The organism is Candidatus Thermoplasmatota archaeon (assembly GCA_035540375.1).
In the GTDB taxonomy this organism is placed as follows: Archaea; Thermoplasmatota; SW-10-69-26; order JACQPN01; family JAJPHT01; genus DATLGO01.
Window position 1 is genome coordinate 1 of the sequence record DATLGO010000096.1, and the last position, 56,461, is coordinate 56,461.

Annotated in this window: 58 protein-coding genes (1 of these 58 cut by a window edge); 33 read left to right on the plus strand and 25 right to left on the minus strand. The window is 71.8% G+C overall.

Features of this window, described 5'->3' with window-relative positions:
• Positions 1 to 640: helix-hairpin-helix domain-containing protein (locus VM889_11020; GenBank protein ID HVL49079.1), on the plus strand; the 640-nt coding region annotated here is incomplete at its 5' end.
• Between the two features lie 254 nt (positions 641 to 894).
• On the opposite strand, the gene VM889_11025 is transcribed toward VM889_11020, so the two are convergent.
• Positions 895 to 1,407 (minus strand): Holliday junction resolvase, encoded by a 513-nt coding sequence (locus VM889_11025; protein HVL49080.1) that lies wholly within the window; start codon positions 1,405 to 1,407, stop codon positions 895 to 897.
• A gap of 122 nt (positions 1,408 to 1,529) precedes the next feature.
• Between VM889_11025 and VM889_11030 the strand changes: the two genes are divergently transcribed.
• The 3 genes from VM889_11030 to VM889_11040 are packed head-to-tail and all read left to right on the plus strand — an operon-like array spanning position 1,530 to position 3,238.
• Positions 1,530 to 2,312, plus strand: coding sequence for a CBS domain-containing protein (locus VM889_11030; protein ID HVL49081.1), 783 nt, complete (start codon positions 1,530 to 1,532; stop codon positions 2,310 to 2,312).
• A 34-nt stretch (positions 2,313 to 2,346) separates the two neighbouring features.
• Positions 2,347 to 2,814, plus strand: a complete 468-nt coding sequence (locus tag VM889_11035; protein ID HVL49082.1) for a hypothetical protein — start codon at positions 2,347 to 2,349, stop codon at positions 2,812 to 2,814.
• A complete protein-coding gene (locus tag VM889_11040; protein ID HVL49083.1) occupies positions 2,804 to 3,238 on the plus strand; it encodes an NUDIX domain-containing protein in 435 nt (144 codons plus the stop codon). The genes VM889_11035 and VM889_11040 overlap by 11 nt, the downstream gene beginning before the upstream one ends.
• On the opposite strand, the gene proS is transcribed toward VM889_11040, so the two are convergent.
• From proS to VM889_11055, 3 genes are all read right to left on the minus strand, one after another.
• Positions 3,217 to 4,674, minus strand: a complete 1,458-nt coding sequence (gene proS / locus VM889_11045; GenBank protein ID HVL49084.1) for a proline--tRNA ligase — start codon at positions 4,672 to 4,674, stop codon at positions 3,217 to 3,219. The genes VM889_11040 and proS overlap by 22 nt on opposite strands.
• 62 nt (positions 4,675 to 4,736) lie before the next feature.
• Positions 4,737 to 5,498, minus strand: a complete 762-nt coding sequence (locus tag VM889_11050) for an RNA methyltransferase (protein ID HVL49085.1) — start codon at positions 5,496 to 5,498, stop codon at positions 4,737 to 4,739.
• Between the two features lie 4 nt (positions 5,499 to 5,502).
• Positions 5,503 to 5,916, minus strand: coding sequence for a hypothetical protein (locus VM889_11055; GenBank protein ID HVL49086.1), 414 nt, complete (start codon positions 5,914 to 5,916; stop codon positions 5,503 to 5,505).
• Between the two features lie 648 nt (positions 5,917 to 6,564).
• On the opposite strand from VM889_11055, the gene VM889_11060 reads away from it, so the two are divergent.
• Complete coding sequence (locus VM889_11060) at positions 6,565 to 6,894, plus strand: hypothetical protein (protein HVL49087.1); 330 nt, start codon at positions 6,565 to 6,567, stop codon at positions 6,892 to 6,894.
• Between the two features lie 85 nt (positions 6,895 to 6,979).
• Here VM889_11060 and VM889_11065 read toward each other — a convergent pair whose 3' ends face one another.
• Positions 6,980 to 8,488 carry a site-2 protease family protein gene (locus VM889_11065; protein ID HVL49088.1) on the minus strand — a complete coding sequence of 503 codons (1,509 nt, stop codon included), beginning with the start codon at positions 8,486 to 8,488 and terminating at the stop codon, positions 6,980 to 6,982.
• Between the two features lie 93 nt (positions 8,489 to 8,581).
• Here VM889_11065 and cutA point away from each other — a divergent pair, with 93 nt between their 5' ends.
• Entirely contained in the window at positions 8,582 to 8,920 is a 339-nt protein-coding gene (cutA, locus tag VM889_11070) for a divalent-cation tolerance protein CutA (protein ID HVL49089.1), read from the plus strand.
• Here the strand turns inward: cutA and VM889_11075 are convergent.
• The 4 genes from VM889_11075 to VM889_11090 are packed head-to-tail and all read right to left on the minus strand — an operon-like array spanning position 8,886 to position 13,054.
• Positions 8,886 to 9,545 (minus strand): 6-hydroxymethylpterin diphosphokinase MptE-like protein, encoded by a 660-nt coding sequence (locus tag VM889_11075; GenBank protein ID HVL49090.1) that lies wholly within the window; start codon positions 9,543 to 9,545, stop codon positions 8,886 to 8,888. The two genes, cutA and VM889_11075, sit on opposite strands and share 35 nt — an antisense overlap.
• A complete protein-coding gene (locus VM889_11080) occupies positions 9,545 to 10,639 on the minus strand; it encodes a DUF373 family protein (protein ID HVL49091.1) in 1,095 nt (364 codons plus the stop codon). The genes VM889_11075 and VM889_11080 overlap by 1 nt, the downstream gene beginning before the upstream one ends.
• Before the next feature lie 40 nt (positions 10,640 to 10,679).
• Positions 10,680 to 11,846: a site-2 protease family protein gene (locus tag VM889_11085; protein HVL49092.1), complete on the minus strand. Its 1,167-nt coding sequence runs from the start codon at positions 11,844 to 11,846 to the stop codon at positions 10,680 to 10,682.
• A gap of 8 nt (positions 11,847 to 11,854) precedes the next feature.
• A complete protein-coding gene (locus tag VM889_11090; GenBank protein ID HVL49093.1) occupies positions 11,855 to 13,054 on the minus strand; it encodes an HD domain-containing protein in 1,200 nt (399 codons plus the stop codon).
• A gap of 93 nt (positions 13,055 to 13,147) precedes the next feature.
• Between VM889_11090 and VM889_11095 the strand changes: the two genes are divergently transcribed.
• On the plus strand, positions 13,148 to 13,855 hold the full coding sequence (locus VM889_11095; protein HVL49094.1) for a glycerophosphodiester phosphodiesterase: 708 nt from the start codon (positions 13,148 to 13,150) through the stop codon (positions 13,853 to 13,855).
• Here the strand turns inward: VM889_11095 and VM889_11100 are convergent.
• Positions 13,848 to 14,618 carry a ribonuclease H-like domain-containing protein gene (locus VM889_11100; protein ID HVL49095.1) on the minus strand — a complete coding sequence of 257 codons (771 nt, stop codon included), beginning with the start codon at positions 14,616 to 14,618 and terminating at the stop codon, positions 13,848 to 13,850. The two genes, VM889_11095 and VM889_11100, sit on opposite strands and share 8 nt — an antisense overlap.
• A 105-nt stretch (positions 14,619 to 14,723) precedes the next feature.
• On the opposite strand from VM889_11100, the gene VM889_11105 reads away from it, so the two are divergent.
• The 6 genes from VM889_11105 (at position 14,724) to pgk (ending at position 23,855) form a co-directional block, all read left to right on the plus strand.
• Entirely contained in the window at positions 14,724 to 15,659 is a 936-nt protein-coding gene (locus VM889_11105; protein ID HVL49096.1) for a DNA double-strand break repair nuclease NurA, read from the plus strand.
• 40 nt (positions 15,660 to 15,699) lie between these two features.
• Positions 15,700 to 16,809 carry a hypothetical protein gene (locus VM889_11110; GenBank protein ID HVL49097.1) on the plus strand — a complete coding sequence of 370 codons (1,110 nt, stop codon included), beginning with the start codon at positions 15,700 to 15,702 and terminating at the stop codon, positions 16,807 to 16,809.
• Positions 16,810 to 16,861: 52 nt separating this feature from the next.
• Positions 16,862 to 18,421, plus strand: a complete 1,560-nt coding sequence (locus VM889_11115; GenBank protein ID HVL49098.1) for a DUF87 domain-containing protein — start codon at positions 16,862 to 16,864, stop codon at positions 18,419 to 18,421.
• Between the two features lie 562 nt (positions 18,422 to 18,983).
• Positions 18,984 to 20,105 (plus strand): DNA repair exonuclease, encoded by a 1,122-nt coding sequence (locus VM889_11120; protein ID HVL49099.1) that lies wholly within the window; start codon positions 18,984 to 18,986, stop codon positions 20,103 to 20,105.
• On the plus strand, positions 20,102 to 22,531 hold the full coding sequence (locus tag VM889_11125) for an SMC family ATPase (GenBank protein HVL49100.1): 2,430 nt from the start codon (positions 20,102 to 20,104) through the stop codon (positions 22,529 to 22,531). The genes VM889_11120 and VM889_11125 overlap by 4 nt, the downstream gene beginning before the upstream one ends.
• Before the next feature lie 64 nt (positions 22,532 to 22,595).
• On the plus strand, positions 22,596 to 23,855 hold the full coding sequence (pgk, locus tag VM889_11130) for a phosphoglycerate kinase (GenBank protein ID HVL49101.1): 1,260 nt from the start codon (positions 22,596 to 22,598) through the stop codon (positions 23,853 to 23,855).
• 3 nt (positions 23,856 to 23,858) lie between these two features.
• On the opposite strand, the gene VM889_11135 is transcribed toward pgk, so the two are convergent.
• On the minus strand, positions 23,859 to 24,155 hold the full coding sequence (locus tag VM889_11135; GenBank protein HVL49102.1) for a hypothetical protein: 297 nt from the start codon (positions 24,153 to 24,155) through the stop codon (positions 23,859 to 23,861).
• A 143-nt stretch (positions 24,156 to 24,298) separates the two neighbouring features.
• Here VM889_11135 and VM889_11140 point away from each other — a divergent pair, with 143 nt between their 5' ends.
• Together VM889_11140 and VM889_11145 are read left to right on the plus strand one after the other, a co-directional pair.
• Entirely contained in the window at positions 24,299 to 25,279 is a 981-nt protein-coding gene (locus tag VM889_11140) for a DUF4332 domain-containing protein (GenBank protein ID HVL49103.1), read from the plus strand.
• A gap of 54 nt (positions 25,280 to 25,333) precedes the next feature.
• The gene (locus tag VM889_11145) at positions 25,334 to 25,798 is read left to right on the plus strand and encodes a hypothetical protein (protein HVL49104.1); all 465 of its coding nucleotides are present in this window, start codon (positions 25,334 to 25,336) and stop codon (positions 25,796 to 25,798) included.
• Here VM889_11145 and VM889_11150 read toward each other — a convergent pair.
• On the minus strand, positions 25,721 to 27,031 hold the full coding sequence (locus tag VM889_11150; GenBank protein HVL49105.1) for a cation:proton antiporter: 1,311 nt from the start codon (positions 27,029 to 27,031) through the stop codon (positions 25,721 to 25,723). The genes VM889_11145 and VM889_11150 overlap by 78 nt on opposite strands.
• 82 nt (positions 27,032 to 27,113) lie before the next feature.
• Here VM889_11150 and VM889_11155 point away from each other — a divergent pair, with 82 nt between their 5' ends.
• The 6 genes from VM889_11155 to VM889_11180 all read left to right on the plus strand — a co-directional run bounded on the left by VM889_11155 (position 27,114) and on the right by VM889_11180 (position 34,191).
• Entirely contained in the window at positions 27,114 to 27,728 is a 615-nt protein-coding gene (locus VM889_11155; GenBank protein HVL49106.1) for an MBL fold metallo-hydrolase, read from the plus strand.
• 40 nt (positions 27,729 to 27,768) lie between these two features.
• Positions 27,769 to 28,644 carry an EamA family transporter gene (locus VM889_11160; GenBank protein HVL49107.1) on the plus strand — a complete coding sequence of 292 codons (876 nt, stop codon included), beginning with the start codon at positions 27,769 to 27,771 and terminating at the stop codon, positions 28,642 to 28,644.
• Between the two features lies 1 nt (position 28,645).
• On the plus strand, positions 28,646 to 29,830 hold the full coding sequence (locus tag VM889_11165; protein HVL49108.1) for a PLP-dependent aspartate aminotransferase family protein: 1,185 nt from the start codon (positions 28,646 to 28,648) through the stop codon (positions 29,828 to 29,830).
• Positions 29,831 to 29,979: 149 nt separating this feature from the next.
• Entirely contained in the window at positions 29,980 to 30,636 is a 657-nt protein-coding gene (psmB, locus tag VM889_11170; protein ID HVL49109.1) for an archaeal proteasome endopeptidase complex subunit beta, read from the plus strand.
• Positions 30,637 to 30,708: 72 nt separating this feature from the next.
• Entirely contained in the window at positions 30,709 to 32,619 is a 1,911-nt protein-coding gene (locus VM889_11175) for a beta-CASP ribonuclease aCPSF1 (protein HVL49110.1), read from the plus strand.
• A gap of 276 nt (positions 32,620 to 32,895) precedes the next feature.
• Positions 32,896 to 34,191 (plus strand): sialidase family protein, encoded by a 1,296-nt coding sequence (locus VM889_11180; protein HVL49111.1) that lies wholly within the window; start codon positions 32,896 to 32,898, stop codon positions 34,189 to 34,191.
• Between the two features lie 105 nt (positions 34,192 to 34,296).
• Here VM889_11180 and hxlA read toward each other — a convergent pair whose 3' ends face one another.
• Genes hxlA through VM889_11200 form a run of 4 tightly spaced genes read right to left on the minus strand, consistent with a single transcriptional unit; the run spans position 34,297 to position 37,525 of the window.
• Complete coding sequence (gene hxlA / locus VM889_11185) at positions 34,297 to 35,595, minus strand: 3-hexulose-6-phosphate synthase (GenBank protein HVL49112.1); 1,299 nt, start codon at positions 35,593 to 35,595, stop codon at positions 34,297 to 34,299.
• Between the two features lie 25 nt (positions 35,596 to 35,620).
• Positions 35,621 to 36,121, minus strand: coding sequence for a ferritin-like domain-containing protein (locus tag VM889_11190; protein HVL49113.1), 501 nt, complete (start codon positions 36,119 to 36,121; stop codon positions 35,621 to 35,623).
• Between the two features lie 50 nt (positions 36,122 to 36,171).
• Complete coding sequence (gene tpiA / locus VM889_11195) at positions 36,172 to 36,843, minus strand: triose-phosphate isomerase (GenBank protein ID HVL49114.1); 672 nt, start codon at positions 36,841 to 36,843, stop codon at positions 36,172 to 36,174.
• 40 nt (positions 36,844 to 36,883) lie between these two features.
• Positions 36,884 to 37,525: a hypothetical protein gene (locus VM889_11200; protein HVL49115.1), complete on the minus strand. Its 642-nt coding sequence runs from the start codon at positions 37,523 to 37,525 to the stop codon at positions 36,884 to 36,886.
• Positions 37,526 to 37,577: 52 nt separating this feature from the next.
• Here VM889_11200 and truA point away from each other — a divergent pair, with 52 nt between their 5' ends.
• Together truA and VM889_11210 are read left to right on the plus strand one after the other, a co-directional pair.
• Complete coding sequence (truA, locus tag VM889_11205) at positions 37,578 to 38,405, plus strand: tRNA pseudouridine(38-40) synthase TruA (GenBank protein ID HVL49116.1); 828 nt, start codon at positions 37,578 to 37,580, stop codon at positions 38,403 to 38,405.
• The gene (locus tag VM889_11210) at positions 38,402 to 38,818 is read left to right on the plus strand and encodes a DUF4149 domain-containing protein (GenBank protein ID HVL49117.1); all 417 of its coding nucleotides are present in this window, start codon (positions 38,402 to 38,404) and stop codon (positions 38,816 to 38,818) included. Before truA ends, VM889_11210 begins: the two co-directional genes overlap by 4 nt.
• Here the strand turns inward: VM889_11210 and VM889_11215 are convergent, their stop codons facing one another.
• Both VM889_11215 and VM889_11220 read right to left on the minus strand, forming a co-directional pair.
• Positions 38,819 to 40,366 carry an aldehyde dehydrogenase family protein gene (locus VM889_11215; protein HVL49118.1) on the minus strand — a complete coding sequence of 516 codons (1,548 nt, stop codon included), beginning with the start codon at positions 40,364 to 40,366 and terminating at the stop codon, positions 38,819 to 38,821.
• Between the two features lie 86 nt (positions 40,367 to 40,452).
• The gene (locus tag VM889_11220) at positions 40,453 to 41,046 is read right to left on the minus strand and encodes an archaellin/type IV pilin N-terminal domain-containing protein (GenBank protein HVL49119.1); all 594 of its coding nucleotides are present in this window, start codon (positions 41,044 to 41,046) and stop codon (positions 40,453 to 40,455) included.
• 150 nt (positions 41,047 to 41,196) lie between these two features.
• Here VM889_11220 and VM889_11225 point away from each other — a divergent pair, with 150 nt between their 5' ends.
• The 5 genes from VM889_11225 to VM889_11245 are packed head-to-tail and all read left to right on the plus strand — an operon-like array spanning position 41,197 to position 43,171.
• A complete protein-coding gene (locus VM889_11225) occupies positions 41,197 to 41,958 on the plus strand; it encodes an alanyl-tRNA editing protein (GenBank protein ID HVL49120.1) in 762 nt (253 codons plus the stop codon).
• Between the two features lie 28 nt (positions 41,959 to 41,986).
• Complete coding sequence (locus VM889_11230; GenBank protein HVL49121.1) at positions 41,987 to 42,163, plus strand: hypothetical protein; 177 nt, start codon at positions 41,987 to 41,989, stop codon at positions 42,161 to 42,163.
• A gap of 31 nt (positions 42,164 to 42,194) precedes the next feature.
• Complete coding sequence (locus VM889_11235; protein ID HVL49122.1) at positions 42,195 to 42,653, plus strand: PaaI family thioesterase; 459 nt, start codon at positions 42,195 to 42,197, stop codon at positions 42,651 to 42,653.
• Between the two features lie 43 nt (positions 42,654 to 42,696).
• Positions 42,697 to 42,903 (plus strand): hypothetical protein, encoded by a 207-nt coding sequence (locus tag VM889_11240; GenBank protein HVL49123.1) that lies wholly within the window; start codon positions 42,697 to 42,699, stop codon positions 42,901 to 42,903.
• 31 nt (positions 42,904 to 42,934) lie between these two features.
• On the plus strand, positions 42,935 to 43,171 hold the full coding sequence (locus tag VM889_11245) for a hypothetical protein (GenBank protein ID HVL49124.1): 237 nt from the start codon (positions 42,935 to 42,937) through the stop codon (positions 43,169 to 43,171).
• On the opposite strand, the gene dph2 is transcribed toward VM889_11245, so the two are convergent.
• From dph2 to VM889_11265, 4 genes are read right to left on the minus strand one after another with little or no spacing between them, the layout of a single operon-like run.
• On the minus strand, positions 43,172 to 44,290 hold the full coding sequence (gene dph2 / locus VM889_11250; GenBank protein HVL49125.1) for a diphthamide biosynthesis enzyme Dph2: 1,119 nt from the start codon (positions 44,288 to 44,290) through the stop codon (positions 43,172 to 43,174).
• Complete coding sequence (gene hpt, locus VM889_11255; protein HVL49126.1) at positions 44,290 to 44,847, minus strand: hypoxanthine/guanine phosphoribosyltransferase; 558 nt, start codon at positions 44,845 to 44,847, stop codon at positions 44,290 to 44,292. The genes dph2 and hpt overlap by 1 nt, the downstream gene beginning before the upstream one ends.
• Positions 44,844 to 46,004 carry a tyrosine decarboxylase MfnA gene (mfnA, locus tag VM889_11260; GenBank protein ID HVL49127.1) on the minus strand — a complete coding sequence of 387 codons (1,161 nt, stop codon included), beginning with the start codon at positions 46,002 to 46,004 and terminating at the stop codon, positions 44,844 to 44,846. The genes hpt and mfnA overlap by 4 nt, the downstream gene beginning before the upstream one ends.
• Before the next feature lie 8 nt (positions 46,005 to 46,012).
• A complete protein-coding gene (locus tag VM889_11265; GenBank protein HVL49128.1) occupies positions 46,013 to 46,963 on the minus strand; it encodes an alpha/beta fold hydrolase in 951 nt (316 codons plus the stop codon).
• Between the two features lie 165 nt (positions 46,964 to 47,128).
• On the opposite strand from VM889_11265, the gene VM889_11270 reads away from it, so the two are divergent.
• From VM889_11270 to VM889_11280, 3 genes are all read left to right on the plus strand, one after another.
• Positions 47,129 to 47,371 (plus strand): hypothetical protein, encoded by a 243-nt coding sequence (locus VM889_11270; GenBank protein HVL49129.1) that lies wholly within the window; start codon positions 47,129 to 47,131, stop codon positions 47,369 to 47,371.
• Between the two features lie 116 nt (positions 47,372 to 47,487).
• The gene (locus VM889_11275) at positions 47,488 to 48,345 is read left to right on the plus strand and encodes an NAD(P)H-hydrate dehydratase (protein ID HVL49130.1); all 858 of its coding nucleotides are present in this window, start codon (positions 47,488 to 47,490) and stop codon (positions 48,343 to 48,345) included.
• A gap of 25 nt (positions 48,346 to 48,370) precedes the next feature.
• Positions 48,371 to 49,306, plus strand: coding sequence for an NAD(P)H-hydrate dehydratase (locus VM889_11280; protein HVL49131.1), 936 nt, complete (start codon positions 48,371 to 48,373; stop codon positions 49,304 to 49,306).
• 3 nt (positions 49,307 to 49,309) lie between these two features.
• Here VM889_11280 and VM889_11285 read toward each other — a convergent pair whose 3' ends face one another.
• Positions 49,310 to 50,236: a DMT family transporter gene (locus VM889_11285; GenBank protein ID HVL49132.1), complete on the minus strand. Its 927-nt coding sequence runs from the start codon at positions 50,234 to 50,236 to the stop codon at positions 49,310 to 49,312.
• Positions 50,237 to 50,314: 78 nt separating this feature from the next.
• Between VM889_11285 and VM889_11290 the strand changes: the two genes are divergently transcribed.
• Complete coding sequence (locus VM889_11290; protein ID HVL49133.1) at positions 50,315 to 50,560, plus strand: hypothetical protein; 246 nt, start codon at positions 50,315 to 50,317, stop codon at positions 50,558 to 50,560.
• A 364-nt stretch (positions 50,561 to 50,924) separates the two neighbouring features.
• On the opposite strand, the gene VM889_11295 is transcribed toward VM889_11290, so the two are convergent.
• Together VM889_11295 and VM889_11300 are read right to left on the minus strand one after the other, a co-directional pair.
• Positions 50,925 to 51,989, minus strand: coding sequence for a hypothetical protein (locus VM889_11295; protein ID HVL49134.1), 1,065 nt, complete (start codon positions 51,987 to 51,989; stop codon positions 50,925 to 50,927).
• Positions 51,990 to 52,059: 70 nt separating this feature from the next.
• Positions 52,060 to 55,653, minus strand: a complete 3,594-nt coding sequence (locus VM889_11300; protein HVL49135.1) for a choice-of-anchor X domain-containing protein — start codon at positions 55,651 to 55,653, stop codon at positions 52,060 to 52,062.
• A 168-nt stretch (positions 55,654 to 55,821) separates the two neighbouring features.
• Here VM889_11300 and VM889_11305 point away from each other — a divergent pair, with 168 nt between their 5' ends.
• Positions 55,822 to 56,461, plus strand: partial view of a hypothetical protein gene (locus VM889_11305; protein ID HVL49136.1) — the 5' portion only. It continues 590 nt past the right edge of the window; only the first 640 of its 1,230 coding nucleotides appear in the window; its start codon is at positions 55,822 to 55,824; its stop codon lies beyond the right edge, outside the window.

Genomic DNA, 56,461 nt, shown 5'->3' on the forward strand with positions numbered 1-56,461 from the left:
GGCCGAGCCCGTCCCGGAGCCCGAGCCCGCCGTCGAGGCGGTCCCCGCCGACCCTCCCGTCGAGGCCTCCTCGCCCGTCGACGACGCGTGGCGCCCGCCCGAACCCGAGCCCGCGCCCGCGGAGCCCGCAACGCCGAGCGCGGCCGAGCTTTGGCCCGAGGAGCGTCTGCCGGCCTCGATCGAGGAGGTCGTCCCCTTCGAGCCCGTCCCCGAGGACGAGGGCGTCCAGACCTTCGAAGTCCTGCCGGACGACGCGCCCGCGGCGGGCGGAACCCCCGTCGACGCGCTCGAAGGGGTGGGCCCCCTCTACGCCACGCGCCTGCGCGAGGCCGGGCTGTCGAACGTGGAGGATTTCCTCGGCCGCGACGCGTGGCAGGTCGCGAACGCGACCGGCATCAGCATCAAGCTCCTCGAGCAGTGGGGCGTCGTCGCGCGCTTCGTCACCCTCGGCGCGTCCGTCGCGCACGCGGAGGCGCTCGCGCGCGTGGGTCTCGCGTCCACGGCCGACCTCGCGGCGGCCGACGCGGGGGATCTCGTGACGCGGCTCAATGCCCACCTCGGCGCGGCGGGCCGCCTCGGCGAGGTGCCGGCCGTGACCGACTTCGACGTGCGACGGTGGCAGGCCGCCGCGCGGAGCTGACCCCCGGCCCTCGGATCCCGCAATCGTCATCCATCCGGAATTTCAGGCGTCGGCCGAAACCCCCTTCCCGCCGGATGCGGCGTCCGTCGATGAGGGGGCCAGGCGCCCGTCGAGTCTCGACCGAACATTCATATACATCGTAGGCCCACGTCCGGTACGGAGCAGGGAATAAACGGTTGACTTTCAACCGCCGCTAACAAGTATCCTCCATGATGCGATTCCCTGCTCCGTCCCTCTTCTACCCCTCCGTCATTTCATCGGCAGAGGTAATCCAGGAAACGTGAGAGGCTCAGCCCTTCGCTCCAGCGCAGGACGTAGAATCCGCCGGGGGAGACCGCGACCTTCGGGAGCCGATCGTAGAGCACGGAGAGGCGGGGGGGCAACCCCTCCGTGGGCAGCGTGAACACGCGCCATGGGTCGCCTCCCCGCACGCCTTTGAGCCTGTAGGCATAGAGCGGGATGACGGAGGCGCGCGCGCACTCCTTCCGCATCGCCTCGGCCTGCGCATGGTTCGCGCCCGACGCGTCGCTGAAATGGATCACGTCCCGCGAGGCCGATTTGACCTCGATCGGGAAGGACACGTCGCCGCGCAGCGCCACGAGGTCGACGCCGAGCGAGCCCGCGCCCCGCACGACGAGGAACGGGCGCTCGACGGCCGCGCGGTAGCCCGTCTGCTCGGACGTGGGGAACGTGCGCGCGGCCTTGCCGATCACGTCCGCGTCGCCGCCGAGGATGCCCTTGAGCTCCCGCTCGTACGCGCTGCTCACGGCCGCGCCAAGGCCGGCGGGCCCTCATGAGCGTATCGAAGGGCTCGCCAAAAGTGGATCCGCGCGTGAACCCTTAAGCGCCTTCCTCGCGCATACGATCGCGGGCCCAGGGAGTTGCCTCGATGAAAGTCAAGGAGATCATGACCCGCGACGTGGTGACCGTCGACAAGGACGAGAAGCTCGAACGCGTGGTCTCGCTCATGGAGAAGCACCGCATCTCGAAGGTGCCCGTGGTCGAACGCGGCGGCCTCGTGGGCGTCGTCACGGACGGCGACGTCGTGGACGAGCTGGGCGCGATCCGCAACAAGGCGACGACCGCGAACAGCCTGCACGTCTCCTCCGCGATGCGGCGGAACCCCCTCACGATCAACCCCGACGCCGACGTCGAGGACGCGGTGGACGTGTTCCGCGAGAACGGTCTCGGCCTCCTCCCCGTCGTCCACGACCGCTCGCTCGTGGGCGTCGTCACCAAGAGCGATCTCCTCCCGCTCGTCGAGGCGACGAAGCCGCTGAGCGCGATCATGATCTCGCAGCTCCACGCGGTCGAGCCCGGCGAGCGCGTGATCCACGCCCGACGCCTCATGCTCGACCACGAGATCGAGCACCTCCCGGTGCTCCTCGGCGGGCGGCTCGTCGGCATCCTCTCGGAAATGGACATCGCGATCGGGCTCGCCCGCTTCAAGGACTCGGTCCCCGTGAACCGCCAGCACGCGCAGCTCAAGGCCTTCCTCGTGGACGAGATCATGGTGAGGAACGTGACGACCGCGACGCCCGACATGCCCGCGAACGAGGCCGCCCGGCTCATGCGCGCGAAGGACGTCGGCGCGCTCCCCGTCATCGCGCCCGCGGGGAAGATCGCGGGGCTCGTGACCCGCAGCGACCTGCTGGGCCTCGTCGAGACCTGACGGATTCATGGGGGGGAACGGCGAATCCAGCCACGTGAGCGCGGATGCGCCCGATCAGCCCACCCGTCGGCGACCGACCGACGAGGCCGTCGTCGCGGCCGCCGTGAAGGTCCTCCTCGCGCGCGGCACCGTCGAGAGCCAGCGGCGGCTCTGGGAGCTCGTGGTGCGGGAGCTCAAGCGCCAGGACCCGGCCTTCGCGGTCGGCCCCGCCCGCGTGCGGACCCTCGTCCTGAGGAGCGGCCTCGTGAACGCGGAGATCAAGGCCCGCATCAAGGGCGTCACGGGCGACCTCGCCGCGTGCCCCGTGTGTCGCTCGAAGCTCGCGCGCACGTCGAACCGGACCCTTGCCGGCGCGACGACGGCGCTCGGCTACCGGTGCACGCGCTGCGCGTGGTGGACGGGCCGCGACCTTCGCGAGCCGCACCGCTACGTGTTCCACGCGAAGCTCGAGCGCCGCGCCAAGCAGGCCGTCTTCCGGGGGTCCCGCCAGGTTGAGCTCTGAGCCGCGCCGGAAGGTCGTCGTCATCGTGGTCGCGCGCGCCCCGCTCGCGGTCCTCGCGCTCAAGCGCCCCGAGAAGGACCCTACCGCCGCGGCGGGCGCCTGGCAGCCGGTCACCGGGAACGTCGACGACGGCGAACGCGAGGCCGACGCCGCGCCCCGCGAGGTGCTCGAGGAGACGGGCCTCGAAGGCCGCCTGCACGACCTCGGCCTGACGCTCCGGTTCACCCCCGAGAAGGGCCGCCACGCCGGGCGTCCCGTCGAGGAGCGCGTGTTCGTCCTCGAGGCGGCCTCGCGCGACGTCGAGCTCTCGCGCGAGCACGAAGCCTACGCGTGGCTCACGCCCGAGGAGGCGATTGCCCGCTACCCGTTCGCCCACCAGAAGGAGGCGACACGTCGCGCGCTTCAGTACGTCTTGGAAACGTAGACCGGCGTCTCGGTGGGCTTCCCGCAGTGCGCGCAGGCGCCCTTGTAGCCACGGTTCGGCAGGACGAGCGTCGATCGCGCATCCTCCGCGAAGGCCGCGCCGAACGCGACGTCGACCGGCACGCCGAGGACCGTCTTGCCGGACGTCTCCTCGATGGCCTCGCCGCACGCCTCGGCGCCGCACCATCCGACGCGCGCGACCCCCACATGGTCGCGCGCCTCGAGCGCGTCGCCCGCCTGTTTGACGTTCTCCTCGAGGAGCTGGCGCGCGCGGCGCGTCATGCCCTCGGCGACGTCCCCGAGGAGCGAGGGGATCCTCGACGGCAGATCGGCCCACGCGACGAACGCCTTCTCGCCGGAGTCGCGACGGACGACGACCGCCTGCTTCTTGTCGACGTCCCGCGGCCCGATCTCGACGCGAAGGGGAACGCCCTTCATCTCCCAATCGTTGTACTTGAAGCCGGCCGTCTCCTCGCGATCGTCGACGTGCACGCGGATGCCCGCGCCCGAAAGCGTCGCGGCGACTTCGCGCGCGGCCTCGACGACGCCGGCCTCCTTGCCCTTGAACAGGATGGGGACGATGACGGCCTGGATGGGGGCGACCCCGGGCGGAAGCATGAGGCCCTTGTCGTCGCCGTGCACGCTGATGATCGCGCCGAGGAGCCGCTCGGACATGCCGTAGGTCGTCTGGTGCGCGAACACGTGCTCGCCGGATTCGCTTTCGTACTTGATGTCGTACGGCTTCGCGAAGTTGTCCTTGTAGTGGTGGAACGTCGCGATCTGGAGCGTCTTGCGCTCGGGCAGGAGCGCGTCCGCGCCGATCGAGTAGAACGCGCCCGGGAACTTGTCCCACTCCGGGCGACGGTTCAGCATATACGGAAGGCAGAGCTTCTCGGCGAGGCGCGCCCAGATCTCGAGGTCCTCGTGGATCTGCCGCTCCGCGTCCTCGTAATCCACGTGCGCGGTGTGCGCCTCGAAGAAGTGGATCTGGCGCACGCGCATGAACGAGCGCGTCTGCTTCGTCTCGTACCGGAAGACGTTCACGATCTGGTAGATCTTGAGCGGGAGGTCCTTGTGGCTGCGGACCCAGAGCGCGAACATGGGATACATCGCGGTCTCGCTCGTCGGGCGGACGACGAGCGGGATGTCCAGCTCGTTGTCGCCGCCGTGCGTCACCCAGTAGACCTCGCTCCCGAAGCCCTTGATCTGGTCCGCTTCCTTCTGGAACTCCGTCTTGGGGATGAAGAGCGGGAATTCGACCTCGTCGTGCTTCGTGCGCTGCATCTCCTCGTGGATGAAGCGGTCGATCGCGCGCATCGCGGCGAGGCCGTACGGGCGCCACACGTCGAGACCCTTGATGGGATAGCGCTTGTCGATGAGGTCCGCCTTCTCCACGATGTCGTTGTACCACTCGCTGAAGTTGTCGGACTTGCCCATCGGTTCGCCCGGGGCTCGGAGAGGCCGCAGCGTGAAAAAGGTTTCTTTGCGGGCGGAAGTCCCTACCGGGGCTCCTCGGGGTCGCCCGCGTCGTCGGGCTCGGCCCAATCCGCGAGATCCTTCACGGGCCACTTCTTGAGCCGCTTGAGGGTCCCCGCCTGCACGCCCATGAGCCGGTGGTATTCCCACTTCGAGAGGACCGCGCGCCCGATGACGCGCCGGAACATGGTCTCCGTGTGGATCTTGCGGTGCTCGGGTAGCCCGATCGCGTCGAGCACCGCCGCGAAGGCCTTGAACAGCACGGCCTTCTCGGCCTCGCTCGCGGGCGGCACGTTCGCGGCCGCGAAATCGGTCGAGAACAGCTCGTACATCGCGACCCCGACCGCGTGGCTGAGGTTCATCGACTTGTAGGCGGGGGACGTCGGGATCTGCATCACGACGTCCGCGAGCGCGACCTCCTCGTTCGAGAGGCCGTCGTCCTCGCGTCCGAACACGAGCGCGACGTTCCCCTCGATCGCGCGGAGCTTCGGGGCGAACTCGCGCAGGTAGACCGGATTCCGGAGGTGGCTCCGGTCCTTCGCGAACGAGCGCGCCGCGAACGCGGCGATGAAATCCATCCGCTTCGCGACGTCCCCGAAGGAGTCAGCGATCACGGCCCCGTCGAGGACGCGCTGCGCGTGCACCGCGCGATCGCGGGCCTCGTTGTCGATCGGGCACGGCTTGACGAGGACGAGCTTGTCGACGCCGAAGTTCAGCATCACGCGGGCGACCGCGCCCACGTTGCCGGGATACTGGGGCTCGACGAGAACGACGTGGAGCGGCATCGTCTCAGGTGCTGCGCCGCGACTGGGACTTCATCTCGGCTTCGCGCTCGCGCACGCGGGCGCGGTAGCCGTCGGGAAGGCGCTTCGCGAGCGCCTCGATGTCGCGCAGGTTCGAAAGGAAGTCGCCTTTCTTCTTGACTTCCATGAGGCGCTCGAAGCGGCGCCGCAGGACGAGCTGCTCGCCCGCGTAGAAGAGGCCCATGATGAGCACGATCGGGCCCACGATCATCGGGATGAGGTTGTAATCCCCGTCCTCGAGGTCGTGGAAGTTCGCAAGCGGCTCATACGACGCGAGCCATCCGGTCCGCGCGTCGCCCACGTCCCATGCCCAGGACCAGCTCACGACGGTGAGGAGGAGGCCGACGACCGTCAGCGCGAGGCCGATCTCCAGCATGTGATTCTTCGTGAACTTCGCCATGGGACCGGACGCTGGAAGCGGGACCTCCTTAATTATGGGTTTCGGTGGGGGCGGTTTGGGGCCTCCAGCGGCGCGCTCCGTGGCATGCGTTTCACACCTCGGGCCGCGCTCGCGCGCGACCCTCGGCGCATGCCACTTTGTGCCGGGGAGGGGGCGCTGCGCGCGCCCCTTTCTGGACGCTCTCCCCAGCGCCAGGGGGCTGCCGCCCCCTGGACCCCCATCCGGACCCGCGTTTGATTCTCGAACCCACGTTTCCCTACCCGCGCCTTTCGCGGGAGGCGTGGGGGCCGCGCGGGAGTGCCTCTCGCGATGCCCAACCTTGGGACCGGGCGCGCGCACCGGACGCGGTCCCGGTCCCGGACCCGGTCCCGGACCCGGACCCGGACCCGGACCCGAAGCCCGGTCCCGAATCCCGACGCCCGACACCCGGTCCCGAAGCCCGGTCCCGACACCCGACACCCGGCTCCCGAGGCCCGGTCCCCGGCGCCCGGTCCCGGACCCGGCGCCCGGTCCCGGACCGGCGCCCGGTCCCGGCACCCCGGCGCCCCCACGCGGTCACGCTCGACCGTCGGCGGTGCCTCGCCCTCGAGGCGGCCGCAATGCATTTAGCAACGGCCATATAGGCGCGCCCGCTTTTCGTCCTCCGGGATGCCTATGCCAATGACGCTCGAGGACGCCTGGATCAAGGCGGCTGTGGAGCACCGCCTCGTCACGATCAGCTACAAGAACCCGGACACGGCGCTCGTGTACACGAAGCGCGACGTCCGCCCGGACTGGGTGGGTCCGGACAACCGCGGCTCGACCGCGCTCTGGGGCATGCTGAACCACAACCCCTTCGTGGGCCACAAGTCGTTCGCGCCCCAGAACTTCCAGTTCTTCCAGGTCACGAACCAGAAGTTCCAGCCCGCGCCCGACGGGCGCTGGAAGGAGCTGACCACGCTCTACCAGGAGCGCGGTCTCGACAAGATGACCTTCTGACGCTTGCGCGCGTTGTCCCCCCGGACCCTCCGAGGAGGGTCCGGGCGTTCCTTTTCTCCCGGCCGCCGCCCGGGTTTTTCGTTCCTCACGTGAGCAGCTTGACCACGTTCGGTCCGATGATGGGCAGGAGGATGAGGCCCAGGATGAAGAACCCGACCGTCATCGTGATGCGCTTCGTGAACGCGAGCGCGCGGTCGAGGCGCGCCTGCGTCTCGGGGTCGGCGCCCGAAAGGGGCATCGCGCCGGGCGCGGGGCTCGGGTTCACGAGGATGCGCGCGCGGTCCACGCGGAAGAGCCGGTAGCTCCATTCGCGGAGCGTCGTCCTGAGCATCTGCCCGCCGTCGAGGGGACCGGCGGGAAGGGCGTTGAACGTGCCGAGCATCAGGTTCAGCCAGAAGAGCCAGTAGAGCGCGTTCGCGACCATGAAGAACGCCCAGGCGGGCATGCCCGCGAGGGGGCCCTCCACGACGAAGAAGCTCGTGTAGGGCGCGTTCAGGACGTCGACGCCCGTGAGGAGGACGAAGAACGGGTAACTGATGTAGACGATGAACGCGCCGCGGCCCGGGTCGAAGCTCCCGAGGCCGTCCTGGAAAGGCGCCTCGAGGCGGCTGTGGACGCGTTCGGCGATCCCGAGGTCGAAGCTCGAAACGCCGATGAAGCCCTTCCCCTTGTATTCGGCCTTGTTCAGGGACGGGTCCTGCGATTGGATGTACTCGTACTTGTCCGCGAGGACGACGCTCGTGAACACGTGCTTGCCGTCGCGGATGAGCTCGACGGAGACCTGTTGACCGGCGCGCGTCCGGTTGAGCACCTGCGTGAAGCTCGGCTGGTCCGTGACGGCCGTGCCGTCGAGCTTCACGAGGACGTCGCCCGCGCGGATCCCCGCGGCCGCGGCGGGGGAGTCGGGGATGGTCGCGGCGACGCCGACGCCCTCGCCGTCGTTCACGACGGCCATGGACCCGACGAAGGCCATGCTGAAGAGGCTGCCCGCCACGAGCGCGAGAACGAGGTTCGACATGGGCCCTGCCGCGAAGACGCGGTTCTTCGCGCGCGCGGACGCGGGCTCGAGGTCGCGTTCGTCGGGCTCGACGAACGCGCCGATGGGGACGATGAAGAAGACGAGGCCGAGGCTCTTCACGCCGATGTTCTGGGCCCGCGCCAGGATGCCGTGGCACCCTTCGTGCACGACGAGCGCCACGAGGAGGCCGAAGATGCCGTACCAGATGGGAATGAGCGGATTGACGCCGGGAAGCCCGATGAGGAATTGAGGCGGAGGCGCCGTGTCCACGACGAGCTTCGGAACGGTGACGAACAGGTAGAGCTGGTAGAGGAGGAGCGCGAGGACGAGAAGGCCCGCGACCCAGGTGACGTAGATGGCGACGTCGCCGAAGAAGCGCCAGAGCCCGCGCGCCTTCGCGATGCGGTCGATGAGACGCTTGCCCGACTGGGTGCGCCACAGGATGAGCGGTCCGGCAAGATCGAAGCCGGATCCCGTGACGGACGAGGGGGGTTCGCTCGTCTTGCGCTTCGCGAGGCGGTACGCGAGGAAGAGGTACGCGGCAAGAAGGATGCCGAAGACGAGAACGCCGTTCAACGGGCCGTGTTAACCCCCCGTCCCTAAAAAGCCTTGGCCGAAGGGGGGGCGCGACCCCCACATCTCAAGCCGCGCCGCCGCCATGCGCGGATCATGCAGGACGACGACGTCGTCTCCGTCTACGTCACGGCCGCTTCCCCGGAGGAGGCGCGCGCCCTCGCCCGCGCCGTGCTCGCGCCGCGCCTCGCCGCGTGCGCGAACGTGGTGCCCGCCGTGGAGTCCCTCTACTGGTGGGACGGTCGGCTCGAGGAGGCGCGGGAGGCCGCGGTCGTGTTCAAGACGCGCCGCGACCGGGTGGACGCGCTCGCCGCGACGGTGCGCGCCGCGTCCTCGTACGACGTCCCGTGCGTGGCCGTGTGGCCGGTCGTCGGCGGGAACGCCGCCTACCTCGATTGGGTCAGGTCCGAGGCGCGTCCGCGACCGGAACCGTGAGGTCCGCGAGGAGTCGACGCGCCCAGGCGAGCTTCGCGGCCTTGGCGGGTCCTCGCGCGGCCTTGGCCGCGTCCGGGGCGGGGGCGTCCCAGTCGAAGCCCGCAAGCAGGATGCGGCGCGCGCCGAGGGCCTCCGCGAGGAAGCAGGCGCGGTCGCCGTCCGTGAAGCCGCCGAAGTTCAGGACGTTTCCGAGGGGCGCGCACTGGCACGTTCCGACCACGGGTCCCGGAAAGCGCGGCACCCAGGCTTCGAGGGCCGCGCGGTTGTCCGCGTGGGCGTGGACGACGAGCGGAACGCCCTTCGCGTTGAGGTCGCGCTGCGCGTCGACGTCGCCGTCGAGGTCCGTGACGACGGCGTCGATGCGGAACCCGCGGGCGAGGGCGCGCGCGACGGCCGAATCGGCGGCGACCACGGGGCCGCGCGGCGGCGCGGCGCGCTCGAGGCTCGCCCCCGCGCCGAGGACGGTGACGTCGGCGCCCTCGAGGAACGCGAGGCGGTCGAGGGGCGGCGGCGGGGAGGGGAGTAGCGACGCGAGAAGGTCGCGCGCGGCCTCGTCGTCGGCTTCCCGCCATCCGAAGTCGGCGAGGATCGCGCGATAGCGGGGGGCCCACCGGTTCCAGTCCATCAGCCGGGCCTCTCGGCGCGGACCGCGGAGGGGTGGCGCTCCTTCACGTACGCGTTCGTGACGGCCCCGATGAGCGCGAAGCCGAAGCCCGCGGCAAGGGCCGCGAGCTCGTCGAGGCCGACCGCGTTGTCGACGCCGAGAAGCGCGTTCTCGCTGACCGCGAGCGATGCGTGCAGGATGAGGCCCACCGCGACGACGCTGAAAGGGAGCGTGAGGTAGTTCCAGAGCACCACGCGTTCGCGGACGTAGACGTCCGCGACCTTGCCTCCGATCGCGATGAGGCTCGCCGCGACCGCGAAGGGCGCGAGCCCTTCGATGGCGCGGACCGCAAGCAGCGACCACACCACCTGGTCGCGCAGCTCGTAGATCATGCGCGCGGAGAGGATCGCGCCGAGGAGGAGGACGAGGATCGCGAGGATGCCCGCGAAGAGCGTGATGCGGCCTCCCGTGAGGCCGGCGTACGTGTCCGCGAGGAGGCGCCGCGCGACGGCGACCATGTGCGAGACCTTGACGAGGAAGTAGACGCCGACCGTCATCGCGATCGCGCCGAAACCCTTCTCCGCGTTGCCCGTCACGGCGAAGATGCCGTACATGAAGAGGCCGAGGGCGATCGGCATGACGAGCGTGCGCTGCAGCTTCTCGTCGTCGAGCGCCTTCTTGATGATGTAGTACGTGGATTCGAGATCCGCGGCCTGCTTCACGATCACGCGGCGGACGGCATCGACGCGGACGCGGCTCGTCACGACGGGGAGGAGATACTCGTCCTCCGCGCCGTCCGTCACGAGGATCGCGCGGTCGGCCTTCGTCGCGGCGATCACGTGGTCGAGGTCGCGCGCGATGCGGCGGTCGGAGACGGGCCCGACGCGGCGGTCGCCGCACACCGTCGCGATCGCGACGTCTTCGCCCTCCGAGACGAGCTCGTCATGCAGCTTCACGGCCGCGAAGAGCGAGTTCGCGTCCGAGTCCTCGGGGTCGGCGAGCGCGAGCGCGGTCGCGGCGGCGAGATTCGCGGCGCGCCCCACGATGGGGCTTGCGACCCCGGCCTTCTCGCCGAAGTCGTTGTCGCGGTCGATCGAGAGGACGAGGAGGGTCATGCCCGGTTCCCTATCGCTCCGCCGTGCTTAAAAATCATCCTCAGCCGGTCGAGAACGGGACGGGCGTGAAGCACAGGACGAACATCGCGACCCCGACGGCGCCGTAGAAGACGCGCGTCCGGTCGACACCGCTCACGGAGTCGAGCGTGGGCGGGTGGTTGATGCCGAGGAAGGCGATGACAAGCGCGAACATGAGCCACCCGTCGTAGGGCGCGATCCCGAGGAAGGGGAGGCCGAAGAGGCCGAGCACGACGAGGAGGGCGACGGTCGCGTAGGAGAGGAAGCGCGCGCGGTCGCCGAGGAGCGCGGAGGCGACGTGGCCCCCGTCGAGCTGCCCCGCGGGGAAGAGGTTGATCGCCGTCACGAAGAGGCCCACCCAGCCCGCAAGGACCGTGGGGGTCGCAAGCTGCGTCTCGGGGAAGCCGAAGGGCGCCGCGAGGAGGTCGTAGATGAGCGGGGTGCCGAGGCGCGCGACGGACCCCGGCTCGGCGTCGATGTGGACGGGGTGCGCCTGCATGAGGAGCATGCCCACGACGAGGACCGGGATCGCGACGATGAAGCCCGCGATGGGGCCCGCGATGCCGATGTCGAGGAGCGCCTTGCGGTTCGGCATGGGCTCGCGCATGCTGATGAAGGCGCCGAGCGTACCGAGGGGGAGGCCCCCCGAGAGGATCGGGGGGAGGGGGATGAAGAACGGGAGCGACGCCTCCATGCCGTGCCGGCGCGAGAGGACGTAGTGCCCCATCTCGTGGACGGTGAGGATGAGCATGAGCGGGAGCGCGAACGTGAGGAACCCGCCGACGAGATGCGGCGCGGAGACGGCGAGCGCCCAGCGCTCCCAATACCCGACCTCGAGGCCGGGATGCGTGTAGCCGAGGTGGATGATGGCGCCCGCGAGGGTCGTCGTGATCCACGTCAGGACGAAGAGGACGAGGTTCACGCGCGTCGAGCGGAAGCGGCGCTGCGGCTTGTGGACGACGTAGATGGAGTGCTCGCCGCCCTCGTAGCGCAGAAGCGGGACGAGACCGACGCGCTTGAGGTCGTCCTTGAGCGCCGAGAACTGCGCCTCGAGCGTCGCGGGGTCGGGCGTCACGTAGAGGTGGACGACGTGCTCGTCGAAGCGCATGTCGTAGACGGGAAAGCGCACTTCGACGACGCGCCGGATGTCGGCGACGCTCCGGACCGAGGTGCCCGCGGGTTCGTCCACGGCGTCGCCTACAGGCTTCCCGCTTTTAAGCCTTGGCCTCGGGCGAGGACGTCGCGCGCGGCGCGCGCCACGCGCGGGCGGTCCGCCGCCCACGCGAAGACCCTTAGACGCCAGTGGTCCCGCTGCGCCTCGCCGAGGTGCGCGACGAGATGGCTCGCGTCCGCGAGCGACGTCACGTTCCCGTCGTCGTCCACGACGCGCACGTCGGGGGGCGCGGCGACGGGCGGCTCGGCGGCGTCCACGATGACCGCATGGGGAGGGACGCCCGCCCGCGACGCGATGGCGGCCTCGGCGCGCGCCGCGGCCGCCGGATGGTCGACGAGGGGCCCGAGCGCCTCGGGCGCGATCTCGTCCGCCGCGAACGCGGATGCGAGCTTCATGAGGTCGCGCCGGTCGAGCGCTTCCTGGAGCCCGCGCGCGGGCGTCGCCGAGCGACGGAGCGCGACGAGCACCTCGGCGTCGTCGAGCGTCGGGAGCGCGCGGGGTTCGATCTCGCCCGCTTCGACCGCAAGCATGAGCGCGCGCTCCTGCATGCCTTCCGCGATGCGGCAGGTCGGGTGGAAGTACACGGTCGTGTACATCATGAAGCGCGTCGTGAGGAGCATCTCGGCGGCCGCGAGGCCCGAGACGTGGAGCGCGAGGCCGTCGCGCGTGAGGCGGAACTCGTGCACGAGGCGGTGGAGGTCGACGCCGATGTTGACGCCCGTGTAGTGGCCGTCGCGCACGAGGTAGTCCATGCGGTCGACGTCGATCGCGCCCGCGATGAGCTCCCCGAGGCGACCCTTGCCGACGAGGAGGTCGGCGACGCGCACGGGATCCGCGCCGCGCGCCGCGAGCGCGTCGCGGAAAGGCTCGCCGAGGACGAGGGCGCGGGAGATGCCGACGTGCTCGTGCCCGAAGCTCTCGCGCAATATCCGGTCCGTGAGATGGGATAGCGGTCCGTGACCGACGTCGTGCAGGAGCGCGGCGAGCGCGAGGTCGAGCGCCTCGTCGGCGGGGACGCCGAGGGCGCGGCCCGCGAGGCGCGCGAGGTGATACGCGCCGAGGCTGTGCTCGAAGCGGCTGTGGTTCGCGCCGGGGTACACGAGGTTCGCCGTGCCGAGCTGGTGGACGCGGCGCAGGCGCTGGAAGCGCGGCGTGTTGATGACGGCGAGGGCCGCATCGTCGACCTCGATGTAGTTGTGGATCGGGTCACGGATCTTCTTCAACGCCCCCGCGGACGCCCGCGCCCTCCCTTAAGGGCTCTCCTTCCTTTGCGGCCTCGGGGAGAGCCTTTAGGGCGGCCGCGCCATGCGGGGGGCGTGAACGCCTGGCGGACCCGACCGCCGCTCATCCTCGCGCACCGCGGCGCGAGCCACGCCGCGCCCGAGAACTCCTTCGCCGCGTTCGACCTCGCCCTCGACGAGGGCGCCGACGGGTTCGAGCTCGACGTGCGCCTCACGCGGGACGGCGTGCCCGTCGTGATGCACGACCGCGACCTCCTCCGGACGACCGGGAAGGCGGGCCTCGTGGACCTCCTCACGGCCCGCGAGATCGAAGCGTACCGGATCGACGACGCGCCCGTCCCGACGCTCGCCGCGGTCTTCGACCGCTACAAGGGGCGCGCGCTCTTCGACGTGGAGCTCAAGAGCTGGGACGCGGAGCAGCCGGGCCTCGTGCGCGCCGTCCACGAGGCCGCGCGTCGCGCGGGCGTCCTCGATGACGTGCTCGTCACGAGCTTCGACCCCTTCGCGTGCGCCGCCTGGCGCGAGACGGGGGGCCTCGCGGGCCTCCTCGTGGGGGCCGCGCCCGGGCCCGAGGAAGCCGCCCTCGCCGCGGCGAGCTTCGACGCCCTCCTCCCGCCCGCGGTAGACCTCACGGCCGAGACGGCGATGGCCGCGCTCAACGCGGGCGCGCTCCTCTACGTGTGGACCGTGAACGATCCGGCGGTCGCGCGCGACGCGCTCGCGCTCGGCGCGCACGGCGTCATCACGGACGAGCCGCGGCGCATCCGCGACGCCCTCAGGTGAAGGCCGCGAGCGACCGCCGCGAGAGGTGCGGCGCGACGGTGGCGTCGCGCAGGTGCCGCGCCGCGTACGCCGCAAGCGGCACCATGTTCTCGACGTCGGCGCGGTTGTAGGCGAGGAGCGTGTCGAGCGCGCCGCGCTCGCCGCGCTCGTGGCGCGCCCACAAGATGAGCGCGTCGTAGCCCGAGAGGCCGTCGAGGGCGTCGTCGCGCGCGAGGCCGAGCTGCCGCTCGATGGACTTGAGGCCGCCGCGCAGGCCGAGCTTGCGGAGCGCGTGCATGAGGTCGAGGTGCGGCACGGCGGGCATCGCGCAACCCGCGCGCGTAAGGACAGGGAGGTCGAAGCTCGCGCCGTTAAACGTGACGAGCATCGTCGCGCCCGCGAGCGCCGCGCCCACGGCGTCGGCCGTGAGGTCGCGGCCGCGCACGAGGAGCGTCGTCCGCCCGCGGCGGTGGACGCCCACGACGGTGACCCCGCCGTCCTGCGCCGTCTCGATGTCCACGTAGGCCGCGTCCGCGCCGAAGGCCTCGAACGCGCGCCAGTGCTCGGCGAGCGGGAGGACGCGCGCGAAGAACGCGGGGTCGCGCGGGAGCGCGGCGCGCGCAACGGCGAGCACGGCGTCGTGCTGCGCCTTCGCGACCGCGCCGATGCCGCGCACGCGCCGCGCCGCGCGGTAGTCCTCCCACGTGAGGAGGCCGTCCGTCCAGAGCCGCCGCTCGCGCGCGGCCCCGATGCCGGCGAGGAAGGAGAAGGAGTGCTCGAGCACCGCGCGCGCATGCGCGTCCAACCGTCTTGAACCCCCGCGCGGCCGCGGCGAAAGTACCGGCCGGCCGGGCGCGACATCCATGACCCCCCGCGACCATCGCGGCGCGTGAGCCTCGACGTCACGGCCGAACGCCTCGCGCGCCTCCTTCTCGAGCGGCCCGTCCGCGACGTTCCCGTCGCGACGTTCGTCCCGGGCGACGTCCCGCGCCGCGTCGCGGCCGTCGACGGGAGCCACGCGCTCCTCCTCGAATCGGGACGCCTCGCGGTGGGCGCGTGGCGGGCCGCCGTCGTCCGCATCGAGCGGGGCGTCCCCGAGCGGCCGCCCGCGATCGTCCCCGAGGTCGCGCTCCTCGACGGCGTCACCGCGCCCGCGCTCGTGGAGACGCGGCTCGCGGCCCTCGGCGCGCCCGCGCCCAAGGTCGAGGTCGAAGGGGCCCGAGCGCTCGAGGCGCTGCGCGCGCTCGCCGAGTTCGAGGCCGCCCGGGGCGCTCTTGCGGGGCTCGAGGCGGGCGATCTGCTCCTCCTCGACGGGCCGCTTGCGCCGCGCGAGCCCGCGCCCCCCGCCGCGCTCCTCGGGGCGCTCCTTTCGGACGCCCGCGCGCGCGGCGTGGACGTCGCGGGCGTCGCGAAGTCCACAACGGCGACGCTCTCCGGCGTTCCCGCGCTTGCCGCCGCCGAGCGCGTGGGCCGCGGCGTCCCGGCGCCGTGGGCGATCGAGCTCCCGCCGCGGGCGCCCGGCGTCCTCTCGCGCGCCGTGCGCCTCAACGTGGCGGGCCGCCGCGTCTTCCGCGTCGACGTCGCCGCCGCGGAGGGTCGCTTGGAAGCCGTCCTCGGGACGCTCGCCGCGCTCTCGGTGAATCCCGGCTATCCGGGGTACCCGTACCCGCTCGCGCTCGCGCACAACGCGGCCGTCCTCACCGAGGAGGAGCAGAAGGACCTCGTCGAGCGCCTGCGCGCCCGCGCCGCGCGGCGCGGCCTTTCCGAGGCGGCCTGGGAAGCCGCGTTCCACGACTACCACGAGGAGCTCGAGCGCGGCCAGTAGCCCGCGAAGGGTTTATCGCCCGACGGGACCACCCCCGTCCGTGCGCGCCGTCCTCGTCGCCCTGCTCGTCCTGGCCGCGCCCCTCGCGGGGTGCCTCGACGCGCTCCAGGGGTCGAGCACCCCCTCCGGGACGCGCGACGGCGGGTCCGTCTCGATCGCGCTCGGGTCGGACCCGAGGCACGTGGCCCGCCTCGCGGCGGGTCTGCGCGGCCTCGATCCCACGACGTGGACGACCCCCACGACGCTCGTCCTCGCGGTGACCGACGCCTCCGGCGCGAGCGTTCTCCTGCAGAAGGTCGCGATCGGCGAGACGGCCGCCCACGTCCACTTCACGCCCGGCCCCGCCGCCTTCGAAGGCCTTGGCGCGGGGTACGAGATCCGCCTCGCGGGGGGCCTCGTCTCGCAGAACGCGTCGGGCACCGTGACCGTCGCGCGCGACGAGACGCCCGAGCCGCCCGCCACGCAGCTCGCGCGCGTCCTCGGCCGGGCCGGGGGCCTCGGCCTCCTCGGATCGGGGATCGATCCGCTCCAGAACCTCTCGCGCCTCACCATCGTGCCGTGCGGCACCGACTGCCTCGAGTGGCGCTCGGTGGCGCCGACCTTCTTCGGGGTCGTGGGGACGAAGAGCCGCGGGCAGGCGTGGTTCGAGGACGACCGCATCGTCCGCCTCGAGAACCGCGTCAACCTCTCCTCGCCGAGCCCCGTCCGGCACCTGCTCGTCGACATCCTCGTCGGCGACGGCACCGAGGAATTGCCGGCGCCCCACGCCGCGCCGCGCGCGCCCCTCGCCGTTCCGGTCCTCCACTCCACCTCGCCGGGCGACCTCCAGGTGCTTGTCGCGGAAGACGCCTGGATGGACGGTCGCCTCGACGATCTCACGCTCGTCGTCCTCGAAGGCGACCGGGAAGTCCTTGCGCTTCCCCTCGCGAACGGCACCGGGTCGGTCGCGGGCGAGGCCGGCATGCTCGCGTTCACGGACGAGGGACGCGCGTCGCTCCTCGACGCGCGCGACCTCCTCTCCTTCACGACGAGCGCGGCCGCGGAAAGCGTCGTCCGTCATCTCGCCCTCCGCGACGCGTGGGCGGGCGGCGCGTACGTCCTCTGGCGCGACGCGGACGGCGCCGTCGCCGACCGCCTGCGCGTCCCGTAGCTTCGGTCGCCTGGGGACAAACGCTTTCAGGTCGCCCAGCGGTGGACGCCGCGTGGCGAGCGAGGGCGAGGAGCTCGGACGCATCATCGGCGACAGCGTGACGCACCTGCAGTTCCGCTGCCGCAACGACCGCGACGTCTTCGTCGGCGACCTCGTCGTCGCCGAGGACGAGGCGACCGGCACGCGCTTCCTCTTCCGCGTCACGAACGTGCGCCACGGCGCCGAGGCGATGGGCCCGGACTGGATGGCGCGCACGGCCGGCGCGATGATCGCGATGGACGACCACGGCCAGGAGCACCGTCTCCACGAGGCCGACCAGCGCCTCTACAAGGTCGGCCTCGGCGTGCCGCTCGGCTACGTGAAGGAGGGCGCGTTCCGCAAGGCGAAGTCGCTTGCGCCCCATTTCGGCGTCGTGCGCCGCGCGGCCTCGGACGACTACAAGTTCCTCGCCGAGTTCATGGGCGACATCGAGGTCGGATACCTCCGCTCCGGCGAGACCCATGTTGCCTTCCCCGTCGGCATCGACGGCGCGAAGTCCTTCCCGTACCACGTCGGCATCTTCGCGACCACGGGCATGGGCAAGAGCAACCTCATGAAGGTGCTCGCGGGAAGCGCCCTCGAACGCGGCCGCTATGGGGTCCTCCTCGTCGATCCGCACGGCGAATACTACGACGGCGGCGCCGCGGGCCGCAAGGGCCTTCGCGACCACCCCGCCGCCCCCGGCCGGCTCTCGGTGTACTCGACGCGCGACCTCAAGGGCCCGCACCACCGGCTCACGTTCAGCGCGCACGAGATCGAGACGACCGACATCCTCAACCTCTTCGAGATGTCGAGCGCGCAGAAGGACTTCATCGACGCCGCGCGCGGCCACTACGGGCCCGCGTGGATCGTGGAGCTCGGCGAGAAGACCGAAGCGCAGGTCATGGCCGAGGTCCCGGGCCGCTTCCACGAGGGCACGGTCGCGGTCGTGAAGCGCAAGCTCCGCCGCCTCGTGCGCAACGGCATGGTCCACAAGGACGCGAAGGTCACGGTCACGAAGCCGATCCTCGCCGACCTGCGCGCGGGCAAGGTCGTGCTCGTCGACTCCTCCGGTCTCACCGAGGCCGAGGAGCTCCTCGTCTCGACGGTGCTTGCCCGCTTCATCCTCGAGGAGAACAAGAAGCTCTTCGGCGACGCGGCCTTCGACGCCATGCCGCCCGTCCTCATCACGCTCGAGGAGGCCCAGCGCGTCCTCGGCGGCGGCGAAGGCCGTCAGAGCGTCTTCGCTCAGATCGCGCGCGAGGGCCGGAAGTTCAAGACGGGCCTCTGCGCGATCACGCAGCAGCCGAAGCTCCTCGACCGCGAGGTCGTGAGCCAGTTCAACACCCTCTTCATCATGGGCCTCGCGGACAAGCGCGACCGCGACATCCTGCAGGACTCCGCGAAGCAGGACGTGAGCGCGCTCGAGAACGAGATCCAGATGCTCATGCCGGGCGAGGTGCTCATCACGAGCCCGTACGCGCCCTTCGCGGTCCCGGGCCTCGTCCACCTCTACGAGCGCCACCTCGAGACGCGCCCGAAGCGCGACGAGCCGGCCCCGGCGGCGAGGCCCCCGCCCGCGGACTTCTATTAGATAGAGCTTTGCGCGGCCCTCCGTCGATCCGCGCTCGGAAGAACCCCCGCGGGCTGCCGCCCCCGACTCCCGACCCAACCTGCGTCTCTTTCTCGAACGGCCGGGTCTCTCAGTTCCCGACCGCGTGAGCCGGTGGGGCGCGCGGGGCTGCCTCCCGCGCCGCCCGACCACACACACGGGCGCGAACACCGGCTTCGGTCCCGGTCCCGGTCCCGGTCCCGGTCCCGGACCCGGACCCGGACCCGGACCCGGCGTCCGGCGTCCGGCACCCGGTCCCGAAACCCGGCTCCCGGTCCCGGTCCCGGGACCCGGCACCCGGTCCCGACTCCCGGGTCCCGGCACCCGACACCCGGCTCCCGGTCCCGGTCCCGGGACCCGGCACCCGGTCCCGACTCCCGGGTCCCGGCACCCGGTCCCGGTCCCGGCGCCCGACACCCGGTCCCGGCACCCGGCGCCCGGTCCCGAAACCCGGCTCCCGGCTCCCGGCGCCCGGTCCCGCTACTTTCGTTCTCCGCCCTCCTCCGGGAAGCGTTCTTGTGCCCCGGGCCCGTTGGGCGTCTCCTTGCGCTACCTGCACGTTTCGGACACCCACGTCGGCTTCTCGCAGCACGCGAAGCTGAACGCGCATGGCCTGAACGTGCGGGAGCAGGACTTCTTCGACGCGTTCCGGCGGGCGGTGGACATCGCCCTCGAACGGCGCGTCGACTTCGTGCTCCATTCGGGCGACGTCTTCGACGCGGTGCGTCCGTCGAACCGGGCCGTCGCGCACGTGATGGAGCAGGTGAAGCGCCTCGGGGAAGCGGGGATCCCGTTCGTCGCGATCGCGGGGAACCACGAGGCCCCGAAGCTCCGCGAAACCGGGTCCGTGCTGCGTTTCCTCGATTTCCTGCCGGGGACGCACGCGGTCTACAAGGGCCGTCGCGAGACGGTGCGGCTCGGCGACGTCGCGATCCACGCCGTCCCGCACGTTCCCTCGAGCGAGGGGCTCCTCGCGGAGATCGACGCGGCGAGGCCCGACCCTGCCGCGCGATGGAACGTGCTCGCGTTCCACGCCGGCGTGATCGGCGTCGCGGACTTCACGGGCGGCGAGTTCAACGAGGTGAACGTGCCGACCTCGGCGCTCCGTCGCGACATGGACGACATCGCGGTCGGCCACTACCACAAGGCGACGCGGCTTGCGGAGAACGCGTGGTACGCGGGGGCCACCGAGCGCACTTCCTTCAAGGAGCGCGCGGAGCCGAAGGGGGTCCGGCTCGTGGATCTCGCGCGGGGCACGAGCGAGTTCGTCGAGATCCCGACGCGGCGCATGCTCGATCTCCCCGCGATCGAATGCTCGGATCTCGCGGAGGTCGAGATCGCGCCCGCGATCCTGCGCGCGCTCGGCGAGGCGGACCTTGCGGGCGCGGTGGCGCGGCTCGTCGTGCGCGACGTCCCGACGCACGTCGTGCGGACGATCGACCACGGGGCGATCCGCCGCCTCGCGGAGGCCGCCGTCCATCTGAACGTCGAATACGAGCGCGTCTCGACCGAGCGCGCGCCGGGCCAGGCGCCGGAGGCGATCGGCGGACTCCGCGCGGAGTTCGGGGCGTTCATGGACGCCGCGGTCGTGCCGACGCAGAAGGAACGCCTGAAGGCGATGGGCCTCGATTACCTCGAGGCGGCGGAGCGGGGGGACCCGGCGTGAGGCTCGGCTCGCTGAGGCTCGTCAACTACCGTCGCTTCCGCGACGCGACCCTCGAATTCCCCGACGGCGTCACCGCGCTCGTCGGCAAGAACGGGGCCGGCAAGAGCACGCTCCTCGAGGCGCTCGCGTGGGCGATCTACGGGCACGACGCGGCGCGCACCGGGAAGGACCTCATCAAACGCCGCGGCGCGGGGCCCGCGGAGGACGTGCGCGTGGAGCTGCGCTTCACGCACGCGGGTAACGCGTACGAGGTCGTGCGGCAGCTGCGCGGGGCTTCGCAAAGCCACGTCGCGGAGCTCTCGGTGGACGGCCGCGTCGTGGTGCCCGCGGGCGCGAACGCGCACCGCGAGGTGACGGCCTACCTCGAGCGCGCGCTCCATCTCGACAAGCACGCGTTCTTCACGAGCCTCGTCGCGCGCCAGCGCGACCTGAACGCGCTTTCGGACATGACGCCGGGGGCGCGCAAGAAGGTGGTCCTCGCGATGCTTCGCATCGACGCGGTCGACGACGCCGTCGCGCGGGCGCGCGCCGACCGCCGCGACCGCCTCGTCGCCGCGGCGACCCTCGCGGAATCCCTCGCGGACCCGAAGGCGCTCGAGGCGCGCCGCCTCGCGGCCGCCGAAGCCCGCGCGGTTGCCGCTTCGCGGCGCGACGCCCTCGCGGTCGAGGCCGAGGGCCTGAACGCCGTCGTCGAGGCCGCCCGCTCCGACGTGCGCGCGCTCGAGGCGAAGGCGCGCGACCACCACGTCCTCGCGTCGCGTCTCTCGGAGGCGCGCGGCCGCCTCGCAGCCCTCGACGGCGAGCTTGCGACCCTCGCGCGCGAGGCGGCCGCCGCGGAGGCCGCGCGCGCGGAGCTCGCGACCTTCGGCGAAGCCGAGGCCGCGTACGACGCGGCCCGCGTCGAGGTCGAACGGCGACGCGCGGCCGCCGAGAAGCGCGCGGCGCGCGCGCGGCGCGTCGCGGAGCGCGACCGGCTCGCGGCCTCGCTCGCCGCCGTCGAACGCGACCTCGTCGCGAAACGGGGCGACCTCGAAGGCCGCGGCGCGGAGCGTCGCCTCCACGATCGCGCCGTCGCCGCGCTCGCGGCCGCGCGCGAGGCCCGGGCCGCCATCGCCCGCGAGCGCGCCGTCGCGCTGTCGGAGGCCCGCGGCCACGCCGAGGTCGCGGTCCGGGCGCGCGACCGTCGGGCGCGCATCGAGTCGCTCGGGCCCGCGACGGCGTGCCCGACGTGCGCGCGACCGCTGGGCGCGCACCTCGACGAGGTCCTCGGGACGTTCGACCGCGAAGTCGAGGCGGCCCTCGCCCGGGAGCGCGAGGCGAAGGCCCGGGCCGCCGCGAAGGAAGCCGAAGACGCCGCGAAGCGCGAGGAGGAGCGCGCCCTCGTCGAGCGGGAGGCCGAGCTCGCCCGCAAGGTCCGGGACCTCGCGATGCTCGAGGGAGCCGTCCCCGCCCTCGCCGCGCGCGTCGCCGAGGAGCGCGCGCGCCTCGACGCGCTCGACCTCGACCTCGACCTCGCCCGGGACGTCCTCGAACCCGACGACCCGCAAGGCGACCGCGCCGCAAGCGAGGCGCTCGCGGCCGCCCTGAGGCGGCGCGACCGCGCGCGGGCGCTCGCGCCCGTCGCCGCGCGACGCGACGCGATCGCGGAGCGGCGCGCCGTCCAGGCCGAGGTCGCGCGGGGGCTCCAGGTCGAGGCCGAGGAACTCGGGAGGCGTCTCGCCGCCCTCGCCTTTAGCGATCGCGCGCTCGCGGACGCGTCGGACCGCTTCGACCGCGCGAAGACGGCGCGGGAGGAGGCGCGCATCGGGATCGAGCGGGCGCAGGCCGCCGTCGACCGCGCGGATGCGGACCTCGCGGCCGTCGCGCGCGAAGTCGAGGCGAACGCGGCGCGCTCGCGCGAGCGCGACGAGCATCTCGCCGCGGCGGCGCTGCTCGAACGCCTCGCGGGGGACCGCGACCAGGGGCTCCTCGTCGAGTTCAAGAACAGCCTCGTGAGCCGCATCCGACCCGCGCTCGGTCTTTACGCGGGCGCGCTCTTCCGGGAGCTCACGGAGGGTCGCTACGCGGACATCGAGGTCGACGAGGACTACGATCTCGCCGTCGTCGACGACGGCGTCCCCTACCCCCTTGCGCGCTTTTCGGGCGGCGAGGGCGACCTCGCGAACCTCTGCCTGCGCCTCGCGGTGAGCCAGGTCCTCGCCGAGCGCGCGGGCGGCGCGGACTTCGGCTTCCTCGCGCTCGACGAGGTCTTCGGAAGCCAGGACGACGCGCGGAAGGCCAACATCCTCCGCGCGATGGGGCGGTTGTCGTCCCAGTTCAGGCAGATCCTCCTCATCACGCACGTGGACGACGTGAAGGAGAGCGTCGACCGTGTCGTGCGTGTCGTCGACCTCGCGGACGGGTCGAGCGACCTCGAGGCCTCGTGAGGACGGAGGGGGGACCTGCCTTTCCTCGCACAACGCTTTTATCGGGCCACCGGAATGGGCGGGCATGGCCGCCCCACCGGTCAAGCCCTACCTGACGATCGAGGACCTCCCGCTTGCCGGGAAGACCGCCCTCCTCCGCCTCGACATCAACGCGCCCATCGTCAATGGGCGCATCCAGGGCAAGGACCGCATCGAGGCCGCGGCCGCGACCGTCGACGCGCTCTGCTCGAAGGGCGCGAAGGTCGTCATCCTCGCCCACCAGGGCCGCAAGGGCGGCGACGATTTCACGAGCCTCAAGGAGCACGCCGAGGTGCTCGACGGATTCGCGACCGCCAAGGTGGGCTTCGTCGCCGACGTCGCGGGCCCGGAAGCGATCGCGGCGATCAAGGCACTCCCCCGCGGCGAGGCCCTCATGCTCGAGAACGTCCGAGGCCTCGACGACGAGTCGAAGAAGGGCAAGCCCGCGGACCTCGCGAAGCTCCCGTTCGTCGTGGCGCTCGCCTCCGTCGCGGACCTCTACGTGAACGACGCGTTCTCGGCCGCGCACCGCGCGCAGACGAGCCTGGTCGCGTTCCCGGAGATCCTTCCCTCCGCCGCCGGCCTCACGATGGACCGCGAGCTCACCGCCCTCGCGAAAGCCGTCGACGAGCCCGAGCGGCCCGCGGTCTATTTCCTCGGCGGGGCGAAGCCCGAGGACTCGATCGCCGTCATGAAGGCCAACTTCGCGAAGGGCACGCTCGACACGGCGCTCCTCGGCGGCCTTGTGGCGAACCTTTTCATGCTCGCGCGCGGCCACGAGCTCGGCAAGCCGAACGTCGAGATCCTCGAGCGCAAGGGCATCCTCAAGCTCCTCCCCGAGGCGCAAGCCCTCCTCGAGGAGTACGACGCGGGCATCGTCACGCCCGACTCGGTCGCGATCAAGGACGGGCACGGGAAGCGTGTCGACCTCTGGCTCGAGGACCTTCCGACGAACCATCCGATCCTGGACCTCGGCGACGAGTCCATCGCGACCTACCTCGACATCATCGCCGACGCGGGCTCGCTCATGATGAACGGCCCCGCGGGGCTCTACGAGGACCCGGCCTTCGCGAAGGGAACGAAGGCCGTCATCGGCGCGTTCGCGGAATCGGACGCGTTCTCGCTCATGGGGGGCGGCCACACGGTGACCGCGATCGGCCAGTTCGGGCTGACCTTCGAGGACTTCGGCTACGTGTCGCTTGCGGGCGGCGCGCTCATGAGCTATCTCACCGGCGAAGAGCTGCCGGCCGTCAAGGCCCTCAAGGACGCGGCGGCCCGCCACCGCGCCCCTTCGCCCTCCCCGTGACGCTCACACGTCGCCGAAGATGAAGCCCACGCCGTCCGCGGCGTCGCTCTCCTCGGCCTTGATGTGCGCGATGACCGCGTCCTGCTCGGGCATGCGGCGGCCGAAATCGAGAATGAGGCCCTCGGCCCGCAGGATCCCCGCGTCGCTCCCCTCGACGAGCACCGCGAGCGTGTCGCGATCGACGCCGACCGACTTCGATTCCCGGATCACGATGCTCTGACGCGAGAGCGTGTCGTCCGCGAGGGCGGCCTCGAGGAGGGGGCGGTCCTTCGGGCGGATCTCGAAGACGCGGGCGGGCATGGCCTCGCGAAGGCGCGTGCGCTTCTTAGCGCTTGCCGTTCGAGACCCGTCGCGCAGGATGCCGTTTTTCCCGCAGGAACGTCGCCCTCGGGGCGTACCAGATGCGTTAACCCGACAGAGGTCGAGCAGAACAGGGTGTCAGCGTGGCATTGGTCGATCGGCGAGCGGACGACGAGACGGGACGACGCGAGGGCGTCGGGAACGGGGAGCGCGAACGCTATGGATCCCGCGAGCGCGGGGAAAGGGAGGGTGACGCCGCGGACGCGGGGGTCTGGACGTGGCTCGTCGGGATCGCGGGCGGGCTCGTGGCCGTTGCGGGTCTCGTGGCGGCCGTCCTCGTCTTCGCGGGCGGCGAAGCGGCGGGGGCCTCCAACGTCACCATCCTCGCCGCGCTCGCGGTGGCGACCGCCGTCATCGCCGGCGGAGGACTCGTCGTCGCCGCGGTGGTGCTGGGACGCTACGCGCGCGCGACGTCCATCGCGGACGCGCTCGAACGCCGCCTCGACGAAAGCGTGCCCCGGCACGCCGTCGCGCGTTCGGTTCTCGATCGATCCTTCGACGCGCGCTTCGCCGCGCTCGAGGCGGGCGCAGCCGACCTTCCCGCCATTCGATCGGCCGTGGCGGATCTCGATTCCCGCGCGACCGAGGCGGGGCGGGCGCTGAGCGGCGGCGACGAGGGAGCGTCGGAGGAGGGCGAAGCGTTGCGGCGTATCCCGACCTCGGCGCTTGCGGGCGTCACGGACGCGCAGGTCCGTCGCTACCGCGACGCGGGCGTGCGCACGACGTGGGAGCTTGCGGCGTCGGACCCGAGCGACCTCTCCCGGCGCGCGGACGTTCCTGAATCGACCGTCCGGCGGCACCAGGCGATGGCGGAGCTCCTCACGCTCGACGACGTGGAGCCGGAGGACGCCGCCACGCTCGTTGCCGCGGGCGTCACGAGCGTGGAGGAGCTTGCGGGATCCGATCCGGATCGGCTCGCGGACGCGATCGCCGAGACGCCCGCCCCGTCCGGCGCCTCCACCATCTACATGCGCGACGTCGAGGCCTGGGTCGAGGGCGCCCGGCGCGAGCGCGCGCGCCTGAGCCGCCGCACCGAGGTGCCCGCGGGCGTCGAGCGGCCGTAGGCCCCTGGTCCCCTGGCCGACAGCCTGATGCTTGCGCGCGGCGGAGCGGTATCCATGACCGCGGCTCCGCCCGCACCCCCGACGCTCGTCGCGCTCCTCAACGAGGAGGCCGCGCTCTCGCGCGGCCTCGCCGCCGCGGCCTCGCCCGATCGCGCGCGGGCGCGCGCCCTCGACGCGATGAGGAGCCGCGTCGCGTTCCCTTTCCGCGCCGTCTTCAAGGCGGTCGTGGTGGGCGAGCGCATCCTCGCCTCGGGACCGCTCGCGGTCGGCGAGGCCGGGCAGCGCCGGATGAAGATGCAGCCCGACCAGCGTTACCTCGAGGTCGCGCCCGAGGGCCTGACGCCGATCGCCTTCGAGATCCTCGGCCCCATCCTGGTGCCGAGCGCGCGGAACCTCATGGAAGGATCCGTGATCATGGCCGCGCTCGACGTGCTCGACCCTTCAAGGTACCCGATCGAGGGGCCGGGCCTCGTCGCCGACCTTCTCGACCTCAAGGTCCTGGTCGCGGTCGAGCCGTAGGGTCGACCCGCGTCGCGCGAGGGCGACCTTCAGCGCGGGCGGCGTCACGAACGTCGTCACGATCACGACGAGGATGATCGCCGAGTATTCGGCCGCGCCGATGCCCAGCGCGGTGAGCCCGAGACCGGCGAAGATGAGGCCCACCTCGCCGCGCGGAACCATGCCGACGGCGACGACGAGCTTCGAGACGCCCTTCTCCACGACGCCGAGGCCGGCGGCGAGCTTGCCGAGGATGGCGATGACCGAGAGGAAGAGGCCGACCGCGATCATGAGGGGCCCGCCCGCTGCGAGCGCGCCGAGGTCCACGTGGAGGCCCATGACCGCGAAGAAGAACGGCGTGAAGATGGTCGCAAGAGGCCTCACGCCTTCGCGCAGCTCGCGGATGGGCGTGGACCCCGCGAGGACGAGGCCGGCCGCGAAGGCGCCCACGACGGCCGCGAGCCCCGTTTCGACCGCGAGGAAGGCGTAGCCGATCGCGACCGCGAAGCCCGCGGCAAGGGCGCTTCCCGCCGCGCCGTGGCGTTGCGCCCAACCGACGATCCGCGGCGCGAGGGCGAGCCCCGCGCCCACGAGGAGAACGAGGAAACCGACCGCGAGGCCGATCTTGAGCGCGAGGCCCTCGGGCGAGAGCGCGCCGGCCGCGAGGGCCGAGACGACGGCAAGGATGATGAGGCCGACGACGTCGTCGAGGACGGCCGCGCCGAGGATGACGCGCGCATCGGGCGTCGAGAGGCGACCGAGATCCGCGAGGACGCGCGCCGTGATGCCGACGCTCGTCGCCGTGAAGGTCGCGCCGATGAACACGTGGAAGATGGCGGCATCGGGCCAGACGCCGAGCCTCGCGAGCAGCACGCTCGCTCCCACGCCCGCCGCGAACGAGACGACGACGCCGAGGATCGCGACGAACACGGCGCTGCGGCCGACGCGCGTCATCTCGCGCAGATCGCTCGTGAGGCCGACCTCGAAGAGCAAAAGGATGACGCCGAGCTCGGCGACAAGGAGGAGCGCCTGCGAGGAGAGGATGAGGCCCCCGTCCCCCGAGGCGAGCGCGGAGCCGAGGTCCGGCGGCGCGATCCAGCCGAGAAGCGACGGCCCGAGCGCGACGCCCGCAAGCAGCTCCCCCACGACGGCGGGTTGCCCGATCTTCTCGGCGACGACGCCGAGGAGGCGCGCGGCCGCGAGGACGACGAGCAGGTCGAGGAGGACCGCCCCCATCGCGCCGCCGCCAGCCATCGCGGGGGCGATGGTCGAAGGCGGCATAAAAGCGTGCTCTTGCGCTCGCAACCTTCAGGTCCCCGGGAGGTCTCATGGACGCGTGCGGTTCGCGCAGCTCAAGCTTGGCCCCATGGCGAACTTCTCGTACGTCTTCGGGGACGACGCGGGTCGCGGGGCGATCGTCGACCCCGGATTCGAGCCCGAACGCCTCCTCGCGGAGGCCGACCGCCTCGGCCTCGCGGTGGAGCGCGTGCTGATCACGCACGGCCACGACGACCACGTGCGCGGCCTCGACCACGTCGTCCGCGCCACGCGCGCGAAGGTGGTGGCGCACCCCGATTCGCGCCTCCCGTTCGACGTCGCCACGACGCACGGAGGCGCCTTCCACGTCGGGGCGCTCGAGGTGCGCGCTTGGCACACGCCCGGCCACCAGCCCGACGCGGTCTCCTTCGAGGTCGACCGCCGTCTGCTCTTCACGGGCGACACGCTCTTCATCGGGGAGTGCGGCCGCGCGGACCTCCCCGGGTCCGACCCGCGCGCGCTCCACGCGAGCCTCCTCGGCGTCCTCGCGTCCCTCCCCCGGCACCTCGAGGTGTATCCCGGCCACGACTACGGGCCCCTCCCGCACGCGACGCTCGGGCACGAGTTCGAATCGAACTACACCCTCGAGCCGCGCGATGTCGAGGCCTTCGTGCGCTTCATGGCCGAGCCGTGAGCGGGAGAAGACTCAAGGCGGAGTGGCCCGTCACGCCGACGTGGCCGAGCGCGCCCCCCTCCGGGTCCACCTCGTCATGCTCGCGGTCGTCGCGACGTGGGGCGCCGCCTTCACGGCGATCAAGATCGGACTCGAGGCGCTATCCCCGTGGCATCTCACGCTCTACCGCTTCGCGGTCGCCGCCCCCCTGTTCGCGGCGCTCCTCGTCCTCGCGGGCGTCCCGCGCTTCGACCGCGCGGACCGGTGGAAGATCGCGTTCGTCTCGGTCTTCTCCGTCGCGGGCTACCACTTCGCGTTGAATTACGGCGAGACGGCGGTGAGCGCGGGGACGGCCGCGATCGTCGTCGCGACCAGCCCGCTCTGGACCGCCCTCATCTCGGCCCGCCTCCTGCGGGAATCGATCACGTCGTTCAAGCTTGCGGGCATCGCGCTCGCGCTCGCGGGCGTCGTCGTCACGGTGACGCTCGGGGCGGGACGCGCGATCGACGTCTCGTACGGGTTGGGCGCCCTCGTCGTGCTCATGGCGCCCATCGTGTGGGCCTGCGTGAGCGTCGTCTCGAAGCCGCTCGTGCTGCGCTACGGAGCCATCCCGTTCTCGGCGTCGACGACGCTTCTCGGCACCGCCCTTCTCCTTCCCATCCTCGCGCTCGGGCCCGGGCCGGTCCTCGCGCTTCCCGCGGGAGCCGCGCTCGCGGTGCTCTTCCTCGGCCTCTTCGCGACCGTCGGCGGGTACGTCGGCTTCAACTACGCCCTCCGCCATCTGACCCCGACGGAGACCATGGCCTACGTCTACCTCAACCCGCTCTTCGCGCTCCTTTGGGGCGCGCTCTTCGCGGGCGAGGCGCCCACCGCGTTCGTCCTCGCGGGCGCGGCCCTCGTGCTTGCGGGCGTGGCCCTCGTCAATTGGAGGCGCTGACGTGACGACGTGGCGGGAAGCGACGAAGAGCGTGCACGGCGACGACACGGGTCCGCGGGAAGGACCCGTCACGACCCCCATCGCGCAGACGAGCACCTTCGGATTCCTGGACACGCAGGCGATCGACGACCTCTATGAAGGACGCCGCGAGGGGCACGCCTACTCGCGGTACTCGAATCCCACCGTCGCGTCGGCCGCGCGCCGCGTCGCCGTGCTCGAGGGCGGGGAAGCGGGGATCCTCACGGCCTCGGGCATGGGCGCGGTCACGGCCATCGTCCTCGCCCATGCGAAGGCCGGGGGCCGCATCCTCGCGGTCCAGGACACCTACGGGGGGACGACCGCGCTCTTCGAGCGGATCCTTCCCCGCTTCGGCGTCAGGGTCGACCGGTTCCCGACGGCCGACGCGAAAAGCCTCGAACGGGCGCTCGCGGACGGGGGCGCCGACCTCGTGTGGCTCGAAAGCCCCACGAATCCCACGCTCCGCCTCGTCGATCTCGACGCCGTCTCCGCCATCGCGCGCGACGCGGGCGTCCCGACGGCGATCGACAGCACGTTCGCGTCGCCGATCAACGCGAAGCCCCTCGCGCACGGCATCGACGTCGTGATGCACAGCGCGACGAAATACCTCGGCGGGCACGCGGACCTCACGCTCGGCGCGATCGTCGCCTCGCGAAAGCGCCTCGCGGCGATCGAGGCGGTCGCGAGGACGCTCGGCGCGACGCCGGATCCCCACGCGGCCTTCCTCCTCGAGCGCGGCCTCAAGACGCTCGAGCTGCGGGTGAAGCGCGCGAACGCGAACGCGCAGTCGCTCGCCGAGTGGCTGGAGCGCCACCCCAAGGTCGCGCGCGTCCACTACCCGGGCCTCCTGTCGCACCCCCAGCACGCGCTCGCGCGCCGCGTCATGCCGGGCGGCGGGGGCGGCGTCGTCTCCTTCGACCTCAAGGCGGGGACGAAAGCCGCCGCGGTCGCCTTCGCCGACGCGCTGAGGCTCGTCCGCAACGCCGCGAGCCTCGGCGGGGTCGAGAGCCTCGTGACGCTGCCCGTCGTGCAGTCGCACCGCTCGCTCTCGCCGCAGCAGCTGGCCGCCTCCGGCATCACCCCGGGGACCGTGCGCCTCGCGTGCGGCGTCGAGGACGTGGGCGACCTCCGGGCGGACCTCGACCAGGCGCTTGCGAAGGTCCCGTGATCGCGATTCCGGCGGTCGACCGCGAAGATTCAAATAGCGGGCGGCGATAGGGAAGGCCAGCAAACCCAGGCTCACGAAAGAGCAGTGTTTAAATATCGTCGCATTGATGGCGGCGTGCTCGTTCTGAGTCATTTTTGAAGGGAGCATCCATGCAGCCGTTCACCCAGGACCCCATCCAGGCCACCAAGACGGGAACCACGACGGTCGGCATCGTCTGCAAGGACGGCGTCGTCATGGGCGCCGACATGCGCGCCACGATGGGGCACCTCATCTCCCACAAGGAGACCCAGAAGCTCTTCCGCATCGACGACCACCTCGGCATGACCATCGCCGGCCTCGTCGGCGACGCGCAGGTCCTCGCCCGGTGGCTCACCGCGGAAGTCGAGCTCTACAAGGTCAAGCGCAACGCCGACATGAGCGTCAAGGCCGCGGCGACCCTGATGAGCAACGTCATGAACCAGCGCAAGTTCGCGCCGTTCTACGTGCAGCTCCTCGTCGGCGGCATCGACCTCGAAGGCGGGCACATGTACTCCCTCGACGCGGCCGGCGGCTCCATCCCCGACAAGTACGCGACGACGGGCTCCGGCTCGGTCTTCGTGTACGGCGTCCTCGAGGACCGCTACGAGGACGACCTGAGCGTCGACGACGGCCTGAACCTCGCGATCCGCGGCATCAGCGCCGCGATGAAGCGCGACAGCGCCTCGGGCGACGGCATGTCGGTCGCGGCCATCACCAAGAAGGACGGATTCAAGCGCCTCGAGAAAGAGGAGATCGACCGCAGGAAGAAGAAGATGGGCCTCAAGTAAGGCCCATCTTTTCCCTGTTTTCTCCTCTTTTCGGGCGCCTCACCAGCCCCACGCTCCAAGAGTTGTTCAACCATGGGTGTCGAAGACCTGCTCCGCGAGATCTCCGAGGAAGTCAAGAAGGAGATCCCGGCCTCCGTCGAGATCACGGACATCGAATTCGAGGCCGCCGTCCTCGTCATCTACACGAAGCACCCCGAGCGCTTCGCCTCCGACGAGGACCTCGTCCGCCGCCTCGCGAAGAAGCTGCGCAAGCGCGTCGTCGTGCGCCCGGACCCGAGCGTCCTCGCGCCGCTCGAGAAGGCCGAGAAGCGCGTGCGGGACATCGTTCCCGCCGAGGCGGAGATCACGGAGCTCTATTTCGAGCCCGACATCGGCGAGGTCATCATCGAGGCCCGCAAGCCCGGTCTCGTCATCGGTCGGCACGGCTCCACGCTCAACGACATCAAGAAGGAGATCGGCTGGGCGCCGCGCGTCGTGCGCACGCCCCCCATCCCGTCGAAGACGGTGAAGGAGATCCGCGACTATCTGCGCACGGTCTCCGACGATCGGAAGGACTTCCTCCGCAAGGTCGGCCGCCGCATCTACCGCGGCTCCGTGAAGGAGGAGCAGTGGGTCCGCTGGACGAGCCTCGGCGGCTACCGCGAGGTCGGCCGCTCGTGCCACCTCCTGCAGACGCAGGACTCGAAGATCCTCATCGACTGCGGCGTCAACTTCTCGAACGACGACAAGGCGACCCCCTACCTGCACCTCGGCGAGGTCTGGCCCCTCTCGAGCCTCGATGCGGTCGTGCTCACGCACGCCCACATGGATCACTGCGGCCTCATCCCGCTCCTCTACAAGTACGGCTACGACGGGCCCGTGTACTGCACGCCCCCGACGCGCGACCTCTCGGTGCTCCTGCAGATGGACTACATCAAGATCGCCGCGGCGGAGGGCAAGAAGCCCCCGTACGAGTCCGACCACATCCGCAAGTGGGTCCAGAACGCGATCACGCTCGACTTCGGCGACACGACCGACATCGCGCCCGACGTGAAGCTCACGTTCTCGAACTCGGGCCACATCCTCGGATCCGCGGTCTCGCACTTCCACATCGGCGACGGCTTCTACAACGTGTGCTGCACGTCGGACATGAAGTACGAGCGCACGTGGCTCTTCAACCCCACGAACAACAAGTTCCCGCGCCTCGAGGCCCTCATCATGGAGGCCACGTACGGCGGGCGCAACGACTTCCAGCCGACCCGCCAGCAGGCGACCGAGCAGCTCAAGGAGATCATCGCCCGCACGATCAACCGCGGGGGGCGCGCGATCATCCCGTGCTTCGCGGTCGGCCGCAGCCAGGAGGTCATGATCGTGATCGAGGAGCTCGTGAAGCGCGGCGACATCCCGCGCGTCCCGACCTACCTCGACGGCATGATCTGGGAAGCGACCGCGATCCACACGGCGTACCCGGAGTACCTGAACAACCAGCTCCGCAACCAGATCTTCCACGAGGGCGAGAACCCGCTCCTCTCGGACATCTTCATCCGCGTCGACTCCCAGGAGACGCGCCGCAAGATCCTCGCCTCCGAGGAGCCCTGCATCATCCTCGCGACGTCGGGCATGATGACGGGCGGCCCCGTCATGGAGTACTTCAAGGAGTGGGCGGGCGACCGCCGCTCCACGCTCGTGTTCGTCGGTTTCCAGGCCGCGGGCACGCTCGGCAAGCGCGTCCAGCAGGGCATGGGCGAGCTCCCGATGGCCGAGGGCGGCAAGAGCCGCGTCCTCCGCATCGAGTGCGGCGTCGAGACCATCGACGGCTTCTCGGGCCACTCCGACCGCCGGCAGCTCATGAACTACGTGAACAACATCTCGCCGAAGCCCGACAAGGTCATCACGATGCACGGCGAGGAGTCGCGCTGCGTGGACCTCGCGTCGTCCATCCACAAGAAGTACCACATCCAGACGTGGGCGCCCTACAATTTGGAAACGATTCGCCTCAAGTAGAGGCGAATCGTCGGAAAATTGGAGGGTGCGAACGAGCCCGCAGGCTCGTTCAGCGCCGTATAACCTGGAGACGATCCGGCTCAAATAGGCCCGGATCGTCGGAAGGTCATACGGCGCGACCGGCGCCGTAGGTCCCACCGTCGCCGTCAGACTGCACAATCGAGTTTACGGGCTCGCCGGGTGCACCTTCGCCGGGGCGGGGACGCAGGTGCGGCGCCCGACGCTCAAGGGCATCACCACAAAGGTTTCATTTTCCATCCGCCTGCCTCGCACATCATGCGCGTGATCGCCGTCGTGCCTTGCGTGGCCGTCCTCCTCGCGGGCTGTCTTCTGGGTGAGGCCCCCGGCGCCGCGACGCAGCCGCCGCCCCCGCCTCCGACCATGGGCGAGTTTGTAACGCTGCCCACAGGTCTCGCGTGCCGCTCGGCGCCATGCGAACCCACCGTCGCCGTCGACGGCGCGGGGCGCCTCATCGTCCTCGGCAATGACGGCCTCGGTGTCTCCCTCGACGAGGGGCGCTCCTTCGAGAAGCGCCCACGGCCGCCGATCCCGCCCCCCGCCCCGCCGGGGAGCTTCGACAACGACGCCACCCTCTACGTGGATGCCTCCGGGAAGCTCTACTACCACGCCCTCGTCACGACCTTCGAACCCAATGCGCGCGCGCTGATTCTCCATGGCATCCACGTCGCCGTCTCGGCGGATGCGGGCGTGACATGGCCGGTGAACACGCATCTCTCGCTCGCGAGCGCCACCCCACGCCAGACGCTCGGCTCGGATCGCCAATGGTTGGCGGCGGACGGGAACGCGACCGTGTACCTCTGGTATGCTCGCGTATCGCCCGCCTTCGCCGTCGCCTCACCCGTGGGCACGCCATCGCCCGTGGGCGGCGTCATGCTCGCGCGCTCCGACGATGGCGGGCGCACGTTCGGGGACTTCCGGCCCGTCGCGCCGGACCAGCCGGACGCTGCGTGCGCGAACGGCCCCGGTGTCGTGGATCCGGCCGGCCGCCTCCACATCGCCTTCCGTTGCTCGCCGCGAGCCGCGAGCCTCGATCGCACGACGGGTTTCGTCGTCGCCACTTCCTCGGACCGGGGCCAAACGTTCACGCGGAGCCTCGTCAACGCGACCGCCAACTGGCTGCCGGTCCTCGACCGCGCGCGCGATGGCGCAGTCCATGCCGCGTGGGTCTCCGTCCCGAACGGGCAGGTGGCCACCTCCACCTCCCGCGACGGCGGTGCGACATGGAGTGCCCCCGTAGGTTGGACGGAGGCCAATGAGCGCGGAGCGCCTGGACCATGGGTTCTTGCCCGCGCGGACGGCCGCCTCGACGTGCTCCTCTATCTCGAAACGGCGCCCCGCCAATACCAGGTCGTGCTCGCGCGCGGCTTCCCCGACGGCTCGGACGCGACGCGCGCGGTGCTCGTGCCGAAGCTCGATGTAACGTCGGGCCGCGCCGGCAACACCGACTTCGCGCACTTCGCGCACCTCCCGGACGGGCGCGTCGTCGCCGTGTGGGGCGAAGCGCGCGAGGTACTCATTGCGGTAGAACAACGGATCGTCGCCTCGGTGTGAGCCGTCGCAAGCACGAGAGGCGAATCGACGTGGCGCCGCAAGGTTCCAAGGCGCGCGCGAGGCAGGAGCCCGCCAAGCGAGGTTGACCCATCGAGTCGAGCCAGTTCAGCCCACGATCTTCTCCCACTTCCTGAGCTTCAAAACCTTGGAGAGCGAGCTCCCGCGCTCGATCTCCGCGCGAAGCCGGTCCTCCTGCTCCTTCACGTCAACGGCGCGGTTCGCGATCTCCTGCGCGCGCTCGCGCGGGACGACCACGATGCCGTTGTCGTCCGCGACGATCCAGTCGCCCGCGCGCACGCGCTGACCGCCCGCGAGGATCTCCGTTCCAATCTCGCCGAAGCCCTTCGGGTCGCCCGCGTTCGGGCGCTCGACGGCGGCCCAGGCGGGGAACGCGATGCGGCGGATCTCGTCCACGTCCCGGATCGCGCCGTCGATCACGACGCCCGAGACGCCCTTGAGCTTCGAGGTGTGGCTTGCGAGCTCGCCCCAGACGGCCTTGTTCGTGCCGTCCACCTGGATCACGAGCACCGAGCCCGGGGGGCACTCGTCGATGGCTTCGACGGGCTTCGCCCAGTCGCCGTCCATCGTGTGCACCGTCACCGCCGGGCCGATCGCCTTGAGGCCCTGCGTGACGGGGCGCAGGCCCGTCATCGCGCCTTCCCGGTGCATCGCGTCCGAGACGTTGGGCGTCGAGGCGATCTCGAAGGCCTTGCGGAGGTCCGAAGCCGCGAACTTGCGCATGCCCTCGCTGGCGACGACCTTCACGTGGTCGACCGCCTCGCGCAGGCGCCGCGTCGCGTTCGTCGCGTCGGCGGCCTTCGTGATCGCGCCGCCCACGACGAGGATGCTCGCGCCGGCCTCGATGAGCGGCGCGAGGGTCTCGCTCGTGAGGCCGCCCGCAACCGCGATCGGAAGCGAGGTCGCGGCGCGGACATCCCTCACCATCTGCACGGGGGATCGGCCCTGCATCTGCTCGTCGACGCCCACGTGGAGGCCCACGAAGTCGACGCCGAGCGCCTCCGCCTCCTTCGCTCGCTTCGGCTTGTCGGCGACCGCGATGAGGTCGATCATGATCCTGCCGCCGTACTTGCGCGCGGCCTCGACGCCTTCGCGGACGGTGCCGTCGTCAGCCGCGCCGAGGATCGTGACGATCGACGCGCCGGCCTTGATGGCCATCTCCGTCTCGAGGCCGCCCGTGTCCATGATCTTCATGTCGGCCACGATGAGACGATCCGGGAAGGCTCGCTTGAGCTCGCGCACCGCGTCGAGCCCCTCGCTCTTGATGAGCGGCGTTCCCGCCTCGATCCAGTCGACGCCGCCAAGAACGGCCTCGCGCGCGATCTCGAGCGCGCGGTGCGCGTTGTACACGTCGAGCGCCACCTGGAGGATGCGGCGGTCCTGCATGGAGCGGAGTCGTCCGACCCCGTCATCAAGGCTTCGGCGCCGCGGCCGAGGCGACGGCGAGGGCCGACGCGTCGTCCGCCGCCTCGCGGACCCATTCGAGATGCCGCCGCTCGTCGTCGGCGGCCTCCTCGAGCGCGTCTCTCGCCTCCGCGGGAAACTCGGCCTCGAGCCGGCGCTCGTACGCGGCGAGCGCGAGGCGCTCGTGCACGACGAGGGCGCGGAGCACGCCCGCGGTGTCCATCTCCCCCAGAAGCGCGATGGCTTCGAAGCGACCGAGGGCCGTGGGGCCCGAGGGTTGGAAGGTCGCCCCGCCGACGGCCCGCGCGGCCGCCGCGAGGCGGTCGGCGTGTCTCTCGTGGTCCGAGCGGAAGGCTTCGAGGGCCTCGACCCGCGCTTCGCCCCCCAGGACCGCGCAGGCGACGTCGAGGAGCGCGACGGCGTTCGCCTCCCTCTCGATGAGACGATTCAGCTCGGCGATCGCCACGCGGTCGTCGAGCGCCCGTTCGTCGAGCGTTCGCTTCGCCATCGTACGCCTTCGCTTTGGGGCTGCCTTGCGGCTTGCGACGGCGACGTCGATCAGGAGAGGCCCGAAAGGAGGCCCGCAAGCGCCTTCGCGGGGTCGGCCGCTTTCACGATGCCCGACGCGAGAAGCACGCCATCGCAGCCGAGCGCGAGCGCGGCGCGGAGATCCTCGCCGGTCTTGACTCCGGCGCCGCAGAGGACGGGGACGTCGGGCGCCACGCGTTTCGCCGCCTCCACGCTCGCGCGCACGATCGCGGGGTCGGCCGTCGTGACGGATACGTCCCCGCCGATGAGCTCGGGGGGCTCGAACGCGACCCAGCCCGGCTCGAGGGCCGCCGCCGCCGCGGTCGTCGCGGGGTCGCTCGTGCAGACCACGGACGCGAGGCCGGCTTCCTTGAGTCGCGCGACCGCGGTCGCGATCTCCGCGAGCGTGAGCTTCCGCTCCGCGTGGTTCACGAGGCTTCCGCGCGCGCCCGCCTCGGCGAGCGCCTCGGCGAGCGCCGCGCCCGTGCCGACGCCGGGCTTCGCGCCGTCCGCGTGCTGCGCCCACACGGGAAGGGGGGTCGCGCCCGCGACGAGCCGGATGTCGGCGGCCTGGACGGCGACGGCGACGTCGGCGCGCGCGCCCGCCGCGGCCGAGGCGAGGGCGCGCGTCAGGTCGAGCGCGCGCCTCCCCGTGGATTCGCGGTAGATCTTGTAGTTCACGAGGACGAACGGCTTCGCCACGCTCCGGCGAAGGGGCGCGCGCGGGATAAGCGCTTCGGGATCACCGTAGGCGCGCGCGGAGGAGGTCCGCATGGAGGGCGCATCGGGCGAGGGCGACGGGGTCGCGGGCGAGGTCAAGCGCCCGCGCGACCGGACCGTCCCGGGCGCCCGCGTCCGCGAGCGCGGCGCGGACGAGGTCGCGGGCCGCCTCGTGCGCGCCCATCGCGAGCGCGTTCGCGACGAGCGGCGTCGTCGCGCGGACGCGCGCCGGCGATTCCCCTGCCCATCGCGCGACGGCGTCGAGCGCGCGCGTCGCGGCATCCTCGAGCCGGACGAGCGCGCGCGTGGCCTCGACGGCGGCCTCGGCGGCCGAGGCCGTCCGCCAAGCGGGCGAGGCGAGCGCCTGTCTCGTCGCGAAGGCGGCGCCCGAGGCGTCTGCGACCGATTCCGCGACGAGGGCGCGCGCCCACGCATCGCGGTCGATCCCGCGGCGAAGCGCGCCGGCGATCGCCTCGCCATCGGCAAGCGGCGGCGCGTCGGAGGCTCCGACGGCGAGCGCGGCGTCCGCGAGGCCCCGCTCGAGACCGTCGACGAGGGCGCGGGCGCGCTCGGGTCCGTCGCGCGGGAAGCGCCCGAGGGCCTCAAGATGCGCCCGCACGAGGTCGCGCAGGGCGGCCGCGATCGCGTCACGGTCGGCGTCCACGCCGCTCGATCCGCGGCGCGGGCTTTAAGGGATGCGACCCCGGTGGCCGCGCGTGCCCCGCGTCGCGCTCCGCGTCGCCTACGACGGCTCGGCCTTCCATGGCAGCCAGCGCCAGCCGTCCCTGCGCACCGTCGAGGGGGAGATTCTCGCGGCGCTTTCGGCCGTCGGCGCGGTCGCGGATCCGCGCTCGTCGCGCTTCCAGATGGCTAGCCGCACGGACGCCGGCGTCTCGGCGCGCGCGAACGTGTGCGCCGTCGACGCGGCGCTCGAGCCCGTGGAACTCGCGCGGGCCGTGACGGCGAACGCGCGCGACCTCTGGATCCTGGAGGCGGCCGCCGTCGACGACGCGTTCCATCCCCGCAGCGCCGTCGCGCGACGATACCGTTACCACCTTCCGGCCGCGGGCCTCGACGTCGAGCGCTTCGCCGAGGCGCTCTCCGTTTTCATGGGGCGGCACGATTTCACCTCCTTCGCGCGCCTCGAACCCGGCGTCGATCCTGTGCGCGACCTCCGCGAGGCGCGCGCGGTCTCCGATGGTTCCTTCGTCGTTGCGACGTTCGTCGCGCCGTCCTTCCTGTGGAACCAGGTCCGCCGCATGGTGGCGGCCGCCCGCGCCGTCGCCCGCGACGAGATCGAGGCCGGCGCCGTCCGCGAGGCGCTCGCCGGGAGGCGCGACCTCGACCTCGGCCTCGCGGCGCCCGAGGGGCTCGTGCTCGACGACGTTGCATATGATCCTCCCGTCGCGTGGCGATCTGCGGTCGGTCCCCGCGCGCGCGACGATCTCCGCGATCGTCTCGCGCGGCTCGACCTCGCCCGGGCCGTCCACGCGGACCTCGCCCGAAACCTTGACGGCCTCGCGCCTCCTCGCGACGCGCGATGACCGTGTACCACGCCGCCGCGACCCTCGCGCTCGCCTACGGCGCCGGCGCGAGCCTCTTCTGGACCGCCGTCGCGACGCCCGCGCTCTTCCGCAGGCTTCCGCGCGAAGCCGTCGGGGCGGCCGTCGCGGCCGTGTTCCCGCGATATTTCGAATCACAGACCCTCGCCGCGGCGGCCGCGCTCGTGGCCCTTGCCCTCGCGAACGCGGTCGGGGGCGGCGCTTCGACGCTCGCGGGCCCGCTCGTCGTGGTCGCGGGCGCGGCCGCCGCGGTCAACCGCTTCGTGCTCCTCGCGCGGACGCGCGCGGCCGAGCGGGGGACCGACGCATTCCGTCGGGCCCACGGGCTTTCGGCGCTCGCGAACCTCGCGACGACGCTCGCCTTCGTCGCGGCGCTCGCGGCCCTCGCGCTTTGATCAGACCACGTCGAAGCGGATGCCCTGCGCGAGCGGCAGTTCCTTCGAGTAGTTGATCGTGCACGTCTGCCGACGCATGTACTGCTTCCAGGAATCGCTTCCCGCTTCCCGGCCGCCGCCCGTCTCCTTCTCGCCGCCGAAGGCGCCGCCGATCTCTGCGCCGCTCGTCCCGATGTTCACGTTCGCGATGCCGCAATCCGACCCGTTCGCCGCGAGGAAGCGCTCGGCTTCGAGGAGATTGCGCGTGAAGATCGCGCTCGAGAGGCCCTGCGGGACCGCGTTCTGGATGCGGATCGCCTCCTCCACGCCGCCCTCGAATCGCATGAGATAGAGGATCGGCGCGAAGGTCTCGATCGCGACGATGTCCATGTCCGGTTTCGCCTCGACGATCGCAGGCTCGACGTAGGTCGCGCCCAGGTCCTCGCGGCGCTTGCCGCCGGCCACGAGGCGGCCGCCCTGCTTCTTTGCGGTCTCGAGCGCGGACATCATCTCCGTCACCGCGTCCTCGTCGACGAGAGGGCCCATGTGCGTCGCGGGGTCGAGCGGATTGCCGATGCGGACCTGACCGTAGGCCCGCGCGAGGCGGTCCCGGAGCAGGTCGGCGACCGAGTCGTGAACGATGATGCGGCGCGTCGTCGTGCAGCGTTGGCCCGCGGTGCCGACCGCGCCGAAGACGATCGCGCGCGCCGCGAGGTCGAGGTCGGCGTCCTTCGTGACGATGATCGCGTTGTTGCCGCCGAGCTCGAGGATCGTCCGACCCAGGCGCTCGCCCACGGTCGCGGCGAGCCGGTAGCCCATCGCGCACGAGCCGGTCGCGGAGACGAGGGGCACGCGGCGGTCCTTCGCGAGGCGGTCGCCCACGACCGATCCCGGTCCGACGAGCGTGACGAAGATGCCCGGGTGGCCGTGGCGCGCGGCAACCTCGTTCGCGATGCGCGAGACCGCGATCGCGGTGAGGGGCGTCTTGCTCGACGGCTTCCAGATGCACACGTCTCCGCAGACGGCGGCGATGAAGGCGTTCCAGCTCCAGACGGCGACCGGGAAGTTGAACGCGGTCACGACGCCCACGAGCCCGAGCGGGTGCCATTGCTCGTACATGCGGTGGCCGGGCCGCTCGGAATGCATGGTGTTCCCGTAGAGCTGTCGGGAGAGGCCGACCGCGAAGTCGGCGATGTCGATCATCTCCTGGACCTCGCCGAGACCTTCCTGGAGGATCTTGCCCATCTCGAGCGTGACGAGACGGCCGAGCGCCTCCTTGCGCGCCCGCAGCTCGATCGCGATCTCGCGGACGATTTCGCCGCGCTTCGGCGCGGGAACGAGGCTCCACTTCGCGAACGCCTCCTCGGCGGCGCGGACCACGCGCTCGTAGTCCTCCTCGGACGCCTGGCGCACGCGCGCGACGATCGCGCCGTCGATCGGGGAACGGACGTCGAGGAGGCGGCCGGAACCGAACCAGGCGCGACCGTCGGTGGAGCCGTCGAGGACGCCCGAGGCGTCGGGGACGAGGCCCGCCTCTCGGAGGATGTCGGCGGGAGCGTGACGCTGCATGCGGGGGGATGGACCGCTCCCGCTTCAGCCTTTTGCGTTGGAAAAGGAAAGGGGGCGGGCAGGGGCCCGCCCCGGGTGCTTCACGTTCAGCGGAGCGAGACCGTGGTCTCGGTGCCGTACGTGGGCGGCGTCGTGAAGTCCGCCGGGATCGAGGCGCCCGATTCGGGGATGAAGAGCACCTGGACCGTCTTGCGCTCGGCGATCTCGACGGGGACGTCGATCGCGAACTCGACGAGGTCGCCCGCGCTCATGACCTTGTTCGTCGCGCCCGTGCCCGTGACGTCGCGGAGCCACGTCGCGGTCCAGATGGGCGTGCCCGAGTAGTCGTACTCGCGAACGCGGACACCGTCCGAGTAGCGCATGACGACCTTCTGGACGTCGAGCGGGGGCGCGCCGGCCGAGAGCTCGACGTTGAACTTGAGCTGGTAGAGGTCGTCCGTGGACGCCGTGCCGTTGCGGATGCCGTAGATACCGACGACCTTGAGGTTGCTCGAAACCTCCTGGGTCGCGGCCTTGCCGGTCTGCGAGGCGCGCTGCTGCAGGACGCCGCTCGTGTTGATGAGAACGGCGGCCGCGACGGCGGCGACGAGAACCATGGCGATGAAGACGATGAGCGTACCGACGCCCACCTCGCCGCGGTCGTTCATGTTGCTGTGCTTGGAAAGGCGGTTGGCCTTCATGGGGTCACCTGAGCCCTCGATGCGCGGGGGTCCGACAAGGCCGTGACGCAATCGGGACCCGTCCATCGTTCCCCACGGGAATCCTCGACAGGCTTATGCCGGTCCGTCGGCGCGCGAAGGTCTTTTCCCCCGGAGGCCGGTTGGGCCCGCGTGACGGATCTTCTCTGGATGCCCGCGTGGGACCCGCTCCGGGGGGACGCCCCCGGGACGAACCCGAATTATCTGCGGACGTTCGAGGCGCGCGTGCAGAAGGTCCTCGACGACTGGATCCTCCTCGACCGCACCGCCTTCTACGCGGAAGGCGGCGGGCAGCCCTCGGACCGCGGCCTTCTCACCTGGGACGGCGGCGAGGCCCGCGTCGTCTCCGTCACGAAGCGCGGCGCCGTGAAGCACGTCCTCGAAGGCGAGCGTCCGCCGCCGGGAACGCTCGTTCGAGGCGAGATCGACTGGGACCTGCGCCACAAGCACATGCGCAACCACACGAGTCAGCATATCCTGAGCGCGATGGTCTGGAAAACGCGCCGCGTGGGCACCGTCGGGAACCAGATCGGCGCGGAAGGCTCGCGCGTGGACTTCGCGACGCGGTTCGACGCCTCCGCGCTCAAGGATCTCGAGAACGCCGTGAACGCGGTCTTCGCGAAGGACCTCCCCATCCGTATCTACGAAGAGGACCGGACCGCGCTCGAACGCCGATCGGGCGATCGCGCGCTCCTCAGCCTCGTTCCCGCGAGCGTGAAGCGCCTGCGGGTCGTCGAGGTGATCGACCCCGCGGAGGGGGACGTCGTGGACGTGTGCCCCTGCGCGGGAACGCACGTCATGCGGACGGGCGAGGTCGGCCGCATGGAGATCCTCGGGCGGGAGTCCAAGGGCGCCGACGCCGACCGCGTGAGCTACCTCCTCCGCCAACCTTGAAGGGGGGGAGGGCCCATGCGGCCTCGCCATGGCCCCCTCGACCCCCTGGACCTTCCTTGCGGTCTTCGTCCTCCTCCCCGCGCTCGCCGTCCTCGTCGCCATCCTTGCGCTGAACGCGCACCTCTTCCTCATCCTCGGCGCCCTCGTGTGGGCCGGCATGGGCCTCACCCTCGCGCCCGGCGCCCTCACGGGCGAATCGGGGTGAGGTTCAAGCCCCGTCGGCGCGATGGCGCCGCGTGACGGGCGTCCAGGACATCTACGCGCCGAACAACCGCTGCTTCGGCTGCGGCCCCGCGAACCCGAAAGGCCTCCGAATCCGGAGCGAGGAGGCCGGCGACGGTTCGCTCGTCGCCCGCTTCACGCCCGAACCCCACCACGAGGCGTTCGAGAACGTGATGAACGGCGGCATCGTCGGCGCGCTTCTCGACTGCCACGGGAACTGGACCGCGGCGATGGCGCTCATGAGGGACCGGAAGTCGGACGCGCCGCCGCCCACCGTGACGGCCGAGTTCACGATCAAAATGCGTCGTCCGACGCCGATGCGCGAGGTCACGCTCCGCGCGCGCCCCGTCGAGATCGCGGGCGACCGCGTCGTCGTCGAAGGCACGCTCGGCCCCGGCGACGAGGTGACCGCCACCCTGCGCGGCGTCTTCGTCGCCGTGAAGCCGGGCCACCCGGCCTACCACCGCTGGTAACCGGCCACAAGGTCCTTCCCGGGTGCGCCGCGAGCTTTCAAGCATGCTCCGCGAACACTGGCCGGAGGGCCTCATGGTCCTCGGCCTCGCGCTCGTCGTCCTCGGGGTCTCGGGCCTCGTTCCCGACATCTCGGTCCCCCCCGGATCGGGGCCCATCCTCGTCGCGGTCGGCTTCGTGGCGATGGTGATCGGGCTTTCGGCGGCCGAGTGGCTCCTCCCCGCGCCGAAGCGGCCGGGCGAGCGCGCATAGGCTCAAGTGGGAAGTCCCCTTTCGAGGGGCCGTGCCCATCCGATACTGCGAGTTCCAGCCGTCCCAGCACCGCAACAAGCGCACGGCGACGCTCCTCTTTCTCGACGACGAGCACGACAAGCACCCGATGGCGATCTGCGACGTCTGCTCGATGAAGCTCAAGCAGATGCGGCCGGACTCGATCCTCCGCCCCCTCCACGAGAAGAAGGCGAAGAAGGACGCGGCCGCCGCGGCGCCGGGAAGCGACGAAGCGCCGCCCGCGCCGTGATCACACGTCCGCGACGCGGGCCCTGCCCTTCGGGGCGGGCTTCGTCCCCTTGAACTCGTCGAAGGCGTAATCCTCCCACGATCGGCGGCCGAGCACGATCTCCAGCTCCTGGGGCGTGAGCATCGGCATCGGATAGCGCGCGTAGTCGTCCGTCGTCACGCGCGGGCACCCCGTGTTCACGAGCGCGTCGAGGTGGCGGAAGTACTGGAGATTGTCCCACGAGAAGAAGTCGAGCGCGATGATGGTCGCGCGCCGCCCCGACTGCTCGAGGAGCCGCTTCAGACCCTTCGCGAGGAGCATCCGCTCCTGCCCGACGCGCAGCGACACGAGGATGCCGACCGACTTCGCGTCGCGGGCGCGGGCGATCGCCGCGTGCCGCTGCCGCAGGAGGAGGTCCATCTTGCCGCCGAGGTCGCGCACCTCGTTCGTGTAGGGATCCGCGAGGACGACCGGCTTCTTCGTGCCAAACGCGATCGCGATCGGGTGGAAGTCGCCGGACCCGATGTAGACGAAGCCATCGACGAGGGGCTCGACGCTCGTCCCCGCGGTGAAGTTGCAGCCGAGAAGCTGGGCGGCGCCCGCGACGCGGTTGTCGCCGACGCCGACGACGGGTTCGAAGCCGGCCTTCCGCAGCGCTTCCGCGGCCTCCTTGAGCTGATGCGCGTGCTGCGCCGTGGTGAGGAGCCCCACGCGGCGACCCGGCAGCTCGCCCGCGGCCTTGACGGTCACGGCCGAGACGTCCGCGCGATGCCGCGCGGGCACGAAGATGACGGGCATCGTGTGCAGATGGTTGATGGAGGGCATCTCCGTGTGGCCGAAGTGGACGAGCACGTCCACCCACTTCTGCATGTTGAGCGCGAGGTCGCACGCGCCGTAGCTCGGGTCGGCGTTCACGACGACCGCGACGCCCGGAAGCTCGCCCTCGAAGCGTTGGGCGATCTCGGCCGCGTAATCGCGCAGGCCGTCGGGGAACTGGAGCCCGACGGTCTTCAGGTCCGGCCAAGCGCGGAGCTTCGCGAGCGTGCCCGCAAGGTCGAGGTCGTAGCTCGAGAACACGCTCGGCGCGGCGGGCGTTTCGAGGGGGGAGTCGGGATTCGTGCGCGACAGGGTGTTCACCATCAGAGGGGGACGACGCGGTCGCCCGCGACCGCGATGCGCTGGAGGCTCTTGATCGGGCGGCCCGTGGCCTTCTCGACGAGGGCCCGGCCCTCGCCCTTCTCGAAGACGATGACGACGTCCTTCACCATGACCCCATGGGCGCTCAGGGCGGCGAGCACGGGGGCGAGGGTCCCGCCGGTGCTGATGACGTCGTCGACGAAGAGGACCCGGTCGCCGCGCGCGAGACCGTTGATGTGGAGCGCGCCCTTGCCGTAGCCCGTCGTCTGGTCGAGCGTCATCTCGCCCGGGAGCCCGTAGCGGCGCTTGCGGATGACGGTCATGGGGATGCCCGTCGCGAGCGAGAGCGCGGTGCCGAGCGGGATCCCCATTGCCTCGACGGTGACGATCTTGTCGACGTCGAGGTCCGCGATCGCGACGATCTCGGCGACGACCTCGGCGAGGACCGCGGGGTCGAGCGCGGGGATGCCGTCGGTGAGCGGATGGATGAAGTACGGGTAGTCCCCGAAGCGCACGACGGGCGCCTCGGCGAGCGACGCGCGCAGCTTCTCGCCCGTCATCCCACCTCCCGGACGACGTCCGCGAGGTCGGGGACGAAGGCGTCCACGGCCTCGCGCGTGACGTGCGGCATGCAGACGATCTTGACGCCGCGGGTGAGCGGCGCGAGGTTCACGTACCATCCGCGCTCGCGCAGGCGCGCCCGCACGGCGACGGGGTCCGCGACGGGGACGACGACGATGGGCGTTTCCGGGGCGCGGGCGATCGCAAGGTCGCGCTCCGCAAGGCGCCTCACGAGGTGCTCCGCGGTCTCCCACGCGCGCTTCACCACGTCCGTGTAGCCCGCGACGCCGAGGTGCTCGATGACGGCCCACGTCGCGGCGGCGGCCGCGCCGGGCCGCGTGCCCGCGAGGGTGGGCTGGCGCTCGACGCTCACGTACGGGGAGGGCGTGGAGACGCGGCGGAAGTCGGCCGCGTCGCGCGCGAAGACGACGCCGGACGGGATGGGCGCGAGGCCCATCTTGTGGGGATCGAGCGCGATCGTTGTCACGCCCTCGACCGAGAAGTCGAAGTCGGGAAGCGCGTGGCCGAGACGCTTGAGGAACGGGACGACGAAGCCGCCGTAGGCCGCGTCCACGTGGAGCGCCGCCCCCGTCGCGCGCGCGACCTCCGCAAGCGCGGGGACGTCGTCCACGACGCCGTGCTCCGTCGATCCTGCGAGGGCGACGATCGCGGCCGTCCGGGGGCCCGCGAGCCGACGCACGTCGTCCACGTCGACCTTGAAGTCGGGCCCGACGCGCGCGTGGCGCGGCACGAGGCCCAGGTAATCGCACGCCTTGTCGAACGAGAAGTGGGCCGATTCCGGAAGGACGATCTCGCGGCGGCCCGCCGCGCGGCGCGCGGCGATGCGCAGCGCCGTGAAGTTGCCTTCGGACCCGCCCGAAACGAAGGCGCCGAGGGCGGCGGGCGGCGCCGCGACGAGGTCGCCGAGGGCCGCGAGCGCGCGCGCTTCGAGCGCGTGCGCGCCGGGGAAGAGCGCGGGGTCGCCGAGGTTCGTCTCGAGGAACCGGAGATAGGCCTCCCGCGCGACGGGGTGCGGCGCCGTGCACATGCTTCCCAGGATGCGGCCCGAGGCGAAGGAGACGTCGCGGCCGCGTTCCCGCGCGACCTCCGCGAGGACGTCCTCGGCGGGACGCCCCTTCTCCGGGAAGCGGCTCACGGCGTCGCCTAGGCGGGTCCGCTTGAAAAGGCTTTGGGCCGTCCGCGCGGGGTTTCGGCGGGGCGCGGCGCGGGCGGTTTCGGGGGCGGAAGCCCGCGCGCGAGGAAGTCGGCGAGGATCGCGTTGAAGCGGTCGGGCCGCTCGATGGGCGGAAGGTGGCCGCAGCCGGGGACGACGGCGACGGCCGCGCGCGGCATCCGGCGCGCCGCGCGGAAGGCGTGGCGAAGGGGAAAGACGCGGTCGCGCGCGCCCCACACGAGAAGCGTCGGCTGGGGCACGAAGGGGAGGGCCCGCGTCTGCGGGTGGCGTTGGCCGAGCGCGTCCACCTCGAGGCGCAGGGCCTCGATCGCGACGAGCGCGCCCGGCTCCGAGAGAAGCTCCAGGTGGCGGTCGAGGAGCGCCGGCGTCACGCGCGCGGGGTCGTCGACCGCGAGCTTCCAGAGCCTCTCGACGCCGGCGCGATCCACGCTCGAGAGGCGCTCTCCGAGCAGGGGCGACCCGAGCGCGCGGTAGAGCGGATGGATCGCGCGACCCAGGCCCATGGATCCGACGAGGACGAGACGGTCCACGCGGTCGCCGGCCGCCCGCGCGAGGCGCAGCGCGAGGGCGCCGCCGAAGCTCGCGCCCACGAGCGTGGCGCGCTCCACGCCGACCGCGTCGAGGAACCGCTCGAGGAACGCGACCTCGACGGAGGTCGCGTCGTCGCCCTCGAGGAGGCTCGGGTCCGGCTTCGAGGTGAGGCCGAAGCCGAGCATGTCGGGCGCGAGGACGCGGTGGTCCGGGGCGAGCGCCGCAAGCGTCGGCGTCCAGGTCACCTCGGCCCAGGCGCCGAAGCCGTGGAGGAGGACGACGGCCTCGCGCGCCTTCGAGGGGCCGGCCTCGAGGTACGTCGCGAGGTCGCGACCCACCCGGACGCAGGCGCTCCGGTGGGTCGGGGACGGCTCCGGCGGGGAGGCCATGAGCTATCCTGTGTCCCCGGGAACAAGACACTTTCCTATTGTATCTGGCACAGCGTCGAACTCCCGCAGGGGGTGGTCACGGCGCCGTGCCACATCGTCACTCGCCGTCGTGAATAGGAGTAAAATTCATGCAGGCCCCCGCGTCTCGGCGGCCGAGGGATCCGCTTGGCTGCGAAACCCGTGAAGACGAACCCGCTGAGCCACCTCGGCCGCGCCGAGCCCGCCTACGACCTCGAATGGGAGGTCCTCGACGCCGCCGTCCGGAGCCCGGTCGTCCGCCGTCTCGACGACCTCGCCCCGGAGGACCGCCTCGCCCTCGGCCTGACCGCGACCCCCCGCGCGCGCGAGGAGAGCGGCGCCCCGCGCGACGCCGTGAGCGCCCTCCTCAAGGCCACCCGGGCGCGGTGATCGCGTGATCCCCCGTCCCGGAGAGCCGGACTGGTCGCTCGAGTTCCTCGCCTGGTACGGCGTCGAGCTCCCCGCCCCGAGAGAGGCTTGATCCCGCTCCGTCTCCTTCCCGCCGCGTGAACCCCTACCCGCGGCGCCCGACCGACGCCCGCAAGGGCGACTTCGGGCACGTCCTCGTCGTCGGCGGAAGCCCCGTCTTCCACGGCTGTCTCGTCTTCAACGCGAAGGGCGCCCTCGCCGCCGGCGCGGACCTCGTCACGGTCGCGGCGCCGCGCCGCGCCGCCGACCTCGCCGCGTGCGGCAATCCCGACCTCATCACGGTCCCCTTCGAGGCATCGCACCCCGATGCGGCCGCGCGGCGCGCCGTCCTCGCGCTCGCCGATCGGTTCGACGCGGCCGTCGTCGGCGCGGGCGTCGAGCGAACGCCCGCCGCCCACCGCGGGATCCTCGCGCTCGTCGCCGCCCTCGAGGTTCCGCTCGTCCTCGACGCGGAGGCGCTCCGGGCCCTCGCGAAGGATCCCGGCGCGATCGCCGGCCGTCGCGCGCTCCTCACACCCCACGGCGGCGAGTTCGAGGCGCTTGCGGGCGATCGCGTCGCGGACCGGCCGCTTGCGGCGAGAAAGGAGGCGGTGCGGCGCGCGGCGCGGCGCCTCCACGCGACCGTCCTCCTCAAGGGCGCGCGGGACGTCGTCTCCGACGGGCGCCGCGTCGCGGTCGATCCGTACGGGTCGCCCCTCATGACGAAGGGCGGCTGGGGCGACCTCCTTGCGGGGGTCGCGGGCGCGCTCCTCGCGCGCGGCCTCGCGCCGTTCGACGCGGGGCGGCACGCGGCCGCGATCGTGGGCCGCGCGGGGGAGCGCGCGGGACGCGCGCTCGGCGAAGGCGCCGTCGTCTCCCGAGCGCTCGACGAGGTGCCGCGCGCGATCGGGGACCTGTTCCAAAGGAAGGGGACCGGGAGAAAACGAAAAACTTAGGCGCACCGTCCCGAGTGCGGGGGCGATGGGAGGCACCCTGCCCTTCGACCTCACGAAGCTCTATCCCGAGCGAACGCCGGACTTCACGCCCTTCACGGGCGGTCACGCGCTCGTGCTTGCGGGAAGCGACCGCGCGACGGCGCCCGCCGTGCTCTCCGCGGCGGCGACGCTTCGCGCCGGCGCGGACGCCGTCACGGTCCTCGCGCCGCCCGGCGCGGCCGAGAGCGTGCGCGCGCACGTCGCCGAGGCCGAGACGGTGTCCCTCGCGGGCCCCGTGTTCTCGGGCCTCGACGTCGAGCTCGTCGTCGAGGAGGCCGAAGTCGCGGACGCGGTCCTCATCGGCGGCGGCCTCGGGACGCGCGACGAGACGGTGCGCGCGGTGCGCGCGCTCATCTCCGAGCTGGACGTCCCCATCATCGTGAACGGCGACGTGACGCCCGCGCTCCACGGCCACGAGGACCTCGTGAAGGGCCGCGCCGCCGTCATCGCGCTCTCGGCCCGGGCGCTCGCGCACGGCGCCGGCAAGGAGACGCCGAAGACGATGGACGACCTCGTCGCCCTCGCGAACGCGGAGGCGCAGCGCCTCCAGACAACCCTCCTCGTCGAGGGGCCGCGCGCCGTCGTCGCCGACGCGAAGCGCCACCACGTCGCGGGCCTCGCGAGCGCGTACGCGGCGAAGACCGGCCACCACTGCGTCGTGGAAGGCGCGACCCTCGCGCTCCTCGCGCGCGGCGTCCCCGCCTACGAAGCCTCCTCCGCGGCGGCCCACCTCGGCGCGTTCGCCTTCGACCTCGCCGCGCTCACGCTCGGCGACGGCCTCCTTGCCGCCGACGCCGTCACGTTCCTCCCGCGCGCCCTCGTCGAGGCGCGCCGCCGCGCCGCGACGACGCACCTCTCGAACGGCATCGTGACGCCTTCGCCGCTCGCGCCCGCGCCCGCGACGCCGGCCCCGCCGAGCTGAGGCTCACCGGCGCGCGACCTCGACCGCGCGCGGCGGCTCCGCGAGCGGCTTTGCGCGCGGGGCGAGCGCCACGACGGCGACGCCCGCGACGACGAGCGCGCCGCCCGCGAGGGCGTGGACGGACACTCCGCCGAGCCCGAGGGCGACCGTGAGCACGACCGTGACCGCGGGCGAGAGCGTCCCGGTCGCGGCGACGGTCGCGGCCTCGCCGCGCGCGAGCGCAACGGCGAGCGAGCCGTAGAGTCCGACGGTCGCGAGCACGAGGTAGAGGACGGCGACCGTCTCGACGCCGGGCGCGAGCGCGACGCCCTCGACGAGCGCGCCCGCGCCGGTCATGATCGCACCGGAGAGGAGCACGAGCGCGAGCACGGGGAGGCTCCCCGCGCCGCCGAGCCGCTTCTGCGCGAGCGCGTAGCCGCTCCACGCGAGGGCGCTCAGCACGATCACGAGGGCGCCCGCAAGGCCCGAAGCCTCGGTCGCGAAGGCGCCGAGGGAGCGTCCGTTCCAGGCGACGATTGCCGCCCCGACGACCGCGGCCGCGAAGCCCGCAAGCCGCCGCGTCGTCCAACGCTCGGCAAAGAAGAGCGCGCCCCAGAGCGCGAGGAAGACGCCCGCCGTCTGGAAGAGGATCTGCGCGGCGACGGGGCCCACGAGATCGAGGCCCCAGAGGAAGGTGACGTAGTTCGTCGCGAGCGCGACGGCCGCGAGGCCGATCGTCGCGGCGTCGGCGCGGGCGCGCTCGACGACGGAGCGCGCGCGTCCGAGGGCGACGAGGACGGCGAGGAGGACGAGCGCGGCGCCCGCGAAGCGGGCGGCCGTGAGCGTCCACGGCTCGGCGACGCGGAGGGCGATCGCGCCCGCGACCGGGATCGTGCCTCCGAAAAACGCCGCAAGGAGCGCGAAGGGAAGTCCCCGATCCAGGCCCGCCACGCGCGGGCGAGCCCCCGGCGGCCCATAAGGATTCCCCGAGCGACGGCTTCATGACGGGTGAGGGCGGATGCGGTGGCGTTGCTCGACGACGGCCGCCTCTTCTGGAGACGCGTCGGCCTCACGTGGGGCGCCCTCGCGGTCCCGGGCCTCATCGCCGTCGTGTGGGCCGCGGCGTTCTCGTCCCCGCGCAGCCTCGAGGAAGGGCTCCTCGGCGCGGCGGGACTGCTCTGGTGCCTCGGCGCCTTCGCCGCGGCCTTCGTCCTGACGGTCGCGCGCTACCTGCGCGACGCCGCGGCCGCGACCCCGCGCCGCGTCGGGCGGTGAGATTTGAATCAGGCAGCCCCGCCTGCGCGACCCGCACGCGACGAGGGGGCGTGAAGCGCTACCGCTGTTCGAGAGGATAACGTGGGTCTCGATGGGGGTCCAGGGGGCGGCAGCCCCCTGGCGCTGGGGACGGAGTCCAGAGGAGGGGCGCGCGCAGCGCCCCTCCTCTGGCACGGAGTGATCCGCGGCGGTCGCAACCGCCGCGGCGGCGACGTTCTGCGGAACGTCTTCGCCTTGCGTTCTGCGGAACGCTGCGGCGTGCCCGACCCGCAGGTCGGGCGGACATGAGCCGAGGCCTCGCCCGCAGGCGAGGCCTCGGTGTGAAACTCATGTCACGGAGTGCACCGCTGTAACGCCCCGGCCCTCACCACTCCTTCAGCAGGTACGGGTCGAACGCGGCCATGCGCTTCTCCCAGTCGTCCGGGTAGAGCATGCGCGTCGCAAGGGCGATGTTCGACAGGAGGACGTTGCCGTCCTGCGGCGTGAAGGCGAAGCCCGTGACCTCGCGTCCGTTCGGGTGGACTGCCACGGAGGGCACGCTCACGACCGTCTGGTTCAGGATGCGGCCGTAGGGACCGTGCTCGCGGGCGAAGGCGAACACCGTGTTCGTCGCGTCCTTCTCCGTGAGACCGATGTACTTGTAGCCCGCGAGCTTCGCCATGATCTTGTCCTTCGTCGTCGGCTCGTCGAGACGGAGGTTGAACCAGAGCGTGTGCATGTACGGCGTGTTCAGCTTCATCGCCGACGAGTAGAGGTCGAGGTCGACGTTGATCGTCTTGTAGAGGTTCACGACGTCGGTCGCATGGTGCGTGCCGTTCGCCTCCTTGTGCTTCTCGACCTTCGGGGCCTGGATGAACTTGACGTCGCCGACGTCGCCCGCGCGGCGGATCGCGACGAACCGGCCCTCCTTGAGCCTCACGCGCTCGCCCTCGAGGCCCAGGGCCTTCACGAGGACGCTGATGTTGTGCGTATTGCACGAGACGACCTGGAAGAACTGCTCCTCGCGCTTCACGGCCTGGTCGTTGATGCCGAGGGCGAACATCGTGCCGAAGCCTTCTTCGGAGCCTTGCGCGAAGAAGCGCTTCGTCTTGTCCTTCGCCGCGAGCGCCTTGTACTTCGTCTCCTTGTTCTCGAGGCCCGAGTCCTCGGGCGTGCAGTCGATGACGATGGACGCGCGCTCGAGCGCCTCCGTCGCGGTGAGGTCGGCCTTGATGCCGAGCTTCTCGAAGTCGGCCTTCTTGTCCTCCGCGACGGCGAGGCGGGCGCCCTCGTGGCGGAGGGCCACGATCATGGGGCGGTCGGTGGCGCGGGGCGAGTGCTTGTAGAACGTGACCTCGTCGATGCCGAGGTCGCGGCGGTGGCGGGAGAGGAGCCCGACGAGGGGCTCGCCGATGGTTCCGGTACCGACGACGTGGACGATCTTCGCCATGGTTTCACCGTCGCGCGTGCATGGCGGAGCCCCGCATAAGAATCTAACGCCTGTCTCGTCGGGGGGCGCCTCAGAGGTAGCCGTAGCGCATGAGCTGGACGACGACCGCGATCGCAAGCAGCACGACGAGGAGGCCCGCGAGGACGATCCACGGCAGGTTGCGCGACACGGTGTTCGCGAGGCTCGACTGGACCTCGATCGTCGAGGCGCCGTGGCGCTCCACCGTTCCCTGGTCCTCGTAGAGGATGCGCAGGCCGACCGAGAAGGCGCCCTTGACGTCGGGCGTCCAGACGGCGGTCCACTCCCCGTCGCCCGCGACCTTGTCGCCGTTCAGGCCGTCGTCGTGGAGCGGGAGCTCGACCACGACGTCCTGCCCGCCCGCGTCGCGCGTGATGATCACGTGCGCCGTGGAGACGGGGCGGAGGAGCGTGACGCGGAAGGGGATCTCCTCGAGGAACTCGACGCGGCCCTGCGGGAGCGCCACGCCGCCGACGCCGAGTCCCGTGTTGTTCACGTCCACGAGGTGGTACGCGGAGCGACGGGCCTGGCCGTCGTCGGCCGTGAACAGGACGACGTAGCGGCCGTCGGGAACCTTCGTGGTGTCCCATCGGACCTCGCCTCTCGCATCCCCGCCCTCGAAGAGCGTGGTCGCGGTCGCGAGGACCATCGGGCGCACGGTCGCCTGGACGGTGAAGCGGTCGCCGTCGAGGTCGGCCGCGGTCCAGCCCACCGCGACGACGCCCTTCACCTCCGAGTTGTTCGCGAGGCCGCGCGTGACGATCGTGGGGGCCTGGTTCGGGCTCACCCATTCCACGGGCTTCGCGCGCGTGCCCGCGTGGGAGACGAGGCCAAGGCGATCCTCGGCCGTGATCGCGTAGCGGACGATGGCGCCGCGCTTCACGGTCGGGAAGGGAATCCCGAACGTCTGGCCCGAGGGATCCAGGATGGGCGTGTGCTGCTCCTCCCAGAACGTTCCCGACGGGTCGGAGGAGACGAGGACGCGGAGGGCCGCGAGGCCCGATCCGCGGTCGGAGACGGCGACGAGGAGTCTTCCGTTCTCGACCCGGTGCGTGATCGCGGGGGGCGTCGCGTCGAGGATGACCCGGATCTCGCCGCCGCCGCCTGTGTTCCCCGCGACGTCGGTCGCGCGGTAGCGGACGGCGTAGAGGCCCGTCCCGCGCGCGAAGGGCGAGCTTGCGACGTCGAAGGGTCCCGCGTAGCGGATCCACGGAGACGCGGATCCCGCTTGGTCGAGGCTCTCGAGCTGCCACGCGATGCTTCTCACGCCCGATTCCTCGTCGCTCGCCGAGAGCGAGAACGTGGTCCCGTTCGTGACCGCGACCGAGGCGCCGACGTCGCGTTGGGGATCGCCGATCGCGATCGCGACCGTCGGCGCGCGCCCGTCGATCACGAACGACCATTCGCGCTCGGCGTGGGCGCCGAGGGTGTCGTTCGCCACGACCCGCACGGTCACGAGGTCGCCGCGGAAGAAGCGCAGCGACGCGAGGGTCGCGATCGTGTCCGAGGCGCTTCCGCCGAAGGAGGGGAGCGACTCCTCGAAGACGCCCTCGACCTCGGTCGTCTTCACCTTGGTGTAGGTCCGGATCGTGCTCCGGTTCAGCGTGAGGTCGTGGATGCGGAGCGAGATCGTCGGGGTCGCGTTCGCCCACCCGCCCGGAGGGGGCGCAAGATCGTGGAACGACGGCGGTTTGCGCGCTTCGACCTCGACGAGGGTGGTGGGGCTCGTCGCGAGGTTGCCGTCGACGTCGCGCGCCTCCACCGTCGTCGCGTAGGTGTCCGCCGGAAGATCCGAGAGCGAGGCGGCCCAGCGGTTCTCGAGGCCGCGCGCCATCGGGACGCGGCGCGTCGAGGCGGCGCCCTTGAGGACGAGGTCCACCGTCAGGTTCGTGTCGTCCGTCACCGTCGCGGCGAACGCGAGGCGCGCGCCCGATTCCGACGCGAATCGATCGAGCTTGAAGACGGCGCCTTCGACCTTCAGGGCTCCCGCCACGGGGGCCGTGACGTCGGTGACGTTGAACCGGATCGAACGACGGTCGGCGTTGCCGAACGTGTCGTTCGCGAAGAGCGTGAGGGTCCAGTTGCCCGGAAGCGTCCAGGCGCGCTCGAACCACCAGGTGCCGGCCCCGCCCGACGTGCCCGATTCGCGCGCCAGGAGCCTCAGGGGGATCACGAGGCGGTGACCGGCGGTCGAGTTCGCGTACGCGAGGACGGCGTCGAGGACCTGTCGCGAATCGTTGAGCCGCAGGGAGGCGGTGAAGTTGATCCTCGCGTTCTGCGCGAAGGGCGGCTTGCCCGCCACCTTGAGGTCCGAAAGGATCGGCTTGTCGTTGATGACGACGAGATTGTAATGGAGGGGTGCCACCTGCCCGCCGCGCGGCTCGAGCGCCGCCTCGTTGAGGTCGGTGTCGAGCGTCGTGATCGACAACCGGTATTTTCCGGCCGGGAGCGCGAGGGGGCCCTCCCTCCAGTACTCCCAGCGCTCGCCCTTCGCGCCGCCCGCGACGCTAGCGGCCGAGAAGAGGCGGCGGTTCTTGAGCGTCTCGGAGATGAAGAGGACGCCGGTCTCGTTGCGGATGAGGAGGCGGACCTCCTGGATGGCGCCGACGCCGTCGCGCGCCTCCACCGAGAGATTCACCGAGACGCGGTTCGAGATGAACGCCGTCGGGGGCCCGCTGCGGCGCCCCTCGCCGAAAAGCTCCATCTTCGACCCGTTGTACTTGATCGTCGCGTTCGCGAGCGACGGCACGTGGCGGTTCAGCTTCATCGCGAGCGCGGGCCAGCACAGGCCCTCGATCGGCGCGGAGACCTCCCGGGACGCGGTGCCCTGGCCCTCCTGCGTCCAGCGCCGCTCGAGGTAGACGGGCGGGGGGCAGTTCCCGCGGAACTGCGTGTAAGGCGTTCCGTCGGGGTTGCGCTTCGCGGAGCTGAAGAAGACGTTGCGGCAGTCGCTCATCGTCGGGCAGCTCACGCCTTCGTCCAGGATCGCCCACCCGAAGCGCGATCCGTTCCCCGCGAGCCATTCCCGCGCGGAGAAGGCCACGTCGAAGCATCGCGCGCCGCTCGGGCCCCCGTTGCCGATGGGGGAGCCGGCATCCGTGTCGCCGTTGCTGCAGGTGCGTGGGCCCGAGAGGCCCGCCGCGAGGGTCGTGTTGAGGAAGTAGGATCCCGCGAGCTTGTTCCAGGTGACGTTCTCCTCCTCCCAGGGGAGGATGATCTCGCGGGCGGTCAGGATGCGGTCGCGCGCGCTCGCGCGCTGGGGGTCCGCGGTGCCGATCCCGCCGCAGCCCCCGTAGTACATGCAATCGAAGTAGAGGTTGAGCGTCGCCCATTCGATCGTCACGTTCGGGGGGAAGTCGGCGCGGTCGAAGGCGAGGAGGATCATTTCGGCCTTCGCGCCGTCCGCGGGTCCCGTCACGTTCAGGTAGGTCTGCCGGTCGTGGTTGAAGTCCGGCCGCGCCTTCGCGATGGTGACGTCGCGGCTCCAGGGGACGAGCTTGCCGGAGGGGTCGAGGCGCAGCTCGGACGGGACGAGCACACACTCCGTCGGGGACGGGCAGTGGAGCCGGCTCTCGGCTTCGGCCGGCCCGGCCGCGAACGCGACCAGGGCGAGAAGCCCCCCGAGGACGATGAGGCGGGCGAGCACGGGACCTCCGGACCCGCGGGGACTTTTCTTGACGGTCTTAAGTCTTGCGTCGGGCGCGGAGGCCGCGCCCGCCGCGCGCGCCGTCGCCGCCGCGCCCGCCGCGGGGCCGGGTCCTCCGCCGCGGCGACCTGAGAAGGGTTATGAGCGCCCGGCCGAATGCGGTGGGCCGTGTCCCGCCTGCGGTCCCTCCGGGCCCTCGCCCTCGTCCTCCTCGTTCTCCTCCCGGCCCTCGCCCCGTCCGCGGCGGCCGGCGTTCCCCGCGCCCCCGTCGTGCGCGTCCTCGATGCCTGGATGGACCGCGCGGAGGCGGCCGTCGACGCCCACGCGGCCGCGGCGAGCGACAACCTGTCGGCGCACCGCGCCCAGCTGGCCTTCGGCCGCGCCCGCGCGGAGGCGGGGGACGCCGCCGGCGTGCACGCCGTCCTCGCGGCCGTCCTGCCCGACCTCGCGTACAAGCGCGCCTTCGCGGAGGCGAAGCGGTCCGGCGACGCGCGCGGCCACCTCCTGAACGCGAGCCGGGCCCTCTCGGCCGACGCCGAAGCGAACCTCACGGCGGCCCGCGCCGCGTTCGTCGCGGCGGAAACGACCGTGAAGACGACGCTCGGGGTCGAGTATCTCCACCTCGCGGCCCGCGCGTACGTCGCCGGTTCGCACTACCGGGAATCGCTCGAGACCTACGAGCGGGAGCTCGCGGGCTACTTCCGCTACGACGTCGACACCGAGGCGTTCCAGCGCAACGCGCGCGGGGTCGTCACCGTTCCGCTCGCGGCGGCCGTCGCGTCCGCTTTGGCGCGCGACCTCGCGGCCG

Coding starts and splice junctions, on each gene's coding strand:
- VM889_11030 (HVL49081.1), top strand. CDS start 1,530: ATGAAAGTCAAGGAGATCATGACCCGCGACGTGGTGACCGTCGACAAG.
- proS (HVL49084.1), bottom strand. CDS start 4,674: ATGGGCAAGTCCGACAACTTCAGCGAGTGGTACAACGACATCGTGGAG.
- VM889_11050 (HVL49085.1), bottom strand. CDS start 5,498: ATGCCGCTCCACGTCGTTCTCGTCGAGCCCCAGTATCCCGGCAACGTG.
- VM889_11055 (HVL49086.1), bottom strand. CDS start 5,916: ATGGCGAAGTTCACGAAGAATCACATGCTGGAGATCGGCCTCGCGCTG.
- VM889_11060 (HVL49087.1), top strand. CDS start 6,565: ATGCCTATGCCAATGACGCTCGAGGACGCCTGGATCAAGGCGGCTGTG.
- cutA (HVL49089.1), top strand. CDS start 8,582: ATGCAGGACGACGACGTCGTCTCCGTCTACGTCACGGCCGCTTCCCCG.
- VM889_11075 (HVL49090.1), bottom strand. CDS start 9,545: ATGGACTGGAACCGGTGGGCCCCCCGCTATCGCGCGATCCTCGCCGAC.
- VM889_11080 (HVL49091.1), bottom strand. CDS start 10,639: ATGACCCTCCTCGTCCTCTCGATCGACCGCGACAACGACTTCGGCGAG.
- pgk (HVL49101.1), top strand. CDS start 22,596: ATGGCCGCCCCACCGGTCAAGCCCTACCTGACGATCGAGGACCTCCCG.
- VM889_11135 (HVL49102.1), bottom strand. CDS start 24,155: ATGCCCGCCCGCGTCTTCGAGATCCGCCCGAAGGACCGCCCCCTCCTC.
- VM889_11145 (HVL49104.1), top strand. CDS start 25,334: ATGACCGCGGCTCCGCCCGCACCCCCGACGCTCGTCGCGCTCCTCAAC.
- VM889_11150 (HVL49105.1), bottom strand. CDS start 27,031: ATGGCTGGCGGCGGCGCGATGGGGGCGGTCCTCCTCGACCTGCTCGTC.
- psmB (HVL49109.1), top strand. CDS start 29,980: ATGCAGCCGTTCACCCAGGACCCCATCCAGGCCACCAAGACGGGAACC.
- VM889_11175 (HVL49110.1), top strand. CDS start 30,709: ATGGGTGTCGAAGACCTGCTCCGCGAGATCTCCGAGGAAGTCAAGAAG.
- VM889_11180 (HVL49111.1), top strand. CDS start 32,896: ATGCGCGTGATCGCCGTCGTGCCTTGCGTGGCCGTCCTCCTCGCGGGC.
- hxlA (HVL49112.1), bottom strand. CDS start 35,595: ATGCAGGACCGCCGCATCCTCCAGGTGGCGCTCGACGTGTACAACGCG.
- VM889_11190 (HVL49113.1), bottom strand. CDS start 36,121: ATGGCGAAGCGAACGCTCGACGAACGGGCGCTCGACGACCGCGTGGCG.
- VM889_11210 (HVL49117.1), top strand. CDS start 38,402: ATGACCGTGTACCACGCCGCCGCGACCCTCGCGCTCGCCTACGGCGCC.
- VM889_11215 (HVL49118.1), bottom strand. CDS start 40,366: ATGCAGCGTCACGCTCCCGCCGACATCCTCCGAGAGGCGGGCCTCGTC.
- VM889_11220 (HVL49119.1), bottom strand. CDS start 41,046: ATGAAGGCCAACCGCCTTTCCAAGCACAGCAACATGAACGACCGCGGC.
- VM889_11230 (HVL49121.1), top strand. CDS start 41,987: ATGGCCCCCTCGACCCCCTGGACCTTCCTTGCGGTCTTCGTCCTCCTC.
- VM889_11240 (HVL49123.1), top strand. CDS start 42,697: ATGCTCCGCGAACACTGGCCGGAGGGCCTCATGGTCCTCGGCCTCGCG.
- dph2 (HVL49125.1), bottom strand. CDS start 44,290: ATGGTGAACACCCTGTCGCGCACGAATCCCGACTCCCCCCTCGAAACG.
- hpt (HVL49126.1), bottom strand. CDS start 44,847: ATGACGGGCGAGAAGCTGCGCGCGTCGCTCGCCGAGGCGCCCGTCGTG.
- VM889_11265 (HVL49128.1), bottom strand. CDS start 46,963: ATGGCCTCCCCGCCGGAGCCGTCCCCGACCCACCGGAGCGCCTGCGTC.
- VM889_11280 (HVL49131.1), top strand. CDS start 48,371: ATGGGAGGCACCCTGCCCTTCGACCTCACGAAGCTCTATCCCGAGCGA.
- VM889_11295 (HVL49134.1), bottom strand. CDS start 51,989: ATGGCGAAGATCGTCCACGTCGTCGGTACCGGAACCATCGGCGAGCCC.